This window comes from Vreelandella lionensis (genome assembly GCF_044543515.1).
In the GTDB taxonomy this organism is placed as follows: domain Bacteria; phylum Pseudomonadota; class Gammaproteobacteria; order Pseudomonadales; family Halomonadaceae; genus Vreelandella; species Vreelandella lionensis.
On sequence record NZ_JBITWC010000021.1, the window covers coordinates 1 to 56,531 of the forward strand.

The 56,531-nt window shown below is 57.2% G+C and carries 51 protein-coding genes and 1 pseudogene (1 of these 52 running past the window's edge); 29 read left to right on the forward strand and 23 right to left on the reverse strand.

All coding sequences use genetic code 11. From position 1 onward, the window contains the following. Positions 1 to 215: 215 nt before the first annotated feature. Entirely contained in the window at positions 216 to 596 is a 381-nt protein-coding gene (locus tag ACIGG6_RS13260) for a hypothetical protein (RefSeq protein ID WP_399845004.1), read from the forward strand. Between the two features lie 96 nt (positions 597 to 692). Here the strand turns inward: ACIGG6_RS13260 and ACIGG6_RS13265 are convergent, their stop codons facing one another. Beyond that, positions 693 to 1,871 carry an alpha-hydroxy acid oxidase gene (locus ACIGG6_RS13265; protein ID WP_399845006.1) on the reverse strand — a complete coding sequence of 393 codons (1,179 nt, stop codon included), beginning with the start codon at positions 1,869 to 1,871 and terminating at the stop codon, positions 693 to 695. A gap of 145 nt (positions 1,872 to 2,016) precedes the next feature. On the opposite strand from ACIGG6_RS13265, the gene ACIGG6_RS13270 reads away from it, so the two are divergent. The 8 genes from ACIGG6_RS13270 (at position 2,017) to uxuA (ending at position 10,641) form a co-directional block, all read left to right on the forward strand. Then, entirely contained in the window at positions 2,017 to 2,751 is a 735-nt protein-coding gene (locus ACIGG6_RS13270; RefSeq protein WP_399845009.1) for a GntR family transcriptional regulator, read from the forward strand. After that, positions 2,748 to 3,959 (forward strand): D-mannonate dehydratase ManD, encoded by a 1,212-nt coding sequence (manD, locus tag ACIGG6_RS13275; protein WP_399845012.1) that lies wholly within the window; start codon positions 2,748 to 2,750, stop codon positions 3,957 to 3,959. Before ACIGG6_RS13270 ends, manD begins: the two co-directional genes overlap by 4 nt. A gap of 14 nt (positions 3,960 to 3,973) precedes the next feature. Further along, positions 3,974 to 4,996, forward strand: a complete 1,023-nt coding sequence (locus ACIGG6_RS13280) for a Zn-dependent oxidoreductase (RefSeq protein WP_399845014.1) — start codon at positions 3,974 to 3,976, stop codon at positions 4,994 to 4,996. A gap of 63 nt (positions 4,997 to 5,059) precedes the next feature. Beyond that, the gene (locus ACIGG6_RS13285) at positions 5,060 to 6,028 is read left to right on the forward strand and encodes a TRAP transporter substrate-binding protein (protein WP_399845017.1); all 969 of its coding nucleotides are present in this window, start codon (positions 5,060 to 5,062) and stop codon (positions 6,026 to 6,028) included. Positions 6,029 to 6,110: 82 nt separating this feature from the next. Continuing rightward, on the forward strand, positions 6,111 to 6,689 hold the full coding sequence (locus tag ACIGG6_RS13290; protein ID WP_399845020.1) for a TRAP transporter small permease: 579 nt from the start codon (positions 6,111 to 6,113) through the stop codon (positions 6,687 to 6,689). Positions 6,690 to 6,691: 2 nt separating this feature from the next. After that, positions 6,692 to 7,972 carry a TRAP transporter large permease gene (locus ACIGG6_RS13295; protein WP_399845022.1) on the forward strand — a complete coding sequence of 427 codons (1,281 nt, stop codon included), beginning with the start codon at positions 6,692 to 6,694 and terminating at the stop codon, positions 7,970 to 7,972. Between the two features lie 6 nt (positions 7,973 to 7,978). Then, the gene (locus ACIGG6_RS13300) at positions 7,979 to 9,448 is read left to right on the forward strand and encodes a mannitol dehydrogenase family protein (RefSeq protein WP_399845024.1); all 1,470 of its coding nucleotides are present in this window, start codon (positions 7,979 to 7,981) and stop codon (positions 9,446 to 9,448) included. Between the two features lie 14 nt (positions 9,449 to 9,462). Then, on the forward strand, positions 9,463 to 10,641 hold the full coding sequence (gene uxuA / locus ACIGG6_RS13305; RefSeq protein WP_399845027.1) for a mannonate dehydratase: 1,179 nt from the start codon (positions 9,463 to 9,465) through the stop codon (positions 10,639 to 10,641). Here the strand turns inward: uxuA and ACIGG6_RS13310 are convergent. From ACIGG6_RS13310 to ACIGG6_RS13325, 4 genes are read right to left on the reverse strand one after another with little or no spacing between them, the layout of a single operon-like run. After that, complete coding sequence (locus tag ACIGG6_RS13310; RefSeq protein ID WP_399845029.1) at positions 10,630 to 11,316, reverse strand: HAD family hydrolase; 687 nt, start codon at positions 11,314 to 11,316, stop codon at positions 10,630 to 10,632. The two genes, uxuA and ACIGG6_RS13310, sit on opposite strands and share 12 nt — an antisense overlap. Then, on the reverse strand, positions 11,313 to 12,287 hold the full coding sequence (locus ACIGG6_RS13315; RefSeq protein WP_399845032.1) for a 2-hydroxyacid dehydrogenase: 975 nt from the start codon (positions 12,285 to 12,287) through the stop codon (positions 11,313 to 11,315). Before ACIGG6_RS13315 ends, ACIGG6_RS13310 begins: the two co-directional genes overlap by 4 nt. Positions 12,288 to 12,320: 33 nt before the next feature. Continuing rightward, complete coding sequence (locus ACIGG6_RS13320; protein ID WP_399845034.1) at positions 12,321 to 13,298, reverse strand: sugar kinase; 978 nt, start codon at positions 13,296 to 13,298, stop codon at positions 12,321 to 12,323. A 40-nt stretch (positions 13,299 to 13,338) separates the two neighbouring features. Continuing rightward, positions 13,339 to 14,373 (reverse strand): LacI family DNA-binding transcriptional regulator, encoded by a 1,035-nt coding sequence (locus ACIGG6_RS13325; RefSeq protein WP_399845036.1) that lies wholly within the window; start codon positions 14,371 to 14,373, stop codon positions 13,339 to 13,341. Positions 14,374 to 14,580: 207 nt separating this feature from the next. Between ACIGG6_RS13325 and ACIGG6_RS13330 the strand changes: the two genes are divergently transcribed. The 3 genes from ACIGG6_RS13330 (at position 14,581) to ACIGG6_RS13340 (ending at position 17,177) form a co-directional block, all read left to right on the forward strand. Then, on the forward strand, positions 14,581 to 15,399 hold the full coding sequence (locus tag ACIGG6_RS13330) for a methyltransferase domain-containing protein (RefSeq protein ID WP_399845037.1): 819 nt from the start codon (positions 14,581 to 14,583) through the stop codon (positions 15,397 to 15,399). Next, positions 15,396 to 16,385, forward strand: a complete 990-nt coding sequence (locus tag ACIGG6_RS13335; protein ID WP_399845040.1) for a methyltransferase — start codon at positions 15,396 to 15,398, stop codon at positions 16,383 to 16,385. Before ACIGG6_RS13330 ends, ACIGG6_RS13335 begins: the two co-directional genes overlap by 4 nt. Positions 16,386 to 16,448: 63 nt before the next feature. Further along, complete coding sequence (locus ACIGG6_RS13340; RefSeq protein WP_399845041.1) at positions 16,449 to 17,177, forward strand: SIMPL domain-containing protein; 729 nt, start codon at positions 16,449 to 16,451, stop codon at positions 17,175 to 17,177. Positions 17,178 to 17,212: 35 nt separating this feature from the next. Here the strand turns inward: ACIGG6_RS13340 and greB are convergent, their stop codons facing one another. After that, on the reverse strand, positions 17,213 to 17,761 hold the full coding sequence (gene greB / locus ACIGG6_RS13345) for a transcription elongation factor GreB (RefSeq protein WP_399845043.1): 549 nt from the start codon (positions 17,759 to 17,761) through the stop codon (positions 17,213 to 17,215). Between the two features lie 185 nt (positions 17,762 to 17,946). Here greB and ACIGG6_RS13350 point away from each other — a divergent pair, with 185 nt between their 5' ends. The 6 genes from ACIGG6_RS13350 to cysN all read left to right on the forward strand — a co-directional run bounded on the left by ACIGG6_RS13350 (position 17,947) and on the right by cysN (position 23,090). Then, positions 17,947 to 18,591 (forward strand): hypothetical protein, encoded by a 645-nt coding sequence (locus tag ACIGG6_RS13350; protein ID WP_399845045.1) that lies wholly within the window; start codon positions 17,947 to 17,949, stop codon positions 18,589 to 18,591. 110 nt (positions 18,592 to 18,701) lie between these two features. Further along, positions 18,702 to 19,352, forward strand: a complete 651-nt coding sequence (locus ACIGG6_RS13355; protein ID WP_399845047.1) for an NUDIX domain-containing protein — start codon at positions 18,702 to 18,704, stop codon at positions 19,350 to 19,352. A 9-nt stretch (positions 19,353 to 19,361) separates the two neighbouring features. After that, entirely contained in the window at positions 19,362 to 19,808 is a 447-nt protein-coding gene (locus ACIGG6_RS13360) for a DUF1249 domain-containing protein (protein ID WP_062361248.1), read from the forward strand. A 27-nt stretch (positions 19,809 to 19,835) separates the two neighbouring features. Further along, positions 19,836 to 20,570 (forward strand): phosphodiesterase, encoded by a 735-nt coding sequence (locus ACIGG6_RS13365; RefSeq protein WP_399845048.1) that lies wholly within the window; start codon positions 19,836 to 19,838, stop codon positions 20,568 to 20,570. 115 nt (positions 20,571 to 20,685) lie between these two features. Further along, the gene (gene cysD / locus ACIGG6_RS13370) at positions 20,686 to 21,645 is read left to right on the forward strand and encodes a sulfate adenylyltransferase subunit CysD (protein ID WP_062372523.1); all 960 of its coding nucleotides are present in this window, start codon (positions 20,686 to 20,688) and stop codon (positions 21,643 to 21,645) included. Beyond that, the gene (gene cysN / locus ACIGG6_RS13375) at positions 21,645 to 23,090 is read left to right on the forward strand and encodes a sulfate adenylyltransferase subunit CysN (protein ID WP_399845050.1); all 1,446 of its coding nucleotides are present in this window, start codon (positions 21,645 to 21,647) and stop codon (positions 23,088 to 23,090) included. The genes cysD and cysN overlap by 1 nt, the downstream gene beginning before the upstream one ends. Positions 23,091 to 23,231: 141 nt before the next feature. On the opposite strand, the gene ACIGG6_RS13380 is transcribed toward cysN, so the two are convergent. Genes ACIGG6_RS13380 through ACIGG6_RS13390 form a run of 3 tightly spaced genes read right to left on the reverse strand, consistent with a single transcriptional unit; the run spans position 23,232 to position 25,525 of the window. Then, a complete protein-coding gene (locus tag ACIGG6_RS13380) occupies positions 23,232 to 24,047 on the reverse strand; it encodes a substrate-binding domain-containing protein (RefSeq protein ID WP_058576393.1) in 816 nt (271 codons plus the stop codon). A gap of 39 nt (positions 24,048 to 24,086) precedes the next feature. Next, positions 24,087 to 24,824, reverse strand: coding sequence for an ATP-binding cassette domain-containing protein (locus ACIGG6_RS13385; RefSeq protein WP_399845053.1), 738 nt, complete (start codon positions 24,822 to 24,824; stop codon positions 24,087 to 24,089). After that, a complete protein-coding gene (locus ACIGG6_RS13390) occupies positions 24,821 to 25,525 on the reverse strand; it encodes an ABC transporter permease (protein WP_399845055.1) in 705 nt (234 codons plus the stop codon). Before ACIGG6_RS13390 ends, ACIGG6_RS13385 begins: the two co-directional genes overlap by 4 nt. Positions 25,526 to 25,693: 168 nt before the next feature. Here ACIGG6_RS13390 and ACIGG6_RS13395 point away from each other — a divergent pair, with 168 nt between their 5' ends. The 4 genes and pseudogenes from ACIGG6_RS13395 to ACIGG6_RS13410 all read left to right on the forward strand — a co-directional run bounded on the left by ACIGG6_RS13395 (position 25,694) and on the right by ACIGG6_RS13410 (position 29,085). Continuing rightward, complete coding sequence (locus ACIGG6_RS13395; RefSeq protein WP_399845057.1) at positions 25,694 to 26,575, forward strand: substrate-binding domain-containing protein; 882 nt, start codon at positions 25,694 to 25,696, stop codon at positions 26,573 to 26,575. Between the two features lie 121 nt (positions 26,576 to 26,696). Beyond that, positions 26,697 to 27,260: a type 1 glutamine amidotransferase domain-containing protein gene (locus tag ACIGG6_RS13400; RefSeq protein WP_399845060.1), complete on the forward strand. Its 564-nt coding sequence runs from the start codon at positions 26,697 to 26,699 to the stop codon at positions 27,258 to 27,260. Beyond that, complete coding sequence (locus tag ACIGG6_RS13405; protein ID WP_399845061.1) at positions 27,260 to 28,378, forward strand: App1 family protein; 1,119 nt, start codon at positions 27,260 to 27,262, stop codon at positions 28,376 to 28,378. The genes ACIGG6_RS13400 and ACIGG6_RS13405 overlap by 1 nt, the downstream gene beginning before the upstream one ends. 73 nt (positions 28,379 to 28,451) lie before the next feature. Continuing rightward, positions 28,452 to 29,085, forward strand: a pseudogene (locus tag ACIGG6_RS13410) (zinc metallopeptidase). A 56-nt stretch (positions 29,086 to 29,141) separates the two neighbouring features. Here ACIGG6_RS13410 and cmoB read toward each other — a convergent pair. Both cmoB and cmoA read right to left on the reverse strand, forming a co-directional pair. Beyond that, complete coding sequence (gene cmoB, locus ACIGG6_RS13415; protein WP_399845064.1) at positions 29,142 to 30,152, reverse strand: tRNA 5-methoxyuridine(34)/uridine 5-oxyacetic acid(34) synthase CmoB; 1,011 nt, start codon at positions 30,150 to 30,152, stop codon at positions 29,142 to 29,144. Between the two features lies 1 nt (position 30,153). After that, positions 30,154 to 30,897: a carboxy-S-adenosyl-L-methionine synthase CmoA gene (gene cmoA / locus ACIGG6_RS13420; RefSeq protein ID WP_399845066.1), complete on the reverse strand. Its 744-nt coding sequence runs from the start codon at positions 30,895 to 30,897 to the stop codon at positions 30,154 to 30,156. Positions 30,898 to 31,011: 114 nt separating this feature from the next. On the opposite strand from cmoA, the gene pgi reads away from it, so the two are divergent. From pgi to serB, 4 genes are all read left to right on the forward strand, one after another. Further along, positions 31,012 to 32,715 (forward strand): glucose-6-phosphate isomerase, encoded by a 1,704-nt coding sequence (gene pgi / locus ACIGG6_RS13425; protein ID WP_399845067.1) that lies wholly within the window; start codon positions 31,012 to 31,014, stop codon positions 32,713 to 32,715. A 169-nt stretch (positions 32,716 to 32,884) separates the two neighbouring features. After that, a complete protein-coding gene (parE, locus tag ACIGG6_RS13430; RefSeq protein WP_399845069.1) occupies positions 32,885 to 34,780 on the forward strand; it encodes a DNA topoisomerase IV subunit B in 1,896 nt (631 codons plus the stop codon). A 5-nt stretch (positions 34,781 to 34,785) separates the two neighbouring features. Continuing rightward, on the forward strand, positions 34,786 to 37,038 hold the full coding sequence (gene parC, locus ACIGG6_RS13435) for a DNA topoisomerase IV subunit A (RefSeq protein WP_399845071.1): 2,253 nt from the start codon (positions 34,786 to 34,788) through the stop codon (positions 37,036 to 37,038). Positions 37,039 to 37,041: 3 nt separating this feature from the next. Next, a complete protein-coding gene (gene serB / locus ACIGG6_RS13440; RefSeq protein WP_399845073.1) occupies positions 37,042 to 37,962 on the forward strand; it encodes a phosphoserine phosphatase SerB in 921 nt (306 codons plus the stop codon). A gap of 43 nt (positions 37,963 to 38,005) precedes the next feature. On the opposite strand, the gene ACIGG6_RS13445 is transcribed toward serB, so the two are convergent. From ACIGG6_RS13445 to ACIGG6_RS13475, 7 genes are all read right to left on the reverse strand, one after another. Next, positions 38,006 to 38,842 (reverse strand): DUF6694 family lipoprotein, encoded by an 837-nt coding sequence (locus ACIGG6_RS13445; protein ID WP_399845074.1) that lies wholly within the window; start codon positions 38,840 to 38,842, stop codon positions 38,006 to 38,008. A 187-nt stretch (positions 38,843 to 39,029) separates the two neighbouring features. After that, the gene (locus ACIGG6_RS13450; RefSeq protein ID WP_253503918.1) at positions 39,030 to 39,416 is read right to left on the reverse strand and encodes a Na+/H+ antiporter subunit G; all 387 of its coding nucleotides are present in this window, start codon (positions 39,414 to 39,416) and stop codon (positions 39,030 to 39,032) included. Positions 39,417 to 39,438: 22 nt separating this feature from the next. Beyond that, on the reverse strand, positions 39,439 to 39,708 hold the full coding sequence (locus ACIGG6_RS13455; protein WP_044629074.1) for a K+/H+ antiporter subunit F: 270 nt from the start codon (positions 39,706 to 39,708) through the stop codon (positions 39,439 to 39,441). Next, positions 39,702 to 40,199, reverse strand: a complete 498-nt coding sequence (locus tag ACIGG6_RS13460) for a Na+/H+ antiporter subunit E (protein WP_159342614.1) — start codon at positions 40,197 to 40,199, stop codon at positions 39,702 to 39,704. Before ACIGG6_RS13460 ends, ACIGG6_RS13455 begins: the two co-directional genes overlap by 7 nt. Continuing rightward, positions 40,196 to 41,707 carry a monovalent cation/H+ antiporter subunit D gene (locus ACIGG6_RS13465; protein ID WP_399845075.1) on the reverse strand — a complete coding sequence of 504 codons (1,512 nt, stop codon included), beginning with the start codon at positions 41,705 to 41,707 and terminating at the stop codon, positions 40,196 to 40,198. The genes ACIGG6_RS13460 and ACIGG6_RS13465 overlap by 4 nt, the downstream gene beginning before the upstream one ends. Next, entirely contained in the window at positions 41,704 to 42,036 is a 333-nt protein-coding gene (locus ACIGG6_RS13470) for a Na+/H+ antiporter subunit C (RefSeq protein ID WP_044629077.1), read from the reverse strand. Before ACIGG6_RS13470 ends, ACIGG6_RS13465 begins: the two co-directional genes overlap by 4 nt. Next, entirely contained in the window at positions 42,036 to 44,867 is a 2,832-nt protein-coding gene (locus ACIGG6_RS13475; protein ID WP_399845076.1) for a monovalent cation/H+ antiporter subunit A, read from the reverse strand. Before ACIGG6_RS13475 ends, ACIGG6_RS13470 begins: the two co-directional genes overlap by 1 nt. 160 nt (positions 44,868 to 45,027) lie before the next feature. Between ACIGG6_RS13475 and ACIGG6_RS13480 the strand changes: the two genes are divergently transcribed. From ACIGG6_RS13480 to ACIGG6_RS13490, 3 genes are read left to right on the forward strand one after another with little or no spacing between them, the layout of a single operon-like run. Continuing rightward, positions 45,028 to 45,900: an ion transporter gene (locus ACIGG6_RS13480; protein WP_399845078.1), complete on the forward strand. Its 873-nt coding sequence runs from the start codon at positions 45,028 to 45,030 to the stop codon at positions 45,898 to 45,900. 16 nt (positions 45,901 to 45,916) lie between these two features. Beyond that, positions 45,917 to 47,623 carry a 2-isopropylmalate synthase gene (gene leuA / locus ACIGG6_RS13485; protein WP_399845080.1) on the forward strand — a complete coding sequence of 569 codons (1,707 nt, stop codon included), beginning with the start codon at positions 45,917 to 45,919 and terminating at the stop codon, positions 47,621 to 47,623. Further along, entirely contained in the window at positions 47,624 to 48,781 is a 1,158-nt protein-coding gene (locus ACIGG6_RS13490) for a hypothetical protein (RefSeq protein WP_399845081.1), read from the forward strand. A gap of 50 nt (positions 48,782 to 48,831) precedes the next feature. On the opposite strand, the gene atzF is transcribed toward ACIGG6_RS13490, so the two are convergent. The 5 genes from atzF to ACIGG6_RS13515 form a co-directional block, all read right to left on the reverse strand. Continuing rightward, on the reverse strand, positions 48,832 to 50,652 hold the full coding sequence (gene atzF, locus ACIGG6_RS13495; RefSeq protein ID WP_399845083.1) for an allophanate hydrolase: 1,821 nt from the start codon (positions 50,650 to 50,652) through the stop codon (positions 48,832 to 48,834). Positions 50,653 to 50,666: 14 nt separating this feature from the next. Continuing rightward, positions 50,667 to 51,383 (reverse strand): hypothetical protein, encoded by a 717-nt coding sequence (locus ACIGG6_RS13500; protein ID WP_399845085.1) that lies wholly within the window; start codon positions 51,381 to 51,383, stop codon positions 50,667 to 50,669. After that, positions 51,380 to 52,444 (reverse strand): isopenicillin N synthase family dioxygenase, encoded by a 1,065-nt coding sequence (locus ACIGG6_RS13505; protein ID WP_399845086.1) that lies wholly within the window; start codon positions 52,442 to 52,444, stop codon positions 51,380 to 51,382. Before ACIGG6_RS13505 ends, ACIGG6_RS13500 begins: the two co-directional genes overlap by 4 nt. Next, positions 52,441 to 56,067: an urea carboxylase gene (gene uca / locus ACIGG6_RS13510; RefSeq protein ID WP_399845088.1), complete on the reverse strand. Its 3,627-nt coding sequence runs from the start codon at positions 56,065 to 56,067 to the stop codon at positions 52,441 to 52,443. The genes ACIGG6_RS13505 and uca overlap by 4 nt, the downstream gene beginning before the upstream one ends. A 75-nt stretch (positions 56,068 to 56,142) precedes the next feature. Further along, positions 56,143 to 56,531 carry the 3' portion of an urea amidolyase associated protein UAAP2 gene (locus tag ACIGG6_RS13515; RefSeq protein WP_336272969.1) on the reverse strand. It continues 250 nt past the right edge of the window, so the window shows 389 of its 639 coding nt (coding positions 251-639); its start codon lies beyond the right edge, outside the window; it ends in the stop codon at positions 56,143 to 56,145.

Sequence of the window (56,531 nt, forward strand, 5' to 3'; positions counted from 1 at the left end):
GCTACTCGCCGGTGCCGAGAGTTGCAGCAAATACCGAGGGGCCCTCGGGAATTGACGCCTGTTGAGTTTGTGTAAGACCGGCAATGCCAAGGCATGGAAGGCAACGGACAGCGAAGCAGGAACCTGGAAGGCGACAACCAGGGAATGCCCTTCCTTATCCGCCGCGGGCGGCAGCTTCTTAAGAAGCTGAGGGAGGGGAGGAGGTCAAAACCAGCGTGGCCCATACCCGGGAAACCCAGGCGGCCACCCAGCGTATCCGCAATGCCAGCCAGCGCGTGAACGACTTAATGGAAGAGATTAGCCGAGCGGCTAGAGAACAGAGCGACGGTGTTGCGCAAATTGGCCTAGCCATTGCTGAGATTGACAGCACGACTCAGGCTAGCGCATCGGATATGGAGAGTTACCGCCGCGTGGCAGATACGTTAAGTGGCGAAGCTGCCGCACTAACCAACAGCGTGAATGCCTTTAGAACATCCCGGAGCGGGGAGCTGCCGCCAGTGGCGTTGGGTCACCCCCCAGAGCAGCGGGATGAAAGGCCAACGGTGAAAGCGCTGCCCCGGAATAAAGCGGCGACTGAAGAGTGGGAGCAATTCTAAGCCCGCCCTGACCGCCACCCACGGCGGTGTAAGCGCTGCTGTGGGTGTTGGTGTTAGTGCTTATTGTGCCAATGGTTCAAGCCAGTAAGCGGGCGTTTAACGCTCTTTCTTTACTAGGCACGTTTCTGTTAACTGATCGAGCCGGTCGTAACCCAAGAGTCCAACCGCCCGATCAATTTCGGCGTTCAGAATGTCCAGTGCATGTTCGGCGCCTGCTTGTCCTCCGGCTGCTAGCCCGTAGAGAGTGGCGCGGCCTAGCCATACAGCGTCGGCGCCAAGCGCCAATGCTTTTACAATATCGGTGCCCCGCCTAAAACCACTATCAACAAACAGTTGGCAGCGTTCCCCGACGGCAGCTTTGACAGCTGGCAGAATATCCATCGGAGAGATGGCATGGTTTAGCTGCCTACCACCGTGGTTAGATAGCACAATCGCATCGGCACCCAGTTGAGCGGCTTTGCCAGCCTCTTCGGGATCCAAAATACCTTTGATAATCAGCTTTCCAGGCCATAAGTCGCGGAGCCATACGATATCTTCCCAGTTAAGGGAGGGGTCGAGCTGCTGACCAATGATGACGGAGGCTCCCTGGGCGCTGCGTTGGTTGGGCGGCAGGAGCGCATCCAGGTTTTTGAAAGTTGGAGGGCCGTCTGGATAGAGCACATCCAGCATCCACTTCGGCTTGGATAGCATATGCAGCAAATTGGTTAAATTAGGCTGCATCGGGCGTCTAAAATTGCGTACATCCCACTCCCGGTTTCCATATATGGCACTGTCTGTCGTGATCACGATGGCTTCAACATCCGCCTGTCGGCAACGCTCAACGAGAGAGCGCACAAAAGCCCGGTCACGATAGAAGTAGATCTGCATCCACGCAGATAACCCTTCCAGTGCTGTGATGTCCTCCAGGGCGGTTGTCGATACATTGCTTAGCACAAAAGGGATATCTCGGCTGCGGGCAGCGCTCGCCAGCTTGATATCACCATGTTTCGTCAGCATGCCATTGAACCCGGTGGGGCCAATCACCATAGGCAGGCTATACCGCTTTCCCAGCAGTGACGTGGCCAAGTCCCGAGGGCCGATTTTGGTCAGGCTCTTGGGTTTAAAGAGGTATTGGTCGAAGACTTCCCTGTTATGGCGCAGTGTGTGCTCGTCGTCACTGCCGCCATGCAGGTACTCGAACACAAAATTGGGAAGGCGCTTTTTGGCGATAAGCTCTAAGTCTGAAATGTTGAGAGCTTTTTTATGGTTATAGCCTGAGTAGCGCTGACGCTTCATGGTCGCTCCTGAAGGGGTATCACTATTGATCCGCAACTAAAGTATAGGCTCGGAAGGCTTTCGCTTCTTTTGCCATACTACCATACTAGTCATATCAGTCGTGGTAGCAATTCGTCACAGACTCTCATTTACGGATTTAGGTGTTATGCACGCGACCCTACAAACGCTATGGCAGGAAACCCGCGACAGTGACCCGGTACGCCAGCGCTTATACCAAGTTTTAAGGCAGTCAATTATTCAGATGGTGCTGGCACCTGGTCGGGCGCTATCCGAAAAAGAGATTGCCGATACCTTTTCGGTTAGCCGCCAGCCTGTACGGGAGGCATTTATCCGGCTTTCGGAGGCGGGGTTGGTGGAGGTAAAACCTCAGCGTGGCACCTACGTTGTCAAGATTTCCCAGCAGGCGGTACTTGAGGCCCGTTTCGTCCGTGAAGCGATTGAAGTTGCAGTGGTGAAGTTGGCAGCCAAGAAAGGCATTGAGCCTAGCGTGCTCAAAGAGCTGCATGACTTACTTGAGCGCCAGCGCCGCTGTCTTGAGCCCCACGATTACGACCGCTTCTATCATCTTGACGAAGCCTTTCATCGCACGCTGTCACTCGGTGTAAGGCAGCAGGCTGCCTGGAAAGTCATTGAAGAGGTAAGAGCTCAATTGGATCGTGTGCGCTATCTCAGCGTCCCACATAGCACTCCTCTGGAGCGGCTTGTCGATCAGCACAACCATATTATTGCGGCCATTGAAGCACGTGACGTTAAGCGTGCTGAAGAAGCAATGATGCTTCATTTGCGAGAAATTCTCGTCTCCATGCCTGACTTGATCCGCCGTTTCCCAGATATGTTCGATGTACAAGACAACCCAGTAATGCAGGAGGCGATCCAATGAAGATTGAGCGTGCCTATACCATTGTTACGTCACCGGGACGTAATTTCGTCACGTTGAAAATTGTTACTGACCAAGGTGTCTATGGAATTGGCGATGCAACACTAAATGGCCGTGAGATGGCCGTTGTGGCGTATTTGGAAGAGCATGTCATTCCAATGTTAATTGGTCGGGACCCCCATCGTATCGAGGATATCTGGCACTATCTGTACCGCGGCGCGTACTGGCGGCGTGGGCCTGTCACCATGAGCGCTATTGCTGCCGTTGACATAGCACTTTGGGATATCAAAGCCAAGCTTGCGGGGATGCCGCTGTACCAGCTTCTGGGTGGGAAAAGCCGAGAGCGCGTTATGGTGTATGGCCATGCAACAGGGCGTGATATTGAAGCGTGCCTGGATGAGGTTGCCCGCCATGTAGATGAGGGCTACAAGGCCGTACGCGTTCAAGCGGGTGTCCCGGGGATTGCCAGCATCTACGGTGTTGCCAAAAAAGAGGGGGAGCGCTACGAGCCAGCGGATTCCGACTTGCCTGCAGAGCATGTGTGGAGTACCAGCAAATATTTAAACCATGTACCGAAACTGTTTGCTGCGGTAAGAGAGCGTTTCGGTGACGACTTGCACGTCCTCCACGATGTTCACCACCGTCTTACTCCCATTGAAGCTGCCCGTTTAGGCAAGGAAGTAGAACCCTATAACCTGTTCTGGCTGGAGGATTGTGTGCCTGCCGAGAACCAGGAAGCCTTTGGCCTCATTCGCCAGCACACCACCACGCCGCTGGCGGTAGGCGAAGTGTTTAACAGCCTCTTTGATGCCAAAACGCTGATTGAAAACCAGTGGATCGACTATATCCGCGCCACGTTGACCCATGCTGGCGGTATTACCCATGTGCGCCGTATTGCCGACCTGGCCGGTCTTTATCATGTGCGTACTGGTTTCCACGGGCCGACGGATCTTTCACCGGTTTGTCTGGGGGCCGCTATCCACTTCGACACCTGGGTACCCAACTTTGGTATTCAGGAGTATATGCCCCATACCAGCGCCACGGATGACGTATTCCCCCATGATTACCATTTTGAAGATGGGCATTTCATTGTGGGTGAAAACCCCGGGCATGGCGTTGATATCGACGAGGATTTAACCAAGCAGTACCCCTATAAGCGTGCCAGCCTGCCGGTCAACCGGTTGGAAGACGGCACCCTCTGGCACTGGTAAGGAGTTTTGCATCCATGAAAGCATTTCAGGTCAACGCACCCCATGACTACCGGGTTGCCGAAGTTGAAGAACCTACTGCCGGGGCGGGTGAAGTGCTGGTGCGCGTGGCATTTGCCGGTATCTGTGGCTCCGACATGCATATCATCCACGGTGACAATGCCTTTGTGCGTTTCCCGCGCATCACCGGCCATGAATTTGCTGGTGTTATCGATGCGGTGGGCGAGAGCGTTACCGATGTGGCGGTAGGTGATCGCGTCTGTGTCGACCCGGTGATTAGCTGCGGTACCTGCTACCCCTGCCGGATGAATCGCCCCAACGTGTGCAGCGCCCTGGAGGTGATCGGTGTGCACCGCAATGGTGGCTTTGAGGAGTTTGTTTCCGTGCCAGTGGCGAACGTGCACAAGCTGCCTGAGCATATTGGCCTGGACGCAGCCGCGCTGGTCGAGCCTTACACCATTGCTGCTAACGTGCTGGACCGCATGCAGCCGCACCCTGGCGACCGGCTCTTGATTCTGGGCGCGGGCGTGATCGGCATGACCATCCTGCAAATGGCCCGGGCTCTAGGCATTGAAGAGATCATCGTTACCGACGTGATCAATGAGCGCTTGACCGCCGCCAAGGAGCTAGGGGCTACGCACGTTCTCAATAGCCGCGAGCAGGAAGTGGAAAAAGAGGTGCTGGCGCTGACCCAAGGCGAAGGCGTACCGCTAATTGCCGATGCGGCCTGCGTGCCTGCACTGCTCCCGCAAATGCTGCGTTTGGCTTCTCCGGCTGGGCGTATTGGCTTATTAGGGTTTAGTGTTCAGCCCAGCGAGCTGGTACAGCTGGAAGTCATCAAGAAAGAGCTAACCCTTGTCGGCTCACGGCTCAATAATCGCAAGTTTCCGGAGGTGCTCAGGTTAATGGAGAACGGCAGACTGGATCCGCTGGCGCTTGTCAGTCACCGGCTTCCGCTAAGCGATATGCCTAACGCCATTGATATGCTTGACCACCGTCCTGAAGAGGCCCGAAAAGTACTGATTAGCATCGGTGCTTAAGGGTATTCACGCCAACCCACGCATCATCAATAAACTACAAAACGAGTGTGCAGGAGAGAAAAAATGATCAAGAAATTACTGTCCAGTGCTGTCCTTGGAGCTGCCATCCTCGGCAGTCATTCGCTCATGGCGGCGGATTTTACCTTGCGCTTTGGTCACTTGGCTAATGAGCAGAACATTTGGCACCAGGCCGCCGAGAAGTTTAAAGAGGAAGTTGAAGCTAACTCTGACGGGCGTATTGAAGTACGCCTGTACCCTAGCGAGCAGCTAGGCAACGAAATGGACGTGATTAATAGTATCCAGCTAGGCACGGCGGATATGACCATCACGGGCGAAAGCTTACAAAACTGGGCACCTAAAGCGGCCATGATGGCTGTGCCTTATGCCTTCCGGGATTCCGAGCATTTACATGCTGCGGTGAACGGTGATATTGGCGCTGAGATTGAAGCTCAAATCACTGAGCGCACTAACTTGGTTCCTCTCGCCTGGTTTGAACGCGGCCCACGGGAGTTGACCTCCAACCGGCCTATCCGCCATCCGGATGACCTGGACGGATTACGCCTTCGTGTGCCGAACGTGCCGCTCTTCGTGGATACCTGGCAAGCCTTAGGGGCGCGTCCTACGCCGATGGCATTTAGCGAAGTATTTACAGCACTGCAGCAAAACACCATAGAAGGCCAAGAGAACCCGCTTAGCCTGATCGAAAGTGCCAGCTTTAATGAAGTGCAGGATTACGTCAACATGACTGGTCATGTGCGTAGCTGGATTTATGTAGTGATTGGGCGTAATCAGCTTGAAAATATGCCGGAAGAGCTGCAGCAAGTTGTCCGTGACGCTGCCCAGACGATGCAGGAGTATCAAGCCGATCTTTTTGTTGAAGATCAGAAACGCCTTGAGCAAGCACTCCAAGAGCGTGGCATGGAGTTCGTAGACGTCGACGTTGCTGCGTTTGCCGAGAAGGCCCGTCCGGCTGTCCTAGAGGCTCTGACAGACGAGCAGCGTGAGCTTTTCGACGCTATTCAAGACTTATAAAGCGGCTGGTAATTAAAGATGGGCTGGCGATGAGTTAGCCCATCTTTTCACGACAAAAAAGCTTGCCCATGAGGATACGGTGATGAACTCGGATCAAGAAGCGCTCGAGCAATCAGCGTTGGAGCGTCTGGACTCAATGTCGACGGTGCCAAAGTTGCAGGGGCCGATTGGACGTGTAATTGGCTGGGTTGATACTTGCTTTCTGGCACTCGCCGTGACGGCCCTTGTCGCCATTGCCGCGACGGTGTTACTACAAATTAGTTCGCGGCTTTTTTTGCCCTTCTCGATTTCCTGGACCGAAGAGCTCTCGCGCTATCTATTTATTTATATGGTGGCGTTATCGGTCGGAGTCGTTTTACGCCAAAACCGTAATATTAGTGTTGAGCTTTTCCATCACTTGTTGGGGCCACGTATGAAGGCGGCTTTCCAAGTACTGATCTGTTTGCTAACAGGGGTATTTGCTTTCCTTGTTCTACCTTACGCATGGAAGTATGCACAGAACGGCGCCTGGCAAACCTCCCCCACGCTTGGTATTCCCATGCTCTATATCTTTTTCTCAACGGTAGTCACCTTTGCACTACTCCTGGTTTATAGCTTACTAGGGTGTCTTGAGGGAATTATCGCAATGTGTCGCTCCTCTGCCTCCCTACAGGAGTCGTAAGCATGGAAGTTATTATACTTTTTAGTGTTTTTCTAATCCTGCTAGCAGTGGGTATGCCCATTGCGTTTGCGTTAGGAATGGCGTCCCTGTCCTACCTTCTGCTGGAAGGTATTTCCCTGACGATTGTTCCACAGCGTATGTTTGCCGGTATCGATACTTTCGTACTGCTCTGTATTCCAGGCTTTGTACTCGCCGGTAACCTAATGAACGTGGGCAATATTACGGAACATATTGTGCGCTTCTCCAACGCTTTGCTAGGCCATATCCGGGGCGGACTAGGCTTGGCTAACGTGGCGGGTTCGATGATTTTCGGCGGTATCTCCGGCACAGCGGTTGCCGACTCAGCCAGTATCGGTTCAGTGATGATTCCCGGTATGGCGCGTTCGGGCTATGACAAACCATTCGCGGCCGCCGTGACGGCAGCCTCGTCTACCGTAGGTCCGATTATTCCTCCCAGCGTACCGATGATTATTGCGGGTTCGCTGAGCGGTATTTCCGTAGGGCGCATGTTTTTGGCGGGGGCTATCCCCGGCTTGCTGATGGGCGTCGCTATGATGGTGACGGTCTATATTTTGGCCGTTCGCCGTGGGTATCCAAAAGAGCAGCGAGTGCCGTTCATGCAACTGCTACGTGAAGCGAAAACGGCATTTTGGGCGCTGTTAATGACCGTGATTATTCTTTACGGCATTATCGGTGGCTTCTTTACCCCTACCGAGGCATCCATTGTTGCCTGCCTGTATGCGCTAGTGGTTGGTATGTATGTCTACAAGGGGCTGTCTTGGAAAAAGCTGCCAGCGATTTTGTCCGATACGGTGCTGACCTCCTCGGCGCTACTACTGATGGTAGGTTTAGCGAATTTGTTTGGCTGGATTCTGACGAGCGAACAAATCCCTCAGATGATTGCCACGCTAATTCTCTCTATCAGCGATAATCCGCTGATTGTCCTGTTGATACTGAATCTTATCCTGCTGTTTGTTGGCGCGTTTATGGAAACCATTGCTGCGCTGATCATTCTTTTCCCTGCCTTGGTGGGAGTGGCCACCGGTGTCGGTGTTGATCCCGTCCATTTTGCGGTGATTGCGGTATTGAACTTGATGATCGGCCTTACCACGCCGCCGGTAGGCGTGTGCCTATTTGTAGTAGCAGGCATTGGTAAAATACCCATGTTGACTGTCGCCAGGGCGATCGTGCCGTTCTTGCTCTGCAACCTGGCAGTCCTATTGCTGGTCACTTATGTACCCGCCATTTCACTTTGGTTGCCCAACCTGTTGATGGGGGAGTAATCGTTGATGACATCACAGTGTATCGAAGCTAAGCCAGGGAGTGGTCGGATCGGAATTGTTCATCTGGGGTTAGGCGCGTTTCATCGCGCTCATCAGGCGGTGTATTTGGAGCGTTACCGCCAGCGTAGTGGCGATGTCGATTGGGGCGTATGTAGTGCCAACCTGCGTTCCAGCATTGGGTTGGTCGATGACCTGGTCGCGGCAGGGTACCGTTATCATGTCGCGGAGTACGCCGATAGCCAACACTTTGCGCTACGTGAGATAGGAGTCATCGAAGAGGCACTTTTTACCGGCCGTGATAGCGCAGGCAACTGGGGGCGTGACAGGGAGGCGCTCCTGGCGCGAATGGCCTCCGCCGATACGCGTATCGTCACTTTGACCGTCACGGAAAAGGGGTACTTTCTAAACCCTGCTAGCGGTGACTTAAGAAGTGACGACCCTATGATCGCTGGCGACATTGCCTCGCCCCGGCAGCCGCGCACAGCGCCAGGACTGCTGGTGGAAGCGTTAGCCCGACGGCATGAGGCAGGCATTGCCCCTTTTACGGTGCTCTCTTGCGATAACATGCCCGACAACGGTAAGCGCACCCGCCAAGCGGTGGTGCAACTGGCCGAGCATCGCGACCCCGCGCTGGCCCGCTGGATTGCCAATGACGTTGCTTTTCCCTGCAGCATGGTAGATCGCATCGTTCCCGCTATGACAGACGCTGATTTTGAACGCTTGGCTGCGCTGGGTGTGAACGACGCAAATGCCGTGGTGTGCGAGGCGTTCTCCCAATGGGTGGTGGAAGACTGCTTTCCTATGGGAAGACCGAGCTGGGAAGCAGAGGGAGTCGAAATGGTCGCCGATGTGGCGCCTTTTGAAACCATGAAGCTGCGTATGCTCAATGGTAGCCATTCACTGCTTGCCTATCTTGGTGCGTTGGCAGGCATTGAAACGGTTTTTGACGGAGTTAACCAGTTTGACCTACGCGCTTTATTACGCCGCTATATGCTTGAAGAGGCGGCGCCGACACTCGACATGCCCGATGGGGTTGATTTAACCGGCTACGCCGACTCGTTACTCGAACGCTTTGGGAATGACAGCTTGCGGCACCGCTTGCAGCAAATTGCTATGGATGGCAGCCAGAAGCTGCCTCAGCGGTGGTTAACCGGTACGCTGGCGCGGGCCAATGCCGGCCAAGCATCACCCTGTGTAGCGCTGGGCATGGCGGCTTGGATTCGTTATACCGTTGGAGAGGATTTGCTGGGGAATGGCTACACCCTCGATGACCCAATGGCTAAGCGCTTTGCTGAGCTGCACTGCAAGCATGGTTTAGATGCCGCTGCCCTGGTAACGGCGTTTTTAGCTATGGATGATATCGTACCCAGTGGTCTGGCCGCTGATAGCGCCTTTACCAAGGCTGTTCATACATTTTACCAAACACTGATACAAGATGGGCTTGCTGGGGCGCTGGCAGTGCTTGAGCGTAGCTGATAAAGGAGTTCGTTATGGAGCATACGTGGCGCTGGTTCGGCCCAAAGGATGCCATACGCCTAGCGGAAATTCGTCAGGCAGGCGCAACGGGAATCGTCACGGCTTTGCACGATGTGCCCAATGACCAAGTATGGCCGGTAGCCGCCATCCGTGAGCGTAAAGAGCTGATTGAAGCTGCCGGATTGAGCTGGTCGGTGGTTGAAAGTGTGCCGGTGCATGAAGCCATTAAAAAGGGGTTGCCTGAACGCGATGCCCTGATCGACACATACTGTCAAACCCTTCGTAACCTAGCGGCTTGCGGTATCGATACGGTCTGTTACAACTTCATGCCGGTACTCGACTGGACGCGCACCGACCTGACCTATGCATTGCCCGATGGTGCTTTGGCGCTGCGTTTTGATCAGGTCGCTTTTGCCGCGTTTGACCTATACCTGCTTCAACGGCCTAGTGCTGAAGAGGCGTATAGTGACGAGGAGAGAGAGCAGGCTGCCCGTTACTTGGAAGGGCTGGATGAGGCCGGACGGAATAAACTGATTAATACGCTGATTGCCGGGCTTCCAGGGGCTGAAGAGCACTACACGCTGGAGCAGTTCCGTACCGTATTAGAAGCGTATACGGATATTGATGCTACGAAGCTTCGGGAGAACCTGGGGTATTTTTTAAAGGCCGTGATTCCGGTAGCGGAAGAGGTGGGCATCCGTATGGCCATCCATCCCGATGACCCGCCCCGCCCGTTGCTAGGTCTGCCGAGAGTTGTGTCCTGTGCCGATGACGTGGAGTGGATTCTGCAGTCGGTGCCAAGCGCGGCGAATGGCATTACCTTCTGCACTGGCTCCTATGGGGTTCGCAAAGAGAACGACCTGGTGGCGATGGCGCGACGTTTCGCTAAGCATATCCATTTTGTCCATTTACGCGCTACGCAGCGGGAAGCTACGGACGAGCGTTCGTTTCATGAGGCGCCGCACCTGGCAGGCGATGTGGATATGGTGGCGGTCATTCACGCTTTGGTTGATGAAGAGCGTCGGCGCCAAAGGGAAGGTGGGGCGCGCTTACCGCTGCGCCCGGATCATGGGCACCACATCCTCGATGATCAGCAGCGCAATACGGCACCGGGCTACCCACTTTACGGGCGTATGCGCGGCTTGGCTGAACTGCGTGGCGTAGAGCTGGCGGTGCGACAGTTAACGGCTTGATTCCATTAGCCCCACAATGACCGCTGGCAGCTCGTGGGCGTGGTGGATACCCACCGCGCCCTCAGGTGTGCTCTCTTCATTGGGAAAGTGGTTGAGGTGGATAACCTGCATACCCGCTGCCAAGCCTGCTTCTACACCCACCGCCGCATCATCAATGACAATACAGTGCTGTGGGGCAAAGCCCATGGCAGCCGCTGCTTTACGGTACAACTCTGGGTCTGGCTTCCAGACATTGAGGGTGTAAGCGCTGAATAACTGGCCTTGAAAGTGGTCTTCCAGCTGTGTGCTTTCTAGCGCGCAGCGGATTTTGCGCTCAGGGCCGTTGGACACCACCGCTTTGGGGTAGCTCTTTAACTGCGTGAGCGCATCCGGTATGCCTGGGATGGCCACCAGCTCGGCGCGCATGCGTGCTTCCATACGAGTCCGCATTCCTGCCTCAAGCTGGGTAAGCGCTTCCTCTGTTAACTTGTGGAAACGATGCTCCAACGTGTGAACGATGGTATGGAAGCGCACGCCACGAAACTCCTCCATATAATGCTGTGCCGAGAAGGGCAGGCCAAACTCGGGGAAGATCTCACCCATTACGTCAGCAAGAAGTATTTCGCTATCCACTAGGGTGCCGTCGCAGTCGAATAGAAGGCAGAAGTGCGAGAGTGTGCTGTGGCCTGAACTCATTGATTCACCTCTTCGTTCACAAGGCTGATCGGCGGCTCACCCTGTAGTGCCAAGCGTATGTTATCGACCGCACGCTGGGCCATGGCCTCGCGGGTTTCATGGGTGGCAGAGCCGATGTGAGGGAGGGCGACCACATTAGGCATGTGAGGCAGTGGCGATGAAGCGGAGAGCGGCTCCTGCTCAAAGACATCCAGGCCCGCGGCTTTGATCACCCCGTTTTCTAGGGCATTGATCAAGGCGCTTTCATCAACCACCTTGCCACGGGCAATATTGATAAAGATAGCGGTGCGCTTCATCAGCGCGAACTGTTGGGCACCGATCAGTCGTTCAGTCTCGGCGGTCAGCGGGACGGTAACGCAGACAAAATCAGACTCGGCCAGTAATTCATCCAGTTCACGGCGCGTAGCTCCGAGTTGTTGTTCTATTGCAGGCTTGGGTGAAGCGTTGGAGTAGAGTACCTTCATGCCAAAACCCAGAGCGCCGCGCCTGGCAACGGCCTGCCCTATGCGGCCAAAACCCACCATGCCCAGCGTTTTGCCATGCACATCGCTGCCGTATAGCGCAGGGCCAACACTGGCCTGCCACTGATCGGCCTTGATCCACTCTGCTAACTCAACGACCCGCCTTGCGGTGGCCATGATCAGTGTAAAGCCAGTATCAGCGGTGGTTTCGGTGAGTACATCGGGTGTGTTGCACAGCATGATGCCGCGACGGGTCAGTTCATCGACAGGGATGTTGTCGTAGCCCACCGAGATGGTCGAGATGGCTTCAAGCTTGGGCGCTGCATCCAGTAATTCGGGGGTAATCGCGAGGCCAGAACCGATAATGCCATGGGCTTCTGCTAGGTAATGGCGATTGTCGGGAGCGTCCAGCGACATCGCTTTAGATAGCTGGGTGATTTCGAATAGATGCTCAAGGGTGGCTAACTGAGCATCACTGAGTTGGCCTTGCACGATTAGGCGTTTTTTCATTGTTATCTCCTTGGGTGATGTAAGCCGCTGGTATTAAAAGGTCTGTTCTGCCTCTAGGGCTTGAAGTTGCGGGCGGTGGGGGAGGCCTTCCATATCGCCAATCACTTGAATGGCTTGCGCTCCAATCAGATTGCCCCGTTGGGCGGCTTGGCGGGCCGAGCAGCCGTCGAGCAGCGCGCTAATAACACCCACCGCGAAGCCATCGCCTGCGCCTACGGTATCCACCACTTCCGCTACATGGCAGCCCTCAACGGTAAAGCTTTCCTCGTGGTCGGCTAGGGTGCCGCGGTAGTAGCTGCCTTCCGGCCCCAGCTTGATGATGACCGCTGAAGCGCCTTGATCCAGATAGTAGCCTGCTATGTCGTAGGGCGTTTTCCGGCCAGTGAGTAGCTGGCCTTCCGATAACCCGGGAAGTACCCAGTCCGCTAATGAGGCAAGTTCATTAAGCGTGTCGCGCATCTTCGTTTCACTGGGCCATAGGGAAGGGCGAAGATTCGGATCAAAGGAGATCGTGGCTCCCCGAAGGCGCGCCTGCTCCATGATATGACGGGTTAGCTGGCAGGCGCTGTCTGAAAGGGCGGGTGTGATGCCGGTGGCATGGACATGCCGGAGTGCATCGAAATCTACGCCGTCGGCATCGTTAGGAGAAAGATGGCTGGCGGCGCTGCCTCGCCTGAAATAGGTGACTTTTGGGTCGGCTCCTCCGCTGGCGCGCTCTTTGAATAGCAGGCCGGTAGGGTGCTGGGAGTCGGTATGGATATGTCGGCCATCGATACCCTCGGCTTCCAGTGCTTGGCGAATAAACTGACCAAAACCGTCGTTGCCTACCCGGCTTAACCAACTGACATGGAAACCCAGCCGAGCAAGGCCAATCGCGACGTTATTATCCGCACCCGCCAAACGGCGCTGAAAATGCTCAATATCCGCCAGGGTGCCTGTGGTGTTTGCCACAAACATTGCCATGGCTTCGCCAAAAGTAAGTACGCTGGGTGAAGAAACAGAGTGTGTCATTAGTAGCCTCAAAACTTATTTGATAGTGGCGGTATCGTTATTAGGGTGACAAGTGAGCAGAGGGGTCTATCAACTGAGTGCTGCCCCGTGGAATAAGTACTGGCGGGTGATGGTGTTGCACTTCCTTCGCGGCCTTGGAAGGGAGGGTTTGATGGAGTAGGTATGTGACTGCCGCGCTGCCGATGGCATCGGTTGGCTGGGCGAGAGTAGTGATGCCTGGGGGTACCAGTTCGCACCAGTCGAGCTCATCTATGCCTATCAAACCTACCTCTCCCATGGCGACCTCTAAATGTTGAAAGCAGCGCGTCATGGCAAGTGTGGCATTGCCATTGGCACACAGCACGGCACAGGGGGCCCCCCGGTTTTTTTGGATAAAGTCGCGGAGTGCCGGGATCGCCTCTTGCTCGTCAAGGCTGGTTAATATGGTGCTATCCAGCCCTAACGAGGCGCTTTGCTGCTGGTAGCGTTGCAGGCGTTCTTGACGGGCGCTGGCTTGCTCTGGGGCCTCACTAACGTAAAGCACGCAGCGATAGCCCTGATGGGATAGGTGGTTGAGTGCCGTATCAATGGCAAGCGCATTATCAAGGCCAATCACCGGGGCGCTGATTTCGCCTACTTCACGGTCGATCAATACCAGCGGTAAACCACTGTGCATAATGGTTTGCAGTAGTTGTTGAGGTTGTCCCGCTGCGTTTACAACCAGCCCCTCTACCTGGTAGGCCGCTAGAGAAGCCAAATGGCGTTGCTCTAGGTCGGGGTCGTTATCCGTATTGCAGACAATCAGTGCATAGCCGTGTTTACGTGCCGCCACCTCGACACCGTGGACGATGGCCACGGAAAACGGGTTGCGTATATCGGCTACTAGCATACCCAAAAGACGGGACCCTCCACCTTTAAGGCCGCGTGCCATTAAATTGGGCTGATAGTGAAGAGCATCAGCGGCCTGCTTGATGCGTGCTTGAAGGGCAGGCGAAAGCTTGTGGCGTTCCGGCCCAAAGTAGCGGGAAACGCTCGTTTTTGAGGTATTCGCTACATTGGCGACTTCGATTAGCGTAGCGCGAGTAGTAGGCGGCATAGATGATTTGATGGCTCTTTTTACAATGGTAACGTTCCCATTTTGATTTTTACACTAATCACTCCTGGCAAGAAAGGCAATAGACCGAGTGAAGGATCCGCCACCTCGCTGCCTGATGGGTATGGCTTGGCAAGCGTTAACGATACAAGCAAGGTAAACTACGCGGCTTTAATATTGTGTTAGCTGTCACCCTTTAGGCCTACATGCATGCACCCAACCTACGAATTAACCGACGCTGGCGACCGCTACTTTGATGGCTTGGCTGATAAGTTCTCTCGCTCGCTCTACCAAGCACCCCGGGGCGAGCTGCGCCTCGCGATGCTGGATTATCTTCTGCCGCAAATGCTGCACTTAAAGGCCCAGCCCGTGCTGGATGTCGGCGGTGGGTTGGGGCAGCTCTCCGGTTGGTTCGCGGCACGCGGTCACACTGTCAGCATGGCAGAGCCTTCCCACGATATGCTGGCCCACGCTAAGGCGTGGCACGCTGAGCAGGAAGCCGCTGCGGTATGGCTACCGGGGCAGCTTCGCTATGTAAAAGCTCCTCTACAGGCACTGCCGAGCCAAGCGCCCGGCCCCTGGCCGCTGATCACCTGCCACGCGGTATTAGAGTGGGTGGGTAATCCCGAGCAAGCGCTGCAAACCCTGGCAACGCTGCTGGCGCCTGGTGGTCAACTCAGCCTGATGGTGTTTAACCGCGACGCGCTGCGCTTTTCTAACGTGGTGAAGGGCAACTATCAAAAAGCCTTGAGTGACCAGTTAGAAGGCAAGGGCAAGCGCCAGCGCTTAACGCCGATCTCCCCAGTTACCCATGATGAGATTTGCCAGTGGGTGGGCCAGAACGGCTTACATATCGAGAGCGTTGCGGGCATCCGTATTTTTCAGGATTACGTGCGCCAGGCCCCAGAGAAGGCAAGCGATCAAGCAACACTGCTGGCGCTTGAAAAGCAGTACTGCCAGCAAGACCCTCATTGGCGCTTAGGCCGCTATTTACTTTATACCGTTACCAAACCTGAGGCTGATGTATGAGTGCACAACTGCCCGCCTGCCAACTGCTTGAACGTTACTATGGGCAGGCCGCCCGGTTATGGCCTGTCGCGCCCCCGGAAGAGACATGGCTACTGACCCACTCCACCGCGATGGTGAGCGACAACGTCGCCCTGCGGCAGCAGTGGCAGGCCAGTGAGCGCCTAGCCGTTAGCCCTTTCGAGCCCTTCGACTACTTACCCGAGGGGCAGGTGGTGCTGTTCTGGCCCAAAGCCCACCAGCTAGGCAAGTGGTGGCTTGAGTGGCTTTGCCACGTGCTGCCTGACAATACGCCGCTCGATATCGTCGGTGAGCACCAAGGGGGCATCAAACGTGTTCCCAAGATGCTAGACGAGCTGGGCATGAGCTGCGACAAGCTCGATAACGCCCGCCGCTGCTCGCTGTTTGCCACCCGCACGGTGAAAAGGGAAGCGCCCGATAGTGCCTGGCAAACCTTTGATGCCCTGGATATGCGCTTAGTGAGCCATCCTGGCGTGTTTGGCCATGGCAAAGTCGACGAAGGAACGCAGTTACTGCTGCAAGCCCTAGAAGAAGCACTACCGAAAAAAACGCTGAAAGTGCTGGATATGGGCTGCGGCGACGGCATTATCAGCGCCTGGCTGGCTAAACGTGGCCATGTGGTCACGGCTGTCGATGTCAGCGCCTTCGCCGCCGAAGCCTGCCGCCGCACCCTTCATGAAAATGAGCTGAAAGGCACGGTGCTGGAGAGCAACGTTTACTCCGCGCTGGAGGGTGAGCGGTTTGATGTGATTATTAGCAACCCGCCGTTTCATCAGGAGCGTGATATCAGCTATGGGCCTAGCACGCGTTTGATCGACGAAGCGGCTGAGCACCTTTGTGCAAAAGGGCAGCTCATTTTGGTAGCCAATGCGTTCCTGCCTTACCCCGAGCGGTTGCAGCACGCCTTGGGTGAGTTTGAGACGCTGTCTGATAACCGCCGTTTTCGAGTTTACCGCGCCTTCAAATAGCCTCATGCAGTAATTTTGCAACTATGCTGCGAAGAGAGAGCTTTAGATGGCGAGGGAAAGACGATGACAAGCAGTGGTCGTAACGTGGCGGTGTTAGGCAGCGCTTTATTACTGGGTGGGCTATTAGCGCTCGGCTTGGTGTGGAGTGGTAGCTATCTAAAGAGTGCTGCGGAAGTGTGGCAGCAGTCCTCAAGAAGCGTCACCGTTCGTGGATTGGCGGAGCGGCAGGTTGAAGCGGATATGGTGCTGTGGCCGCTGAACTACACGGTCAATGCTAATTCGCTTTCAGATCTTGAGGGGCAGCTATCCCAACACGAGCAGCTCATTCGCGAATTTTTAGAAGCGCGTGGTTTTGAAGCTGAACAGGTTAGCGTTACGCCGCCCCGTATTACCGACCAGTTCAGCCAAACCTATGGAGGCGAGCGCCCCGATGAGCGCTACCGGGCGGAAGCCACGCTGCTACTGCGCACCGATAGCGTGAGTGGGGTGATCGCTGCCGTACCTGAAACCACCGCACTGGTGCGCCAAGGTGTGCTGCTCTCGCCCAGCTATGAGTATCGCACTGAGTTCCTGTTTACCGGCCTGGATGCCATCAAGCCGGAAATGATCGCCGAAGCCACCGCCGATGCTCGTAATGCCGCCCAGCAGTTTGCGGAAGATTCTGGCAGCGGCGTCGGTGGTATTCGTCAAGCAACCCAGGGCTACTTCTCCATCGATGATTTGGATAGCTATACGCCCCATATTAAGCGCATCCGCGTTGTGACTACGATCGATTACGCACTAGAAGAGTAGCTCTATCGCTCAGCATCACGGCCCTTTGCGGCTGATCACGTTGACTGGGCGGCAGGTTTGCCATAGTGAATGGCTGTCACGGTGTAAAACGTTTCGCCATTGGGGGTGAGCACCGTAACGTCGTCGTCGACCTCTTTGCCCAGCAGTGCCTTCGCCATGGGAGCATCGATGCTAATCCAGCGCTTTTGGGTATCGAGCTCATCATGGCCCACGATCCGAAGCTGCAGGGCTTCTCCCTCCTCATCCTCCAAGCTTACGTACGCGCCAAAAAAGATTTTATCGGTGTTAGCGGGCAGACGATCCACCACCTGCAGTTCATCAAGCCGTTTGGTTAAATAGCGGATGCGGGCAATGACCCGGTTTAGCTCCTTTTTGTTATAGGTGTAATCCGCGTTTTCACTGCGGTCTCCAAGCGCGGCGGCTTCGCCCACTTTCGCTGATAGCTCAGGGCGTTTTACCCGCGAAAGGTGATCCAAAATGCCGCGCAGACGGGCGGCACCTTCTGCAGTAATCAAATTGCTTTTAGGCTCTTGGCGAGGATCTTTGGCCGGATCCCGCCAGCGGGTCATGTTGCGACCTTTCATGGGTGAATGCTCTCCTAAAGGGCTCTCCCGGAAGGTATCAAGCTTACGCTATGGGAACGTTTTATAACAAAGACGCGATTCTCTGGCGAATCATTCAAACGTTCGTTACATTGACTAGGTAAGCCGATGCTTGGCTTGAAGAGGCTTATAAATACAGCCGTTACAACAACAAATCTGGAGTGACTATGCGCGCTATTACATTTTCCCGCCTATTAATCGCCGCAGCCTTTGGCAGTACGCTGGCTCTGGCACCCCTCAACGCCTCAGCATTTGAAGGGGAAGTCTTCTCGCTGAAAAACCGCTGGGAGCACACGGTAACGGAGATGCCTGCCAACCAACGGGAAGAGACGCTAAAAGCGCTCGCCAGCGAAGCCGAACAGCTGGCAAGCCAGCATCCCAATGAAGCCGAGGTGCTGATTTGGCAGGGCATTGTGCTGGCCTCTTATGCCCGCGAGCGCGGCGGTTTGGGGGCTTTGGGTACGGCCGGTGACGCCCGCGATGTGCTGGAGCGTGCCATTGAGATTGACCCCACTGGTGGCAACGGCTCGGCCTATGTCACGTTGGGCGCATTATATGACCGTGCCCCAGGCCGCCCGCTGGGATTTGGTAACAGCGATACTGCCGAGCGCATGTTCCAGCGCGCGCTTGAGCTTCGCCCCGACGGCATCGACGTGAACTACTACTACGCGGCGTTTTTAAAAGAAGAGGGCAATACTCAGGCGGCACGGGAGCATGCCCAGCGCGCGGTGAACGGCACGGCCCGAGAGAATCGCCAAGTGTCAGATGAAGCGCTACGCCGAGATGCGGAAACGCTAATGAACCAGCTTTAAAGCAGCCGTGAGTTAAAACTCCCCAGTTGAAGTACGCGGTTAATCACCGCATTGGCATTCCCGGTGAACAGCATTGATAATAGTTCGATTGTTATCATCGGGAGTGCCGTATGGGCCCTACGCTTGGTCGTGATGATGTCGAACTCATCCAACGCGATACCCTTTATCAAGGTTTTTTTCGCCTAGAAGCCCTGGAGTTGCGCCACCGGCTGTTTGAAGGCGGCTGGAGCGCTACTATGCGCCGAGAAGTGCATAACCGTTTCGATGCAGTGGGTGTGCTACTGTACGACCCGCCCCGTGATGCCCTGGTACTCATCGAACAGTTTCGCGCTGGGGCAATTGACGACCCGACCTCCCCCTGGAAATTAGAACTCGTGGCAGGCTTGGCAGATAAGGATGAATCCCTGGAAGACGTAGCCCGTCGAGAAGCCATGGAAGAAGCGGGTTGCCAAGTGGGGCAATTAACCAAGCTGCATACCTACTACCCAAGCCCGGGTGCCTGCAACGAACGTGTGACGCTCTTTTGCGGGTTGGTGAATACTCACGGCTTAGGCGGTGTGTATGGGGTAGAAGATGAGCACGAAGATATTCGCGTGCATATTGTAACGTTTACCAACGCTTGGGAACTCCTAGAGCAGGGAAGACTCGACAACGCCATGTGTTTGATTGGGCTGCACTGGTTGGCAGGGCAGCGGGCATCATTGCGTGCTGCCTCTCAACGAGCAGCGCTTTTCAACAAGGATACCAAGCGAACCCAGTAAGGAGTCATCATGGCAAGAGCCGCCTATGTCACCGATTTAAAAACTCTGCAGGGCGAATGCAGCGCTAACTATCTGCGCCTGCTGCGCCTTGTAGGGGATATGGAGAGCGGTCAGCGCCGTGATATCGCACTACGCAGCGACCATCAGCATTTTGGTGACCTGCATTTAGCGATACTGCAGGAAGCGCCCTATACCACCCTGGTAGAAGTGACCCAGAGCGGGCCGCTGGACGCAGTGATCGAAGGCCCGCGCATGCGTGTACATCTCTACCATGATGTGCGTATGGCGGAAGTGATCGACTTTCAGCGAGAGCGCCATTTTAGCGGCCGCTATCGCTACCCCAATGCCCGCATGCACCAGCCGGATGAAAAGCTGCAGCTCAACTGCTTCCTGGGTGAGTGGTTGGCCCACGGGCTGGCCCACGGCCATGCCGTGGACATGCCCGAATTGCGTTGATGGAATGTTGTTAATGGAGCTACTGTCATGAGGCTGATTCAAATCACTGATTCCCATCTTTATGCCGATAAGCAGGCACGCTCCCGGGCGGGAATTCCCTGGCAGCAGTTTCAGCGTGTGCTGGAGGCTGTGATTACTGAACGACCCGATATCGTCGTGTTCACGGGTGATATCAGTCAGGATGAAACCGCCGCTTCCTACGCCCTTGCTTGCGAGGCGCTTTCGGCGCTGCCATGCCCGTGGTTCTGGATTGCTGGCAACCATGACCAGCCAGAGCTGATGGCCGCCGAACATCCGCTGCTAGAGGAAGTGGACTTGGAGCAATGGCGCTTACTGCTGCTCAACACCCAGGTAGTGGGCAAACCCCACGGCGAGCTGGGGAGTGAGGCCTTGAGCGCTTTGGCAGAACGGCTCGAGCAAGACGACCGGCCAACTCTTATTGCCATGCACCACCCGCCTGTGGACGTAGGTGCTGCCTGGATGGATGCCATTGGCTTGCAAGACCGCGACGCTTTTTGGCAGTTACTCAGTGCTTATCCGCAGGTGAAAATGATCCTGTTTGGCCATGCTCACCAAGCCTACGCCCAGCATCATCAAGCAGCTGGCACCGATATTGGTGTCTACGGTTGCCCCGCCATGGCCGATCAGTTTTTGCCGGGAGCGGAGCAGTTTGCCATCGATGAAGCCTCACGCCCTGGCTATCGCGTGGTCGACTTCAACGCTCACGAGTGGCAGACCTGGATTGAGCGTGTGGTTGTCTAAAGAGCCTGTTAGGCGTTATAGGTATAAAAAGATAGTTATTAATTCTTTTGGGTTATTATTGGCATAGCGTTACCCTACCCATAAAAGCAAGCACCGTTTTGTGAGGGAGTAGGTAATGAACCAGTTTTCTGCGCCGTCGGCGGCGACGCAAGAGGTGCCCATCGCACCGGATGCCGCCCGACTGACCCACCTGAAGCAGCTCGAAGCTGAATCGATCCATATTATCCGGGAAGTAGCGGCAGAGTTTCGCAACCCGGTGATGATGTACTCCATCGGTAAAGACTCCTCGGTGATGCTGCACCTAGCGCGTAAAGCCTTTTACCCTGGCACGCCGCCGTTCCCGTTGATGCACGTGGACACCACCTGGAAATTTCGCGAAATGATCGCTTTCCGCAATCGTATGGCGGAAGAGGCGGGCATGGAGCTGATTGTGCACACCAACGAAGAGGGGCGGGCAGCTAACATCAACCCCTTTGATCACGGTAGCGCGAAGTACACTGACATTATGAAAACCCAGGCGCTCAAGCAGGCGCTGGATAAGTATGGGTTTGATGCTGCCTTCGGCGGTGCGCGTCGTGACGAAGAAGCCTCCCGTGCCAAAGAGCGCGTCTACTCCTTCCGCGACAAGTACCACCGTTGGGATCCCAAAAATCAGCGCCCTGAGCTTTGGAACGTGTATAACGCCAAGGTCAATAAAGGCGAATCGATTCGCGTCTTCCCGCTTTCCAACTGGACCGAGCTGGATATTTGGCAGTACATCTACCTTGAGTCGATTCCGATTGTGCCGCTGTACTACTCCGCCAAACGTCCGGTGGTTGAGCGCGACGGTATGCAGATCATGGTAGACGATGACCGCCTTCCATTGGCCCCAGGCGAGGTGCCGGAGGAGAAGTGGGTGCGTTTTAGAACCCTGGGCTGCTACCCGCTCACCGGCGCGGTGGAATCCACAGCAGCAACGCTGCCGGAAATTATCCAAGAGATGCTGTTGACCAAAACCAGTGAGCGCAGCGGCCGTGCCATCGACCACGATCAGGCCGGCTCCATGGAGAAGAAAAAGCGTGAGGGGTACTTCTAATGGCGCACCAGTCAACGTTAATTGCCGATAACATCGAGCAATACCTGCACGAGCACGAAAACAAAGACCTGCTGCGCTTTATTACCTGCGGCAGCGTCGACGATGGTAAATCCACCCTGATCGGGCGGCTGCTTCACGACTCCAAAATGATCTTTGAAGATCAGTTGGCAGCGATTACCAAGGCATCTAAAACCAGCGGCACCACTGGGGATGCGGTGGATCTTGCTTTGCTAGTGGACGGCCTACAGTCCGAGCGGGAGCAGGGCATTACCATTGATGTGGCTTACCGCTTCTTTTCCACAGAAAAGCGCAAGTTCATTATTGCCGATACCCCTGGGCATGAGCAGTACACCCGTAACATGGCGACCGGTGCCTCCACCGCAAGCTTGGCGATTATTCTGATCGACGCGCGCTACGGCGTGCAGACCCAGACACGCCGCCACAGTTTCATTGCCGACCTACTGGGCATTCAGCACTTGGTCATTGCGGTCAATAAGATGGATTTAGTGGGCTTCTCAGAAGCGCGCTTTAACGAGATCGTCGAAGAGTATCGCGCGTTCGCTACCAACCTGCAGGCCCCGGATATCCGTTTCGTGCCGATGTCGGCGCTCAACGGCGACAACGTGGTCAACCGCAGCGAGCAAACGCCCTGGTACTTCGAGGACGGCCAGCGCTACGAGGGCAAAACGCTGATCGAACTGCTGGAGAGCGTCGAAATCAGCCGCGATCAAAACCTCACCGATCTGCGTTTGCCGGTGCAGTACGTCAACCGCCCCAACCTGGACTTCCGCGGCTACTGCGGCACGCTCTCAGCCGGTGTGTTGCGCCCAGGCCAAGCGATCAAAGCGCTGCCTTCCGGTAAAACGTCTCGCGTGGCTCGCGTGGTGACCTTCGATGGCGATTTAGACGCTGCCTACCCCGGCCAAGCGATTACCGTCACTCTGGAGGATGAAATTGATATCTCCCGCGGCGACTGGATCGTGAGCGCCGATGCTGAAATTCCGCTCTCTAACGTGTTCAACGCTGATATCGTGTGGATGCATGAAGACGCTCTCACGCCCGGCAAACTGTACGACATCAAGCTAGCCACCCGCGACTTAGCGGGGCAGGTGAGTGCCATTGAGTACCAGATCGATGTCAATACGCTGGAAAAACACGCTACCGATTCGCTGGGCCTGAACGCCATCGCTCGCTGCGAGGTGGAGTTAACGGCGTCCATTCCGGTAGACGACTACCGTACTAGCCCGGGTACCGGCAGTTTTATCGTGATTGACCGTTTGACCAACGTGACGGTAGGTGCCGGTATGATTCGCGGCGTGGCTAACGCCCGTGAACAGGCCGCTACCACCGATTGGGCTGCCTTTGAGCGCGACCTGAACGCGCTGGTACGCAAGCACTTCCCCCATTGGGAAGCAAAGGATGTTCGCGAATTGCTGAGCCGCTGAGCTGACGTCGCGTTATCTAAATCATAGTCCTAAAACCATAGTCATAAAACAAAGGCCTGCTGCACTTGGTGCAGCAGGCCTTGTTGCGTTTGCCTCAGTGGCGGTGTATTCCAACACCGCCAAAGGCTCTTCTGCAAAGGACTACTTGGCGTTAGGGAAAAACAGCTGTTGGCCACCTACCTCGAAGTCAGCAATCGCCTGCTGACCCTCTTCAGAAACGAGCCACTGGTGCCACTGGGCGGCTAAATCGTGCTTCAAGTGCGGATGACGCTCTTCCGAGAGCAGCAGGCTGCCGTACTGGTTAAACAGCGCTTCGTCACCTTCGAACAGCAGCGTGAGGTTTTGCGGATTATCGAATGCTACCCAGGTGGCGCGGTCGGTAAAGGTGTAGGCGTCCATACCCGCAGCGGTGTTTAGGGTCGGGCCCATGCCACTACCCAGCTCGCGGTACCATTCGCCTTGGGGTGTTACACCTGCATCTTCCCACAAACGCAGTTCGGCGCGGTTCGTGCCGCTGTCATCGCCTCGTGAGGCAAATGGTGACCCGCTCTCGGCGATACGCGCAAAGGCGTCTGCCACGCTCTCGCTGTCGCTAATGCCTGCCGGGTCGTCGCTGGGGCCTACGATCACGAAGTCGTTATACATGACGTCTAAACGCTCCGTGGCGTAACCGTCCGCCACGAACTGCTCCTCGCCTGCCGTATCGTGTACCAGCAGGCTGTCAGCATCACCACGGCGGCCGATCTCAAATGCTTGCCCGGTGCCGACGGCTACCACGCGCACGTCGATGCCGGTGGCCTCGGTGAACGTGGGGATAATGGCATCGAACAGCCCTGAGTTCTCGGTGGACGTCGTGGAGGCGAGTGTAATGAAGTCGTCATCCGCGAGTAGCGAAGCACTCCAGGCCAAGGCGGTCGTGCATACGCTGGCGGTGATAAGCGTGGTCGTTGTCTTCACGGTCTGCTCCTTTGGGTCTTGTTCAACGCTGAGTGGGGGTCACCAAACCAGTTCGCCCCGGATAAACGCCCTGGCCTGCGAGGAGGACGGGGTGTCGAAAAATCGCTCGGCACTGGTGTGCTCCAGCACCTGACCGCTGTACATAAACAGCACATCGTCGGCGAGCCGCTTCGCCTGATGCAGGTCGTGGGTCGTCATGACGATGCGCGTGCCGCTTTGGTGAAACTCGTTCACTGCATCTTCCACCGCCTTAATGGCGGCGGGATCAAGGGCGGAGGTGGGTTCATCCAAAAACAGCACGGAAGGGGTTAACAGCCAAGCGCGGGCCAGGGTGAGCCGCTGCTGCTCGCCGCCAGACAGCACCCGCGCGGGGCGCTTGGCCAGAGCTGCTAAGCCGAACTTCTCCAGCGCCTGCCAGGCGAGCGCTTTGCGCTCTCGGCGAGGTACGCGTTTGACGGCCAGGGCGTAGATCAGATTATCGATGACCGAGCGACGCAGCAGCACCGGCCGCTGAAACACCATGGCCTGAACAGGAGGTGCGCCTTCCCAGCTAACGTGGCCGCTGCTAGGGCGGAGTAGACCGTGAGCCAAACGCATGAACAGACTTTTACCCGCCCCGTTAGGCCCCATGATCAACGTGCGCTGACAGCCAGACAGCGTGAGGGTGGTGGGCACCAACAAGGCGTGTCCACGATGGGTAAAGCTCGCCTGCTGAAAGTGCAGGGCTGGCACATCGGCCAGTGGGGTGAAAGAGGGGGTAGTGAGCGGTGCATTCATCCTAACCGCCTCTTGGCCGCTTCACTGACCGCATGGGCCAGCGCATTGATGAGGGTGACCAGCGTCAGCAGTACGATGCCCAACCCGAGCGCCAGGGGAAGGTCCCCCTTGCTGGTCTCCAGCACGATGCTGGTGGTCATCACCCGAGTCACGCCGTCGATATTGCCGCCGACGATCATCACCGCGCCCACTTCGGCGCTGGCCCGGCCAAAGCCCGCTAGAATCACCGTCAGCAGGCCAAAGCGCGCATCCCACAGTAGGGTGGGCATCATGCGTAGCTGGGTCAGCCCCAACGAACGTAGCTGCTCGGCGTACTCATGGTGCAGGGCTTCCACCTGCTGGCGCGTCAGCGCAGCGATAATCGGAAACACCAGGATGACTTGAGCAATCACCATGGCGCTGGGCGTGAACAGCAGCCCAAACGAGCCTAATGGCCCTGCCCGGGAGAGCAGCAAATAGACACATAGCCCCGCCACGACCGGCGGTAGCCCCATTAATGCATTGAGTACGACGATCAGTCCGTTACGTCCAGGAAAACGCCATAGGGCGAGCGCCGCTCCCACTGGCAGCGCCAAGGCGCTGGCGATTAGCACGGCGACCAGCGACACCTGTAAAGAGAGCACCACGATGTCGATCAAATCTGAGTCCATGCCCAGAATCAGCGCGAGCGCCATATAAAAAGGGTTATCACTTGCTGACATAAGTACCTGATGTAGAAGCGTCGGGCCGCGCACACGCCAGTGCGGTGGCCACGGGAGAATCGCGAGAGCTCAGCGTTTTCGTTAGGCTGCATAGTGTACGTTTACTTGATGTTATGCATTGGCTACTGAAATATATGCAGCCATACGCAGTTAAATGCAGGGTGAGCGATGCCAAACGACTATTTGACCACCGCTGAGGTGGCGGACTATCTGCGTTTGAAAGAGCGCAAGGTGTACGACCTGGTGCGTCAGGGCCATATCCCCTGCAGCCGTGCGACGGGAAAGCTGCTGTTTCCTCGACAGCATATTGATATGTGGGTGCTTAGCCACTTGGAAGGCGACCAGGCGCAGCGGCAGCCGCCTCCGCCGGTATTGGCGGGCAGCCAAGACCCGCTGCTGGAGTGGGCAGTACGAGAGAGCGGGAGTGACTTGGCCTCGTTGTGTCAGGGCAGTGGCGACGGCGTGCGCCGCTTGCTGGAGGGCAGGGCGATGCTAGCGGGGATCCATCTGCTCGACGCGGCTTCCGGGCGCTATAACGAACCTGCTGCGTTGGGCCTGGGCGGAGTGCGCGATCTGATCGTGCTGCACTGGGCCACGCGCCGCCAGGGGCTGCTCTTGGCGCCGGGGAATCCATTGGACATTCGGACGGTGGGCGACATTGCCAAGCGCAAAGCCATGCTTGCCCACCGCCAGCCGGGCGCAGGGGCCGCGCAGCTCATGAACTGCTTGCTGCAGCAGGCGGGCGTTGCGCCCGAAGCGCTGAGATGGTCGGCCCATCCCGCGCTCAGCGAAGACGATTTAGCGCTGACCATTGCCCAAGGTGAAGCCGATGTTGGGCTAGGGATGGAGTCTGCCGCGCAACGCCAGCAGCTGGACTTTATCCCGCTGGTGGAGGAGTCGTTTGATCTGGTGATGCATCGTCGCAGCTACTTTGAGCCTGCCGTTCAAGCCTTGTTTGAATTTGCCAGAGAGCCCCGGTTTGCCCAGCGTGCGAGTACGCTAAGGGGGTATGATGTGAGCCAGCTAGGCCGCGTGTTGTACAACGCTTAAGCGCGTAGCGACTGGTCTGATTCGGTCTCTACGCTTGACGATTGTATAAGATGCGCCACACTGGAGAGGCGTTGTAGACGTAACCTCATCACGAAAAGATCATCACGAAAAGGAGAGCACGATGAATCAAGCACTGAATGGTAAACGTGTTGCTATTTTAGCCACCGACGGTTTTGAAGAGTCCGAGCTGAGCGTACCTCGCGCGGCGCTCCAAAAAGAGGGAGTCGAAGTGCATATTGTCTCGCCGGAAGGCAAGGGCATTCGCGCTTGGGCAGAAACCGACTGGGGCGATACCTACGAGGCCGACAAGGCACTGGCAGACGTTAGCGAGTCCGACTACCACGCCCTGGTACTCCCCGGCGGCCTGTTCAACCCTGACGAGCTGCGCCTGAACGAAGACGCCTTGAGCTTCGTCAAAGCGTTCTTCCAAGCGGGCAAGCCGGTTGCCGCCATTTGCCATGCCCCCTGGATTTTGATCAACGCAGGCGTGGTCGATGGGCGCAAAATGACCTCCGTGCCAAGCGTTGCCCAAGACCTGCGTAATGCCGGTGTAAATTGGGTGGATGAGCCAGTGGTGGTCGATAGCGGCCTCGTGACCAGCCGAACTCCTAAAGACCTGGATGCTTTCAACGCCAAGCTGCTGGAAGAGCTGCAGGAAGGGCGTCACTCAGGCCAGCACGCTTAATGGCGTGGTACCACCAGTGGGCAAGCTTTGCCAAAAGGCTTGCCCGCGTTGTTGCAAAACCGATGAAGCGGGCCAGTGGCCGCAGCGGGATGATGGTGCATCCCTACCGCGGTTACGGTTCCCAGCGGGAAATATTTGTGATGGGCCGAGTGTTCCGCCAAGCTGCACTCGGCCGCGCCATCCCCAGGCGGGGCATGTTGCGTGATACAGCCGATGTTGCCCGGCGTATTTTCCGTCGTGGGCTGGCTGACGCCAAAGTGGAAATCCGCGTGGGGGATAACGAGCTGTGCATGGCCACCGACCGTGATGGCTACTTCGATGCTCATATCCCCATCTCTGCTTCTTTACCGGTCGATGTTTCCTGGCATCGCGCTGATATTTTGGTACATGCTGAGGGGCACCCTCCGATTCGTACCAGCGTAGAAGTGTATGTACCGCCCCCGGAAGCGGACCTACTGGTCATCAGCGATATCGACGATACGGTGATGTTCACCGGCGTGGCGGAAAAGCTCAAAATGCTTTACCGACTGTTTGTGCGCAAGCCTCACCGACGGACGGCGTTTCCCGGTGTAGCATCGCTCTATCAGGCGCTTTACCGTGGGCAGACCGAAAAGGCCGAGCGGCCGATTCTTTATGTCTCCCGTGGCCCGTGGGCGATTTATGAAATGTTGGAAGCTTTCTTCCAAATCAACCGAATTCCAGCGGGCCCTATTCTGTTTTTACGGGAGTGGGGGATCTCATGGCGTAAGCCGTGGCCCCGTCGAGCGGAGGATCATAAGCGTGACCTGATCGACCGCATGCTGGCGCTGTATGACGACATGCCGTGTATTTTGATTGGCGATAGCGGCCAGCATGATCCAGAAGTCTACACGGAGGTCGTTAAAGCTTATCCGGATCGGATCAAAGCGATTTATATTCGCCGCGTCGACAGCGACCCCCAGCGGGAAGCCGCCATTCAGCGTCTGCGCGATGAGTTAGCCCATACCGATTGTGAGCTGGTCTTGGCCGTAGATAGCATTTTGATGGCAGAGCATGCCCACGCTAAAGGCGATATCTCCGCACGCGGGCTGCAAGCGGTTCAGCGCGACGTCGAAGCCCATCGTAACGAGCCTGCCTAAGCTGTGTTCCCCCGCCTTTCGTGGTAAAAATGAGCGTTGATGTCTCTCTTACTTGGCGGGTTCCGGTGTTGTGATGCTCATCCTCTTAATTGTGCTGGCGTTGGCTATTTTTGTGCTGCCCAACCTATGGGCAAAATGGGTATTAAAGCGCCATACCCGAGGGCGTGATGATTACCCAGGTACCGGTGCGTAATTGGCCGAACATCTGCTGCGCCGTATGGGTGTGGAGGGAGTGCGAGTAGAACGCACCGAGCAGGGCGACCACTACGACCCCGAAGCCCGTTGCGTGCGCTTAACGCCCGATTACTACGATGGCCGTTTGCTCACGGCAGTCACCGTTGCTGCCCATGAGGTGGGCCATGCCATTCAGCACCATGAGGGTTATGCGCCGCTGCTGGCCCGCAGCCGTTTTGATGATGGCTGCGCCGTTTCTGTTCCTGCTGACGCGGCTACCCGGTGGGCTTGCGATGATAGTCGTCATGGCGGTGATTAGCTTCGGCACCGCCGCGCTGGTACATCTCGTCACGCTGCCGGTGGAGTTCGATGCCAGCTTCAATCGTGCGTTGCCGTTGTTGAAAGAGTACGTGCCGCCTGCCGATATGGCCGGTGCCCGCCACGTACTCACCGCCTGCGCCTTTACCTATGTGGCGGCGTCACTGGCCAGCGTGATGAACCTGGGTCGCTGGCTAGTGATTTTAAGGCGCTGATTTAAAAGTGCTGATTTAAAAGTACTGGTTTAAAAATGCTGGGCGGCCATTACTCACTATTCCGGCTTATTTGCCAGAATCACCGCACGGCGTGGGGCGGGGTAGCCTTCTATGGTGCGGCTGCGGTCATCCGGATCGAGGAAGTCCGCCAGCGACTGGTAGGTCATCCACTCGGTGGAGCGCTGCTCATCGAGTGTCGTCACCGCTTCATCCACCACTCGCACGTTGGTAAAGCCGCAGCGCTCTAGCCAGTGGCACAGCGCTTTGGAGGAGGGCAAAAAGTAGACGTTGGGCATGGCGGCGTAGCGCTCGCCGGGTACGAATACGGTCTGCTCGTCGCCTTCCACTACCAGCGTCTCCAGCACTAGCTCACCGCCAGGGGCCAGTGCACCTTTTAGCTGTTGCAGGTGCTCAAGGGGCGAGGGGCGGTGGTACAGCACGCCCATGGAGAACACCGTGTCGAAGAAGCCTAGGTTCTCGGGCACATCTTCGATACCCACCGGCAGAAACTGTGTACGGCCGTCATCGGCGTTGCCGACGAAGTGGCGCACCGCTTGGAACTGCCAATAAAAGCGCGGGGAAGGGTCAATCACCAACACGAAAGCCGCGCCTGCACCTGCCATCCGCCAGGCGTGATAGCCGCTGCCGCCGCCCACGTCCAGCACTTTGCGGTACTTCAACGGCGCGAGATGCGGCGCGACGCGTTGCCATTTCCAGTCAGAGCGCCACTCGGTGTCGATTTCGATACCACCCAGGTTGAATGGCCCTTTACGCCACGGGGCCAGCTTGCGCAGCAGGTTGAAGCACTGGCGCTGCTGGCTGTCGGTGAGATCGATGTCTACCGTTAGCGTGTCGCTGTTTAGATCCACACGGCGCTCTTTTGGCAGCGGCGGCAGTTTGGTCACGGCTTTTTCCCAGGCAGATAGATCGCCGTGGCGCTGGCGGTCCAGCCCGCTGGCGAGCTGCTCGGGGAGCTTGGCAAGCCAGGGCGTGAGCGAGGCATCTTGAGTGGCCTGATCTAAAAACGCTTGATACAGCACGCGATGATCGTCGGGGAGTAGCGCCACTTTAACTCTCCTTAAAGGCGATCAGCGAGGTGAAGTTCAGGTACTGGAACCAGGTCATGGAGCGGGGGAAGCCCGCCAGCGACAATCGCTCGTGCAGGGCATCCAGCGTATCGGGAATCAGTACGTTCTCAAGCGCGGTGCGCTTTTGGCTGATCTCCATGTCGCTGTAGCCATTGGCGCGCTTAAAATCGTGGTAGCGCTCAACCCGCCAAGCGTTGTCGCGCTCGTCGGCATCGACGGTTTTTTCCGAAAGAATCAGCACGCCGCCGGGCTCAAGCGTGTTGTAAAGCCGCTTGAGCAGCGCATCACGATCTGCCGGGGGCAAAAACTGCAGCGTAAAGTTGAGAATGATCATCCCCGAAGGCGCATACTCGTAGGTACGAATATCGGCTTCTTCCACTTGCATGGCGTGGTCGGGGCACTCATCAAGAAAGGTCTGCTTCGCTCGGGCCGCCATGGCCGGTGAAAGGTCGATACCGGTATAGCGGAACGCATCGGCGGGCAACGCTCCTGCCAGGGCGAGGCCGGATGCGCCCAGCGAGCAGCCCAGATCGTATACGTGGGCGCCGTGGCGCAGATGGCGTTTGGCAATCAGGCTCAGCATACCCAGAATTTGGCCGTAGCCGGGCACCGAGCGGCGGATCATATCGGGGAAGCACGCGACGACCTGCTCGTCAAAGGAGAACCTAGCCACCTTGTCTAGGGGTGTTGAAAAGATAGCGTCGCGGTAAGATGCATCACTCATGGGCAAGCCAGGATGGTTAATGAGGCTGCGTAGTTTACGCGCCCTTGTTAACGCAGAACAGGCCTGATCAACACAGATTCCTGCCTCACGGAACGACGCCACAGGAGAAGGCACATGGCTTCAGCAACAGCAACTCCCGATACGCTACCCGCTTGGCAAACGTTACAGCAGCACGCTCAAGTACTTAAACACGTCCACTTGAAAAACCTGTTTGGGGACGACCCTGGCCGTTGGAAGCATTTTACTCGTCAGGTGGCGGGGCTCACCCTTGACCTTTCCAAGCAGCGTTGGGACGACGATACGCTGGAGCACCTGCTAGCGCTGGCCCAAGAGGCGGGAGTTCCAGGGGCCATCGAGGCGCTGCTGAGCGGTAAACGGGTGAACGTCAGTGAGAACCGCCCAGCGTTGCATACTGCCTTGCGCCTACCTGCGGATGCGAGCCTGGAAGTGGAAGGCGAAGATATCGTCGGGGCCGTGCATGACAGCTTGGCGCAAATGGAGCGCCTAGTTCAGCGGCTACATGCGGGCCAGTGGCGCGGGGCCACCGGCAAGCCTATTCGTCACGTGGTGAATTTAGGCGTGGGCGGGTCGGATTTAGGGCCGCTGATGGTGACCCATGCCCTCGCGGACTATCGCCCCAGCGATATTCACCCGGTGGAGGTGCATTTTGCCTCCACCATGGATGGCTCCCAATTGGCGGACTACCTCAGCCGGTTCAACCCTGAAACCACGCTGTTTGTGCTGTCGTCCAAGTCGTTCACCACCATTGATACGCTCTCCAACGCCAACACGGCCCGCGACTGGCTAATCGGACGGCTTACACAGCACGCCGACCTGCCAGAAGTCAGCCCCCATGCCAAACCGATCAGCGCAGAGCTGATTGTGCGCCAGCACTTTATTGGTGTATCCGCCAGCCCTGGCAAGATGAGCGAGTGGGGGATTACCCCGGACCACCAACTGATGTTTTGGGAGTGGGTCGGCGGGCGCTACTCGCTGTGGGGCACCATTGGGCTGCCGATTGCGCTGGTCATTGGCATGGAGAACTTCCGCGAACTGTTGGCGGGCGCCCATGCCATGGATAGCCACTTCCGCGATGCACCGCTGGAGGACAATCTGCCGGTGTTACTGGGCTTGGCAGGTATCTGGAACGTTAACTTTTTGGATATTCGCGCCCACTCGATTCTGCCCTACGACGGGCGGCTTGAGTACTTTGCCGCCTATCTTGAGCAGTTGGAGATGGAGTCCAATGGCAAATCGGTGACGCGCCAGGGCCAAGCGGTGAACTACTCCACCTGCCCGGTGCTGTGGGGCCAGCTGGGCCCTAATGCCCAGCATGCGTTTTATCAGCTGCTTCATCAGGGCACTCAGCCCGTGGTGTGCGATTTTATCGCGCCGCTTAAGCGTTACGATGAGGTCGAAAATCTGGATACCCGCCGCCATTTGAAGTCTCAGCATCGCTTGGCGCTGGCCAACTGTTTTGCCCAGTCCCGTGTGCTGATGTTGGGCGACGATGCGCTGGAAGAGGATGGCCCTCGCCCCGAACACAAGCGCTACCGGGGTAATCAGCCCTCTTCAACGGTGCTGCTGGATAAGCTCACGCCCGCCACGCTAGGGTCGTTGATAGCGCTTTATGAACACAAAGTGTTCGTGCAAGCAGTGATTTGGGATATCAATCCCTTCGACCAGTGGGGGGTTGAACTTGGCAAGCAAATTGCCACTGACACCCAGGCCATTATCGACGGTGAAAAGAGTATCAGCCGTATGGATGCTTCCAGCCGTGGATTGATTGAAGCGTTTTGGGCCGCAGAGCAGGAGTAGAGTGCTCAATTCATATGGCTGGATATACAGCTTTTTGCTTTTCCGCTATCCTGTGTGCTTTTCTTCGCGGCCTCACTTGGTGAGAGTCCTGGGCGCTGCTTTTTCACGGCACCCGTTGAGGCTGCCAGTACGCTTTTGTTCAGTACGTTTTTTCAGGAACCGACGTTACATGACCCAGTTTGATGCCTCCCAGTACGGCGCGAGCTCTATCGAGGTCCTATCAGGGCTCGATCCGGTACGTAAGCGTCCCGGTATGTATACCGATACCTCGCGGCCTAACCACCTCGCCCAAGAGGTCATCGACAATAGTGTCGATGAGGCGCTCGCCGGGCACGCTTCAAACATCAGCGTGGTACTTCATAGTGACGGTGCCATTGAAGTGCAAGACAACGGCCGGGGCATGCCCATCGACCTGCATCCGGAGCACGGTGTTTCAGGGGTCGAGCTCATTCTTACCAAGCTCCATGCGGGTGGTAAGTTCTCCTCTTCGAGCTATCGGTTTTCTGGCGGCCTTCACGGCGTGGGCGTGTCGGTGGTCAATGCGCTGTCACGGCGTTTAGAAGTCGAAGTGACTCGCGACGGTGCTCGCCATGCCATTGCCTTCGAGCACGGCGAAAAGGTCGAAGAGCTGCATGAAATCGGCAAAGCCCCCAAGCGCGCTACTGGCACTCTGGTACGCTTCTGGCCAGATGAGAGTTATTTTGACAGCCCGAAGCTGGCACTTTCCAAACTGAAACACCTGCTGCGCGCCAAAGCGGTGCTTTGTCCCGGTTTGGCGGTCACGCTGGTAGAGCCGGATGGCACCAAAACCGAGTGGGCCTACGCTGATGGCCTGCGCGACTACTTGGCCGAAGCCACCGATGGCTACGAAGTACTGCCCAAAGAGCCGTTCGTTGGCCACTTCAGCGACGATGAGCACGGCGTGGACTGGGCCATTCAGTGGTTGCCTGAAGGCGGTGAGGCGCTGCTGGAGAGCTACGTCAACCTGATCCCTACGCCCCAGGGCGGCACCCACGTTAACGGCTTTCGTTCTGGGCTGTTAGACGCCCTGCGAGAATTCTGTGAATACCGCAGCCTGCTGCCCCGCGGCATCAAGCTGACCGCCGACGACCTGTGGGAGCGGGCTTCCTTCGTGCTCTCGGTGAAAATGCTCGACCCTCAGTTTGCCGGTCAAACGAAAGAGCGGCTTTCCTCACGCACCATTGCTGGATTTGTCTCAGGCGTGGTCAAAGACGCCTTCTCACTGTGGCTGAACCATCATGTCGAGCAGGCCGAACAGCTTGCCGAACTGGTGATCAGCGCAGCCCAGCAGCGCCAGAAGAAGTCGAAGAAAGTCGCGCGTAAGAAAGTGACCTCCGGTCCGGCGCTGCCGGGCAAGCTGGCGGACTGCTCTGGCCAAGACCCGGCGCTGAGCGAGCTGTTCCTGGTGGAGGGCGACTCCGCAGGCGGCAGCGCCAAGCAGGCGCGTAACCGCGACACCCAGGCCATCCTGCCGCTGCGCGGTAAGATCCTCAATACCTGGGAAGTGGACTCCCACGATATCTACGGCTCCCAGGAAGTCCACGATATTGCCGTGGCGATTGGTGCCGACCCCGGCAGCGCCAACCTTGAGAAGCTGCGTTATCACAAAATCTGCATTCTGGCGGATGCCGACTCCGATGGTCTGCACATCGCTACGCTGCTGTGCGCGCTGTTTGTAAAACACTTCCCCGCCCTGGTTGATGCAGGGCATGTGTTTGTCGCTATGCCGCCGCTCTACCGGATCGATCTTGGCAAAGAGGTGCATTACGCCCTGGATGAGAGCGAGAAAGCCGCGATTTTGAAACAGCTGGCGAAAAAGCGGGGTACTCCCAACGTCCAGCGCTTTAAAGGCCTGGGGGAGATGAGCCCGCTGCAGCTACGCGAAACCACCATGGCCGTGGAAACCCGCCGCCTGGTGCAGCTCACCCTGGAAGAGGGAGATGGCACCCTGGAAATGATGGATATGCTGCTGGCTAAAAAGCGTGCCAGCGACCGCAAAAAGTGGCTGGAAGATTACGGCAACCTCGCAGACATTGAGGTATAACCCCGATGACCATGGATATTCAGGTAGCGGAGGGCGACGTCGAGCGTCTGTCCCTGCGCGACTACACCGAAAAAGCGTATCTCGACTACTCAATGTACGTCATTTTAGACCGCGCCTTACCCAACATTGGCGATGGCATGAAACCCGTGCAGCGGCGCATCATTTACGCCATGCGCGAGCTGGCGCTGCACGCCAATGCCAAGTACAAAAAGTCGGCGCGTACCGTCGGTGATGTGCTGGGTAAGTTCCACCCCCACGGGGATAGCGCCTGTTACGAAGCCATGGTGCTGATGGCGCAGTCGTTCAGCTACCGCTACCCGCTAGTGGATGGCCAGGGTAACTGGGGTAGCCCCGACGACCCGAAATCCTTCGCGGCGATGCGCTACACCGAGGCCAAGCTCTCCAAATTTGCCGAGGTGCTGCTCAGTGAGCTGGGCCAGGGCACCGTGGAGTGGGCGCCCAACTTCGATGGCACCATGCAGGAGCCGGTGGTGCTGCCCGCGCGGTTGCCCCACGTGCTGCTTAATGGCGGCACCGGTATTGCCGTGGGCATGGCCACCGATATTCCGCCCCATAACGTTTCGGAAGTGGTGGAAGCCACTTGTCACCTGCTGCGTCACCCTGGGGCCACCACGGCTGATTTAATGGCGTTCGTGCCCGCCCCGGATTTTCCGACGGATGCAGAAATCATCACGCCAAAAGAGGACCTGCGTAAGCTCTACGAGACCGGCCGTGGCTCGGTCAAGTTGCGCGCCCGCTATGTACGTGAAGACGCCAATATTGTCATTACCGCCGTGCCCTATCAGGTCAGCGGTGCCAAGGTGTTGGAGCAGATCGCCGCGCAAATGCAGGCGAAAAAGTTGCCTATGGTGGCCGACCTGCGCGATGAGTCGACCCATGAAGAGCCGACCCGCTTGGTAATTGAGCCACGTTCGAGCCGTGTGGATGTCGAAGCGCTGATGGCGCACCTGTTCGCCACCACGGATCTGGAAAAGAACGTGCGGGTGAACATGAACGTGATCGGCCTGGATGGCCGCCCACGGGTGATGCCGCTGACCGATATGCTGGGTGAGTGGCTGCGTTTTCGCCGTGCCACCGTGCGCCGCCGCCTTGAGCACCGTTTGGGCAAGGTGGAGGACCGCCTGCATATTCTGGAAGGCCTGTTAACGGTCTACCTGAATATCGATGAAGTGATTCGTATCATCCGTGAGGAGGATGAGCCCAAGCCTGCCCTGATGAGCGCTTTTGGCCTGACCGAGCGCCAGGCCGAAGCGATCCTTGAACTGCGTCTGCGCCATCTTGCCAAGCTGGAAGAGATGAAGATTCGCGGCGAGCAGGATGAGCTGGAGAAAGAGCGTAAAACCCTGCAAGGCCTGCTAAGTAGCGAAGCCAAGCTCACCACGCTGATCGAAAAAGAGATCCGCGCGGCCGGTAAAGAGCACGGCGACGACCGCCGCTCGCCGCTGGTGGAGCGCAGCGAGGCTAAAGCGCTCTCCGAGGTGGAGTTGCTAGGTGCCGACCCGATTACCGTAGTGCTGTCGGATAAAGGCTGGATTCGTGCTGCCAAAGGCCACGATATCGACCCCGAAGGGCTCTCCTACAAAGCGGGGGATAGCTTCCGCCTTGCGGCCCGGGGGAAAACTAACCAGCCGCTGGTGCTGCTGGATGATACTGGCCGCGCCTATACCCTGGCGGCACACAATTTACCCAGCGCCCGTGGCCAGGGCGAGCCGGTGACCGGTCGGGTGAACGTGGCAGCGGGGGCGCAGATGGCGGGTCTGATGCTCGCGCCGCCCACCAAGCGCTATCTGCTGGCCAGCGACGGCGGCTATGGGTTTGTGGCCCAGCTCGAAGCGCTCACCGGCAAAAACAAAGCGGGTAAAACCGTGCTCAGCGTGCCGAAAGGCTGCAGCGTCATGCCGCCCATTGAGGTGCCGGAGGGCGAAGGGCTGTGGGTGGCTTCGGTGTCTAATGAAGGTCGCTTACTGCTATTTCCTCTTGATCAACTGCCTGAAATGGCCAAAGGCAAGGGCAATAAAATGCTCGATATTCCCGGCCCGCGGGCCGCACGAAGGGAGGAGTTTGTGCGAGATATTGCCGTGGTGGCCGAAGGCAGCGAGCTGATCATTCATGCAGGCAAGCGCAAACTAACCCTCAAGGCCGATGATCTCGCGTATTATCGCGGGGAGCGTGGCAGAAGGGGCAGCAAGCTGCCGCGTGGTTTCCAAAAAGTTGATCGATTAGAAGCAGGGGAGTAACGGATGGCACGCGGGGATGTTCTGTTAACCGTATTGGCACCGCGCTTAACGGCGGATATTGAGTCGCACATGGCCGGGCTGATGGCGCAGTTTGGCCTGCAGGAAGAGCACCGTCAGCGGCTTGCCGATACGGAAAAAGGCGAGCCTATCGACTGTGTGGAGCTGCACTTGAGCGGCGCATCCAGTGAATTAACCTCCCTTCGCCATGCGGCGCTGGAGCTGAGTGAAACCCTCGGTGTGGATATGGTGGTCCAACGGAACCAGCGGGGCGGTGCCGCACCCCGTTTGGTCTGTTTTGATATGGACTCCACGTTGATTAAAGCGGAAGTGATTGATGAGCTGGCGCGCCGTCACGGGGTAGGCGACGAGGTGGCGGAAGTCACCGAGCGCGCCATGCGCGGCGAGCTGGATTTTAAGGCCAGCTTCCGCGAGCGCATGAGCAAGCTGGAAGGCCTGGATGAGTCGGTATTGGCGAATATTGCTACTGAACTGCCGCTGATGGATGGCGTTGAGCGTCTGATGGCGAACCTGAAACGCTTGGGGTTCCGTACGGTTATTTTATCCGGCGGTTTTACCTACTTTGCCCGTTACCTGCAGGAGCGGCTTGGGTTTGATGAAATCCACGCCAACGAGCTGGTGATTGAGAATGGCAAAGTCACCGGTGCGGTCCATGAACCGATTGTCGATGCCGAGCGTAAAGCCGCGCTACTGCAGCAAATTGCCGAGCGGGAAGGGGTGGCCTTAGCGCAAACCGTCGCCGTAGGTGATGGGGCGAACGACCTGAAGATGTTGGCGAAAGCTGGCCTAGGCGTGGCGTTCCGCGCTAAACCCCTAGTGCGTGCCGAAGCGCGTCAGGCGATCTCCGTGGCAGGGCTGGATGGTGTGCTGTATCTGCTGGGCTACGGTGAAGCCGACTTGATTTAACTCACCTAGTACGCAAACGGCGGTGCTAAGCACCGCCGTTTGCTTAATTCGCCGCTGTTTGCGGGTTTACTCCGCCATATTCAGCGCGCAGTTCCTCAAGCCGCTCTGCCTCGTTATCGGTTAACGCGGGGGCATCCCATAGCGGTTCACCTTCGCTATTGTTAACCCCGAGCAGTGTTAGGGTCAGTGCGGCATTACGCGGTATTTGATCGTTGCCCCAGGGGCCAAAACGGTTAGGGGCGAGGCTCCAGGTGGCGCTTTCCCCTGGCGCTAGGCCGCCGGAAATAACGTAGTAGAACGTTTCATCCACCCAGGCCACCTCGCGGTTAGGGCTTTTCAGTACGCCGTGCAGCATGAGCTCTGCAACCGCGTGGTCAGAGCCGTTCGTCACCGTTAGCTCAATCACCGGTTCCAGTGCGCCGTAGGGGCTGGTGCTGATGTAGTAACGCGCATTATCAATGCTGATTTGCGCTAAATGCTCTTGGGCGCGCTGGGCGCTGTCCTGTTTGGCTTCTAGCCGGTTAAGCGTGCGCAGTGCTTGCTCCCGCTCTCGTGCACGCCGCTGGCGCAGCATCTTGTCAGCGCGCTCAATAATTTCGTCGCCTGTTAGCCCGTGCATATAGGCATTAGCCGATTCAGCAATTTCAGCAGCGTTCATGCGTTGGGGGTTAAAGAGATCGATACCGTTAAACGATGACATGGCTATGATCTTCAGCGCGGTATCAAACTCGTCGCGCTTATAGGTGGGCAGCGACTCACGCACTTTCTCGATTGAGACCACCGCTGCAGGCATGGAGCTCGTATCGACTTTCGGGTCGGAGCAGCCTACGAGTACCAAGGCAGATAATGAAAGTGCAGATAGCCTGAGTAGGCTCCACATAGATGTACCTCACCACAAAAAATCAATCGGCAAGAGCTTACCGGAAAGTGGCATCCGCCACTACTTTCTCTTGAGAGTGACTCGTGCGTGAGGCTGACTCTTTTAGTGTTGACTCAGCGGTTTAGCCTAGCGGCCAATAAAAAAGCGCTGGCGATTGCCAGCGCTTGAGTCAATAGAGCAGCGAAGCTTAGCCGTGCCCTTTGTCCGGGTGAGGTACCGGCTTTTCGCCGACCTCTTCAGAGCGCAACTCGACCGGTTTGCCCTGGGTTTTTTGGGTGTGCTTTAACTGCATATGCAAGCCGGTTTTGGCCAGCAGGTGAGCGCTTACTGGGGCGGTAATAAACAGGAACAGCGTAATCAGCAGCTCTTGGATATCCGGCTTACCATCGACGCTCCAAAAATACCCCATGGAGGCAATCAGCATGCAGCCGATGCCCAACGTAGTAGCTTTAGTAGGGCCGTGTAGGCGCATATAGAAATCGCGCAGGTGGGCCATGCCTAGCGAGCCGATAAACACAAACACGCCTCCCGCTATTAACAGTAGGGAAATCAGCGCTTCAACTAAGAATGGCATAAACGCACCTCATTAATCGGGCTCATTCAATAATATCCCCGCGTAGAATGTACTTGCACACGGCTACCGTACTGATAAAGCCAAGCATGGCGATCAACAGTGCAGACTCAAAGTAAGTCTTGCTGTTGAGCCATAAGCCGAGCAACACAATCAGCGCGATGGAATTCACGTACATGGTGTCCAGCGCCAGCACTCGGTCAGGGAGATCGGGGCCAACCGTTAGGCGATAGAGGTTCATTAGCAGGGCCATCACCACCAGCGCTAAGGTGATGTAGAGCGCAATACTCAGCATTCGTAAATCTCCTTGAGCGGCCGTTCGTAGCGTTCGCGTATTTGCTCAATGAGCGCTTCTTCATCATCCACGTTCAACGCATGGATTAGCAGGGATTTGCCATCCATTCGCAGGTTGGCCGAAACGGTGCCTGGGGTCAGGCTGATCGTGCTGGCCAGCAGCGTGATGGTAAAACGCTCCTCCAACATTAGCGGATACTCGATGAAGTGAGGCTTTAGCTTGCGCCATGGGTTAGCGATCAGGTACGCGACCTCAAAGTTGGCGGTGACGATATCGCCCAATACCCGCAGGCCAAAACGCAACAGCATCATAGGCTTGCTGATCCGTGGCCGAGCATCCCAAAAGCGGTGGGTTAACAAAGGGATCAGAATAGCCAGCGCACCCCCCAGAACGAACTGGCCAAAGGCGTAGCTGCGCACCAGCAGCAGCCACACCAACAGCAGCAGTATCGAAAGAACTGGGGTGGGCAGCCATTTGCGGGGGGTAATCATGGCGTCTCTCCTGCATCGGGCAGCAGCGTTTCGATCAGTTGTTGCGGGTTAGCGAGTTGCTCGCCGGTGGCTTGGGTATAGCTGCTCACCGGCCCGGCGAACGCCACCAGTAAAGGCGCAGCGCTGAGTAGCCAGAGCATGCCGAACCATTGGTAACGGGATAGCGGGCTACCGCTTGGGCTACCCCGGTGGCTGCGCCAAAACAGCGTAGAGCCCGCACGGGAGAGCGCGATGAGTGATGCTAGGCTGGCGAGCAGCAGCAGTGGCCATAGCCACACGCGCTGAGTGCCTTCTGCGGCTACTAGCACCATCGCTTTACCCAGCGCCCCTGACAGTGGCGGCATTCCCACCACAGCAATCGCACCAATGAAAAAGGTGATCGCCAGGGCGTTACCCTGTACCAGCGGACGCCCTTTGACGATGCGCGTACCCGGCTTGCCTCGCTGCAGGCCAATCATCTCAGCCAGCAAGAACAGGCCACCGGTGACCAGCGTGGTATGAATTAGGTAGTAGAGCAGGGCAGAGGTGGCCTCTGCTGAGCGCATGCCGACGCCCGCCAGCAGCGTGCCGACCGAAATCAGCACCAAGTAGGCTACCAGCAGGCGCAAATCGCGAGCGGCCATCACGCCAACGCCAGCGGCCGCGAGGGTGGCCAGCGCTAACCACCACACCCAAGGCTGCTCTAGCGCCACAAGTCCGCCAGCCTGTTCGCCAAAAATCAGCGAATAGACCCGCAGAATGGCGTAGATGCCCACCTTGGTCATGATCGCAAACAACGCCGCCACCGGGGCGGGAGCCGCTGCATAGGCGCGGGGGAGCCAGAAATAGAGCGGCAAAATGGCAGCTTTAAGGCCAAACACTACCAATAGCATCAACGCGCCTGCGGTCACTAAGCCCTCACGCTCGGCGGGCAGGCTAGCAAGTTTATAGCCCATATCCGCCATATTGAGCGTGCCGGTGGCCCCATACAGAATGCCTACGGCAATCAAGAAGAGCGACGAACCTGCCAGGTTAAGCACCACATAGTGAACGCTTGACTGAATGCGCGCTTTGCCGCCGCCGTGCAGCAGCAGCGCGTAGGAAGCCAGCAGCAGCACTTCGAAGAAGACGAATAGGTTGAACAAATCACCGGTCAAAAACGCGCCGTTGATACCGAGCAATTGCCACTGGAAAAGGCCGTGGAAGTTGCTGCCTTTCTCGTCGTCGCCGCCGCAGGCAAACACCACGGCTCCCACGGCAAGAAGGGACGTGAGCAGCACCATCAGCGCGGAGAGGCGGTCGAGCACCAGCACGACGCCAAACGGTGGCTGCCAGTCGCCTAGGGCGTAAAAGGTGATCTCACCGCTGGCGGCTTGGCGCACCAGGGCAATCGACACCACCAGTAGTAGAAGGGTGGCAATAACGCTCACAGCGCGCTTGTAGTGCACCAGCCCCTGGCGTTGGTAAAGCAATAAAATACCCGCGACCAGGGGTAGTACCACGGGCAACACAATTAGATGCTGAATCATTCGCGGTCTTCCTTTTTACCATCCACGTGGTCGTTACCCACTTCGCTGCGCGCCCGCATGGCAAGAATGACCACGAACGCCGTCATGGCAAAGCCGATAACGATGGCGGTGAGGACCAGCGCCTGGGGCAGCGGGTCGGCAAACTGAGAGCCTTCGTTCACCAGCGCAGCACCATCCGTCGTCAGCCCGCCCATGGAGAACAGGAACAGGTTGACCGCGTAGGAGAGCAGCGTCAGGCCCACAACGACTGGGAACGTTCTTCCACGCAGCGTCAGGTAGAGCCCGCAGGAGGTTAAGATGCCCGTGGTAATGGCGTAGAGCATTTCCATTAGTGGGATTCCTTTTCATTCGGCGTATCGTGGGTGTCTGACGTTTTCGGGTCGGTCACCGGGCGGTGTGGTGTCGTCACCTTACCCAGGTTGGCCAGAATCATCAGCGTGGCACCTACTACGGCAAGGTACACACCCAGGTCAAACAGCAGGGCCGTGGCAAGCTCGAACGTGCCAATCAGCGGCAGGCTGAAATACCCAAACGATGAGGTCAGGAAGGGATAGCCCAATAGCCAGCTGCCTAGGCCGGTGAGCGTGGCAATGGCTACACCCACCACGGCGACCGGCTGGAAGGGGAAATTCAGGCGCTCTTGCGCCCACTCAACGCCCCGCGCCATATACAGCAGAATCAAAGCAACAGCGGTAATCAAACCGGCAATGAAGCCACCGCCGGGCTGGTTATGGCCGCGCAGGAAGATGAAGGCCGAGACCAGCAGCGCCAGTGGTAGTAGCGTCATTGAGATAGACGTCAGAATGGCCGGGTAGCGATCCGGCGACCAGACACGGCCTTCGCCGTCGCTGTGGGGCATGAACAGACGCAAGCGGTTGAGCAGCTTGAAGATAGCCAGGCCTGCAATGGCCAGCACGGTAATTTCACCCAGGGTATCGAAGCCACGGAAGTCGACCAGAATCACGTTGACCACGTTATAGCCGCCACCACCGGGTTTGCTGTTCTCCACGAAGAAGTTGGAGATCGATAGCGTTTCGCGGGTCATCACCGCGTAGTTCAAGCTGGCGACCACCAGCCCCAGCGCACCGGCTAGCAGAATATCGCGCACGTTGCGCAACGGGCTCGATTCGGTGGGGGTTTTTTGTGGCAAGAAGAATAGCGCCAGCATCAGCAGAATCATCGTGACGACTTCTACCGATAGCTGGGTCAAAGCGAGATCAGGGGCCGAGAAGCGTGCGAAGGTGAGGGCCACAAACAGACCTACTACCGACAGCATCAGCAGCGAAATTAAGCGGTAGCGATGAGTCGCTGCGGTAGCAATACCACCAAAAATTAGCATGCCCGCGCCTAGCAGCACCACGCCATCTATCGACTGGTTGCCTTTGGTGCCGGTCAATTCTTGCACGCTGGCAAGGCCGATCAGCCCCATCAGCAGGGCAGCACCCAGCAACCATCCCATATAGCGCTGTAGCGAGTTGCCTTCCAGCTTGGTGATGACCTGCTCGGCCCGGTAGCCCACGGTAATGATAAACCGCTCGAATACGCGGCGCGCATCCACACTGGCGAAGGGCTGCACAAAGCGGCGCAGATCAGCATGACGCCAGTACATGGCAATGCCCGCTGCAAAGGCTAGCAAGCTCATCATTAGCGGCAAATTCACGCCGTGCCAGATGGCGAGATGGAACGACAAGGGTTCGCCCAGAACGGCCTGGGTGGCTAACTCTAGAATGCCCGTCGCGAAAAAGGCAGGGAATAAACCCACCAGTACACATAGCGCTACCAGCAGCTCCACGGGCAAGCGCATCAGGTGGGGCGGCTCGTGGGGAGCTTTCGGCGTTTGCTCGCGAGCGGGCTTGTAGAACACCGCATGAACCAGCCGCAGTGAGTATGCCACTGAGAGAATGCCGCCCAGCGTCGCCAGGGCGGGCAGCACCCAGCTCAAACCGCCGAGTACCGGGGTGGCGAGCGTTTCGGTAAAGAACATCTCTTTCGAGAGGAAACCGTTAAACAGCGGCACCCCCGCCATAGCGGCAGCGGCCAAGGTGGTCAGCAGTGCGGTGACGGGCATCGCCTTTCTGAGTCCGCCAAGCTGCTTCAGCTCCCGGGTGCCGGTTTCGTGGTCGATGATGCCCGCGCTCATGAACAGCGCCGCTTTAAAGGTAGCGTGGTTCAGAATATGAAACAGCGCAGCTAACACAGCCATGGGGCTGCCAATCCCTAGCAGAACGGTGATTAAGCCCAGGTGGCTGACGGTCGAAAACGCCAGAATGCCTTTCAAGTCGGTTTTGAACAGCGCAAACCACGCGCCGTAAAGCAGCGTGATGGTACCTACCAGCGGCACGACCACGCTCCACAATGCGCTATCCGCAATGGCGGGGTGCAACCGCGCCATTAAGAAAATACCCGCTTTCACCATGGTGGCCGAGTGCAGGTAGGCAGAAACGGGCGTGGGAGCCGCCATGGCATGGGGAAGCCAGAACTGGAACGGAAACTGAGCAGATTTGGTGAACGCACCCAGTAGCACAAGCCCGAGCATGAGCGGATAAAGCGGATCAGCCACGATGGTGGCGCCGCTGGCCAGCACGTCATCCATCCGATAGCTACCGGCCATATCGCCCAGCAGCAGTAAGCCTGCTAGCAGTGCTAGGCCGCCTGCACCTGTTACCGTAAGCGCCATGCGTGCGCCTTTACGGGCATCGCTGCGATAGGACCAAAAGCCAATCAGCAGGAAGGAGGAGAGACTGGTCAACTCCCAAAATAGCCAGAGCAGGATAAGGTTATCGGACATCGAGATGCCGACCATCGAGGCCATAAACAGCATCAAGAAGGCGTAAAAGCGTCCAAAAGGCTCATCGCTTGCCAAGTAAAAATGGGCATACAATAGAATCAATAGCCCAATGCCCAAAATGAGTAGGTTGAAGAGCAGCGACAGGCCATCGAGACGAAACGCAAGCTCCAGGCCGAGTGCGGGCATCCAGGTGGCAGCAAAACGCAGCGCTTCACCCTCCATCAGGGCAGGTATTTGCAGCAGTGTAAGTAGCAGTGCTGTTGCTGGCAGTATGCCCGTTGCGAGCGAGCACCAAGTGCGGCCGCGTTGGGCAGTCAGTGCCGGCACCAGTACGCCCAGTAACGGCAGTAAGGCGATCCACAGCAGTGTCATGAGGTCATCCAGCGCAAAAAATCAAAAAAATCGCCAGAGCAACGAGGGTTGCCCTGGAGGCGAAGATACATCAAGTGAAACAACAGGATATCACTTGTATGGAAGGTGTGTGATTTTAGTATAAAGTGTTGACGTTAACCGTTTAGAGACTCCTTGTTCCATGAGTGAACCTTTCAATACCTGGCAAGCCCGCTTTGAAAAGCTGCGTAGCAACAAGCTTTTTGAAGGACTGGTGATTTCCATTATCGTCATTTCTGCGTTGGTCATTGGCGCGAAAACCTACGAAGAAACCTCCCGAATTGAGCAGTGGTTGCTCTACCTGGATGTCGCAGTCACAGTATTTTTCCTGGTCGAGATTTTGATCAGAATGGCAGCCGAGCGCAACTTAGTCAGCTTTTTTAAGAAGGGCTGGAACGTTTTTGACTTCTTAATTGTGACTGCCAGCCTGATTCCTATGGATGATTCAGAGATGGTGCTGCTGGCGCGGCTGCTACGCATTTTCCGCGTGCTGCGCCTGGTGTCGATGATTCCAGAGCTGCAGATGTTGCTGGGCGCGCTAGTGAAATCGGTTCCCCGCATGGGCTACGTGGTGCTGCTCATGTTTATTATTTTCTATATCTATGCGGCGCTGGGTAGTTTCCTCTTCAACAACATTGATGAGTTTTTGTGGGGCAACATTTCCGTTGCCATGTTAACGCTGTTTCGTATCGCCACATTTGAAGACTGGACGGACGTGATGTACGCCACCCAGGAGGTATATGCCTGGAGCTGGATTTACTACTTGACGTTCATTTTCCTTACGGCATTTATTTTTCTTAATATGATGATTGGTATCGTGCTGGACGTGATGCAGAAAGAGAGTGCCCAGCTCGATTTTGACAGTGGCGAAGGGGAGCCTGCCCAGCTGCAGGCACTGCGTAGCGACGTTCACTCACTCAAAGCGCAGCTTGATCGTATGGAGGCCGCGTTGGCAGAGCGAAATACAGCTTCGCCTCCCCCCAATAGTCCTACTGATTCCCCTAAAACAGATTAACGACAGGAGCGCCGCTATGATGCTATCCGACCCTTCTAAAAAGTATCGTCCTTTTGTGGCCGTGGACCTGCCTGACCGCCAGTGGCCAAGCCAACGTATCGAAACGCCGCCGATCTGGTGCAGCGTTGACCTGCGGGACGGCAACCAGTCGCTGATTGACCCGATGGATCAAGAGCGCAAGCAGCGCCTGTTCGACATGCTGTTGAAGATTGGTTTTAAAGAGATTGAGGTGGGTTTCCCCTCCGCATCGCAAACCGACTTCGATTTTGTTCGCTCGCTGATCGAGCAGGATAAGATTCCCGAGGACGTGACCATTCAAGTGCTGACCCAAGCGCGTCCGCACCTGATTGAGCGCACCTTTGAAGCATTGAAGGGCGTCAAAAACGCCATCGTGCATGTTTATAACGCCACCGACCCGATGTTTCGTCGGGTGGTGTTTAACGTCGACAAAACCGAGTGTATTCAAATTGCCGTTGATGCCACCGCGCAGATTCGCGATTTGATGGCGGCCAACCCGGAAACGAACTGGACCTTCCAGTACTCACCCGAGCTATTTACCACCACCGAGATGGATTTCGCGGTGGAGATCGTCGAAGCGGTGATGGACACCTTTGGCCCCAGCGTCGACAACAAAATGATCGTCAACCTTCCAGCCACGGTCGAAGTCGCTACGCCCAACAACTACGCTGATCAGATTGAGTGGTTCTGTCGCCATGTCAAAAAGCGCGATACCTTGATCGTCAGCGTTCATCCGCACAACGACCGCGGCACTGGCGTCGCGGCGGCCGAACTCACGTTGATGGCGGGGGCAGATCGAGTCGAGGGCACGCTATTTGGCAACGGCGAGCGTACTGGCAACGTAGATATCGTCACGCTGGCGATGAACATGTATACCCAAGGGGTGAACCCCCAGCTCGATTTTTCCAATATCACTCCGATCATGCGCGAAGCCGAGTACTGCAATCAGCTGCCCGTCCACCCGCGCCACCCGTATGTGGGCGATTTGGTCTTTACCGCGTTCTCAGGCTCGCATCAGGATGCCATCAAAAAAGGCATGGCAGACCGTCGCGCCCATCCAGAAGCGCCGTGGGACGTTCCCTACTTACCCATCGACCCTCTGGACGTAGGCCGCAGCTACGAAGCAGTTATCCGCGTGAACAGCCAGTCAGGCAAAGGCGGCATCTCTTACCTGTTAGAACAGGAGCACGGTATCGAGCTGCCCCGCAGGCTTTCCATCGAGTTCAGCCAAGTGGTGCAGGAAGTGGCGGACCGCACCGGTAAAGAGATCACCTCACAAATGATCTACCAAGCCTTTGCCGATGAGTATTTAGAGCAGCGGTCATCGCTGGCACTGGTGAATCACCGTCTTTCCTCCGAGCCAGATAGCCCCAAAGTCGCGCTAGAGGCCATTGTCGAAAACGGCGGCCAACGCCAGACCCTGACCGGTGAAGGCAACGGCCCGCTGGCCGCGTTCATCAAGGCGCTGGTGGCGAGCGGCCAAGAGGTCGAAATCATTGACTATCATGAACACTCCCGCGGCCAAGGGGCGGATGCCGAAGCGATCGCGTACGTGGAAGTACGCATTGATGGCAAATCCGTATTTGGCGTAGGTACCGATGAAAGCATCACTAGCGCATCCATGAAAGGCGTGCTGAGTGCGATCAACCGCCACTACTCGACGCAGCCTGCGGCGGCCAATGTGACGGCGGAGTCCTTAGGGTAAATGCTCAAACGGCCTTGGCTGTTCATCGTATTAGTCGCCATGATACTGGCTGGGCTGCTTTCGCAGACGGCCTCCCATGAGCCGTTTGAAGAGACGTTGGTACGCTTGGAAGTAGAGCGGGCACTGCCCGCTCTTGAGCCCACGCTTCAAGAAGAGTCTGCTGAGATCAACGCACTGTTTCTGCACTATGCGTCTGATCAAGCGCTATGGATGAGCGCCGCGTTGGCGATAATGCGTCACGGTGATATCGCTCGAAGCACGCTTCTCGACTATGGGTTATCGCCCCAATTCCAACAGGTGCTGGTGCGCTTCGGAGCGGATGCCGTGCTGCCTATCAGCTACTTCCGCGATCACGACGTGACGACGCTGCGCGCTCAGCACTGGATAGGGGAGCGTTATCAGCAAGTCAGCCGCTGGTGGGGCGATGAGCCATCGGATTCCGATGAGCTGGGTGACGCAGACGTAGAGGTGGCCATGGCCGAGCTAACCCCTTTGCGGCGTGGCCAGATGGGTATCGCGTTACTCGACAGCAACGGCCATGGGCTGCTCAACCAGTTTGTCGTGGATGACGAAGGCAACGTAGCGTGGCTGCAGGGCGAACGCTTAGTTTCCGGCGTAGGCGACTTTTTTACTAGCGGCCTACGTGATCTGGAAAGCCAGTGGCGGCGTGGCGAGGCAATAGGCGCAAGCGATCTGGGCTGGGCGGGTGTTGATCTGCTGGTAATGGCCAGTGCCGTGAAAGTGCTACGCACTGGAAGAGCCGCTCGTGCTGCTCGTGTGGGTGGCGTCGAGGCGCAGGCCGCTCGCATGGGTGTGCGTCAAGGGATCGTTGCCACAAGCGGGCGCTTCGCAACGCTGCCGCGCATGGCCAAAGTTGCTGCGGTCGCCGCCACGGCTTATGTGGTCATTCGCCACCCCAGCCTAGTCAGTGCACTGGGTGCCAATCTATCTCAGTGGTTAGGCTGGCCAACGTGGCTCGGGCAGTTTCTTGTCTGGTTAATTGTGCTATTACCGGTAATGTTCATTGCGCGCTTTATTTATCGCTGGCTACTTACACCACTTTTGTGGCTGTTGATGCCACTGATGCGGGTATGTTTTAAAGCCGCTAATCGTTCGCTTGGCAAGCGAACTCAAGAGCAAGCGAAGGAGCTTGTGTAAAGAAGCCCATACACAATGTTTTACATGTGCATGGGCCTTGTATATCAGCGTTAAGATTGACTTGCCAACCACCCCCGCCAGCCGCCAAATTCGGTGATGTCTTCAGCTTCACCGCCTTCATTTAGCGCCCCCGCGGTGCAGGTAAAGCCACACTTCCAACTGCCGTCGGCAAGCTCCACCTGGCCTAAGCCGAGCGGGGCAGGAATGCCCGCTAAAAAGCTGCCCAGGGTTTCGATAGGCAAACGCCAAACTTCTACTTCAATGGCTTGGCCGGTGTCGTCGCGAAGCATCGCCGGGCGCTTTGGAGGCCCACCTGCCAGAGCAAAGAGCTTATAGCGCGGGGCGCTGTGGGTGGTGCTCACCAATACGCCACCCCGCTGTGTGAGCTGATGGTTAAGCGGCAGGCCTTTTAAGTGCGCACCGCACACCACCAGCTCCATGCTGCCATCCTGGGCAGGAGCGGGTAGTTCCTCTAAAGGCGGGTGTGGAATGCTGGTTGCGCCTAACGGTAGCATTAGGCGCGCTTCAAGGGCGCGGGCGAGGGAGAGTAGCGTTAAGTCTGCAAATACTGTCCCAAACAGCGTGACGCCCACCGGTAGGTCGCGCTCGCTAAATCCCACTGGCACCGCCAGGGCGCTATAGTCTAGCAGGTTCATAAAGTTGGTCCAGGTACCCAGGCGGGAGTTAACACCGATAGGGTCCGCTGCCACCTCGGCCTTGCTTGGGTGAGTCACCGTTGTAGGCGTGAGCATCACATCCACCTGACTAATGAGTGCGTCGGCCTGGCGCTTATACTCAGCGAGTTTATAGCGCGCATCAAAGGCGTCTACTGCCAGCGGCGTTGCCCCACCCTGGGTGATTTGGAAAGTCACCGGGTGTACCGCATCCGGGTTGCTCTTCATTAGCTCACGAATAACATGGTAGCGTTCGGCCACCCAGGGGCCTTCATAAAGTAAGCGCGCAGCAGCCAGTAACGGCGAACAGTCCAGCTCGACCTTTTCACCGCCCAATGCTTCAAGCTCAGCAATTGCATGGTGCATGCCTTGGGTATAGGCCGCATCGGTTTGCCACTGGGGTTCCAGTGGCACCCCAAAGCGAAACGTAGCGGGCGCTTTTCCATAGCGTTTGCCGTGTACGGCAAAGTCATGCTGGCGCGACCAAGCGCACTCGGCATCATAGGCTGCGGTAATATCCAGCACCTTTGCGGCATCGTCAGCGGTCAGCGCAAACAGGCTAATGGTATCCAGTGTGGCGCAAGCGGGTACCACGCCCCGGGTGCTAAGCAGCCCCAAGCTCGGTTTAACTCCGTATAAGTTATGAAAGCATGCAGGCACGCGGCCAGAGCCTGCCGTATCGGTGCCCAGTGCAAAGCTGACCATGCCGGCGGCTGTCACCACTGCGGAGCCGCTGCTGGAGCCGCCGGGCACCAGCGTTGGGTCGAAGACATTGGCGGGGGTGCCATAAACTTCCAGCGCCCGCTCGCCTACCAGCCCGGTGGCGAACTGATCCAGATTGGTTTTACCCATGGGAATCGCGCCCGCATCGATCAACTGCTGCACCACAAAGGCGTTTTCCGAGGGCGTGTAAGCATAGGCCGGGCTGCCTGCAGTGGTGGGTATCCCTGCGAGGTCGATGTTGTCTTTCAGCGCAAAGGGAATGCCGTAAAGCGGCAACGTTTCCGGTGACTCACCTTCTAGGCGCTGTAAATAGGGCGCCAACTGCTCGCGATTTAAGCGGGTAATCCAGGCGGGCTCTTTACCGTGGTTTTCGGCCGCTGTCAATAGCTGACTGATAAGATCAGAAGGGGTGAGTTTGCCGCTACGGTAGGCTGCATGCAGGCTGGCAATATCGAGTGCAATAGGAAGCGTCATAATAAATTCCTTAATTAAATCGGTGTCACTAAAGAAGAATGAAGTCGGTTTGCTGCACTGTCATAAATCACTCCCTTCCGCCACGGCTGGGTAGATAGCACTACCCGCCAACCGTCTTGGCTACGCTCTAAGTAGTCAAAGCATAGGCTGGCGCGCCAGAGAAGAGCGCTGTCAGTTAAGCTATTGATTGGGGCGAATAGTGCGTCTGCATTATCTGCCCAAGGGCGAGGTGTGATTGCCATAGCGTGGTCGCCGATTTGCAGCCAGCGCAGTTGGCCCTGAGCGTCTTGAATTACGTCTTCAACGGCATCGTTGGAAAGCTGTTGCCAGTGCTCAACGTACTGATCGTGCGGATGTCGCTCTTCTAAAATGGTGCCGTCAATCCAGCGCAGTAGCCCTACATCCTTTTCCAGGCTAGGGCATAGATCCTGATAGCGGTGCCAGGTGCATACCCCTAGCTCACTATCGATTTGGGTAATACCTGCAAAAGCAGTGAGCCTCGCCAGCCATTCAAGCTGGCGGCGGTTGCAGTCGTCTAAACCGGTGATGCCTGAAAAGTCAGGCGAGTCTGCAGGCAGGCGCAGGTCGGCATGCCAGTGTTTGCCCTGAATCCAATAAACCTGAGTAGTGGTGTCGGCCTGTTGGTAGGGTGCTTTAGCGGGCTCAGCGTAGAGCGTGCGCTGCCACACGCCGCGAAATGCTTGAGGTGTGGCAGGTAAGCCGACGTTCATAAGGGGGCTTCCTTATGTTTGCCATGCTGGCCCAGACTACCGACTGCGCGGGCACCTTCGGGAAGCGTAATGTCGCCCTTTGCTAAACGCTCGCGCAGATAGCGGAAGGTTTGGATAGTTTGGGCATAAAGATGATCGCCTGCTTTGAGCGGTGCGTAATGGGCTTTACCGTGGCGCTCGACTAATTCGGGCAACGGCGCGACGTCGGTATGGTAATCGCAGGCAAAAAACAGCGGGAAAGAGTAGCGCTCCTCTTTTACCTTGCGCACTCGGTGGGAGGTCGCTACAAACTCGCCGTTGCTCCAAATTTCCAGCATATCGCCAATATTGACGACTAACGTATCCTCTTGATACGGCACATCAATCCATTCGCCCGCACCGTTCATTACCTCAAGCCCTGGCGCGGTAGGCAGTAGCAGGGTAAAGCACTCGTAGTCAGTGTGGGCGCCGATGCCTTGGGCATCCTCAGCATTAGGGTTATAAGGGTAATGGATCAGGCGCAGCTGACTGGGCGGCTTATTGACGTGCTGAAGCAGTTGCTGGGGAGCCAGCCCCAGCGCCATAGCAAAGCCGCCCATCAATGCGCGCCCGACGTGGTACGCAGCGTCGTAATAAGCGGCCACTGGCTCCTTGAAACCGTCCAGGTCAGGCCAGGGGTTGGGGCCGAGCAACGGTGTCCCGGCCAGCACCTCCGGGTCATCATCGGGTAGTTCAAAGGCTAGGTCGAAGGCCTCTTTCATATCGGGCTTGGCCGGGTCCGGCGACTCCTCGCCGGGCGGCACATAGCCACGGTGGTGGGTGTAGCGCCCGATGTAGCGCTCCATTTTGGTTGCTTCAGACTGAGCAAAGAAACGCTTGGCCTGATGAATCAGGCCTTCGCGCAGTGCACCATCAATACCATGTCCCATCATCTGGAAGAAACCGACTTCACGGGCGGCGCGACCCAACTCATCGGCGACTTCGCGGCGTGCTTGATCATCCCCGTGCAGCAGGGGATGAATATCGATGACAGGGATCTCTTGAAAGTCTGCCAAGCGTTTGTCTGCGGTAGGTGTGCTCATACGTCAGCCTCCTCCTCATGGGTGAGTACCACCAGAGGTTGGCCGGGGCCAATGGCAGCGCCTTCGGTAAGCGGAAGTCTGGTAACTCGACCGGCGCAGTGGGCCGTGACCTCTACCTCCATTTTCATGGACTCCACCAGCGCTACGGGCTGACCTGCTTCTACCTGCTCGCCTTTCTTGACCAGCAGCTTCCATAGGCTGCCGGTCACCGGGCTTTCGATACCAAGTTCATCCTCTCCCAGCGTTTCGATCTCTGCGCTAGCCGGTGTCTGGTCTTCAAAGGTGAACTGGCCGTTGGCGCGCCAGGCGGCCATTTCAGCCTGGAAGGCTGCTTCTCGCTTGGTGCGAAATGCCTCAATCGCTTCGGCGTTCTTATCGATATCGGCTTGGTAGTCCGCCAGTTTGAAGCGGGCCGTTTCAATGGGCAGCTCGAAGCGCCCGTGGGGAAAGTCACAGCGAATTTGCTGTAGCTCTTCGTGGCTGACTTCATAAAAGCGAAGTTGATCAAAAAAGCGCAGCAGCCAAGGGTTATTGAAGTGTTGGGTGGTGCGGTAACGGTTCCACATCTGCAGCGTGCGACCAACGAACTGGTAGCCGCCGGGGCCTTCCATGCCATAAACACATAAATAGGCGCCGCCAATACCCACCGAGTTTTCCGCTGTCCAGGTACGGGCGGGGTTATATTTGGTGGTGACCAGGCGTTGGCGCGGGTCAAGGGGCGTCGCGACGGGCGCCCCCAGATACACATCTCCTAAGCCCATCACGAGATAACGGGCGTTGAAGACGATATCGCGCACTTGCTGTTCGCTTTCGAGAGCGTTGATGCGGCGAATAAAATCCAGGTTGCTGGGGCACCAGGGAGCGTCGGGGCGCACGCTGCGCTGATACTTGTCGATGGCTTCCTGGCAGGCGGGGTCATCCCATGAGAGCGGTAGATGCACGACACGCGACTCTACTTCCAACGACTCGACATCGACTAGCGCCTGCTCGGCTTTGTGAAGGTGCGAAAGCAACTCATCAAGGCTAAGTTCCAGCGGCTCATAGTGAACCTGCAGCGAGCGAATGCCGGGGGTTAGTTCCCGTAGGCCGGGCAGCGAATGTTCCTGTAACCACAGCATCCAGGCGTGTACGCGAAAGCGTAGCGCGATATTCAGCTCCATCGCACCGAACTCAATGAGCAGGAAATCATCCCCGGCGCGGCGGTATACGATTCGCTCCCCGGCCTGCTCGGCTGGGATGTCGCGCAGGATCGGGGTGTCTCGTTCTGGCTGAATATCTTCAACAGGGTTCGCTGTGAGGGTTTCCAGCTGGGCGAGCTGGCGCTCTTCTAGTGTGCGGGCGGTGGCGAGACTCACCGGGACAAAGCGGACCTTGTCACCAGCGGTGAGTTGTCCCAGCTTCCAGCGTTCAGCGCGCACCACCGTGGCCGGGCAGACAAAGCCACCCAGTGACGGGCCGTCCGGGCCAAGAATGACCGGCATGTCGCCGGTAAAGTCGATAGTGCCAAAGGCGTAGGCGTTATCGTGAATATTGGAAGGGTGGAGTCCTGCTTCACCGCCATCCGCCCGTGCCCACTCTGGGCGTGGGCCAATTAGCCGTACACCGGTGCGGCTGGAGTTGTAGTGCACTTCCCACTCGTGGTCGAAGAAGCGTTCGATATCACTATCAGTGAAAAAGTCTGGCGCGCCGTGAGGGCCATAAAGCACGGCAATTTCTGTCACGCTTTCGGAACCGTTGCCAATGGCGGGGGCTAGCGCGCTATCCAGCGTGCGTGAGGGCGCAGGCATCAGCGTGGGCAGCTCCAGCATATCGCCGCTGCGCAGTGCCCGCCCGCCATGGCCGCCAAACTGGCCTAGCGTGAAGGTGCTGCGAGAGCCCAGATAGCGAGGGCATTGAATGCCGCCGCGCACTAGAAGATAAGCGCGTGCCCCAGCGGTGGCCTTGCCTAACGTAAGAGTGGCACCGGCCGGCACATCAATGACTTCCCAGTGATTAATAGGGTTGCCATCCAGCGAGGCGGGCAACTTGGCGCCTGCTATCACGACCTGTGTGGCCCGGTGAAAGCGCAGCGTGGGGCCCTGGAGGGTAATTTCTAGGCCAGCGGCATCCGTGGGATTGTCGAGTAGGCGATTGCCAAGGCGAAACGACCAGTCGTCAAACGGGCCGGAAGGCGGCACACCCACATCCCAGTGACCCTGGCGACCGGGAAAATCCTGAATTGTGGTGAGCGTGCCAGGGGCGATCACTTCCATGGCGGGAGGTGCCCACGCCAGGGTGGTAAGCCAGTGGGTGTCGATATCCGCCTGCTGAAAGCGTTGGGCACGCAGAACGTGGGCAAGCCAGCTACGGTTGGTGGCAATGCCATAAACGCTGGTGTTGTCCAGCGTATCCGCCAGCTGTGCCGTCGCCTGCTTGCGGCTTTCGGCATGCACCATCACTTTGGCTAGCATGGGGTCAAATAGCGGTGACACTTCCAGGCCTGCCTCAATGGCGTGGTCGATGCGCAGGCCGCTGGCTTCAGGAAAGATGACTTCCGTCAGTAGCCCGGCGCTGGGGCGAAAATCGTGAGCAGGGTCTTCGGCGTACAGACGTGCCTGGACGGCGTGACCAGTGGGAGAGAGCGTCTGGGCAAGTGTTTCCAGGCGAGGGAGTTCTCCGGCGCCGAGCTTTACCATCCATTCGACGATATCGACGCCGTAGACCAGCTCGGTGACGCCGTGCTCCACCTGTAGGCGAGTATTAACCTCCAGAAAATAGAAAGCTTCACGCTCGGCGTCGTAAATGAACTCGACGGTTCCCGCACTGCGGTAGTTGACCGCTTTGCCTAGTTGCACCGCCGTGGCGTGCAGTGATTGGCGCACGGCTTCGGGGAGATTCGGGGCTGGGCACTCTTCCAGTACTTTTTGATGGCGGCGCTGGGTGGAGCAGTCGCGCTCACCGAGGGCGATAACACTGCCCTGGCCATCGCCAAACAGCTGTACTTCCAGATGGCGGGCACGTGCGATATAGGCTTCCAGGAAGACACCGCCATCGCCAAAGTTGCGCTCGCCAAGACCTTTCACTGACTCAAAGGCGCGTGCCAGCTCCGTGTGAGAGTGGCAGACCTGCATGCCGATGCCACCGCCACCCGCAGTGGATTTCAGCATGACCGGGTAGCCGATTCGTTCGGCGGCCTGTTGGGCCTCTTCGAGGGTCTCCAACAACTTTGATCCTGGCACCAGCGGTACGCCTGCTTTTTCGGCGAGTGCGCGGGCTTCGTGCTTGAGGCCAAACTGCTGTATCTGCTCGGCAGTGGGGCCTAGAAAGACGAGCCCGGCGGCATCGCAGGCGGTAATAAAGCGCGTGTTTTCCGAAAGAAAACCGTAGCCGGGATGGATGGCCTGGGCGCCGCTCTGCTGGGCGATAGCGATCAGTTTGTCGATGTTCAAATAGGTATCGCTGGCGGCCCCCTCACCCAGTGAGTAGGCCTCATCAGCTTGGTGCACGTAGGGCGCATCGCGGTCGGCATCGGCGTACACCACCACGCTCCCCACGCCTAAAGCTTTAAGCGTGCGTAGAATACGGGCGGCAATCGCGCCGCGATTGGCAATCAGGACTTTGCTAAACGTTTTATGGATGGACATGGCACTGCCTGCAAACAAAGGCGGGTCGTCCCGCAGGTTGTTTGGCCTTCTAGGGTCGTCCCTAGGGCGAATTACTTAACCCCAAATCAGTAGCTCGATGGGCGTGGGGTTGTAGCCGTTGCAGGGGTTGTTGAGCTGAGGGCAGTTGGAGATCAGCACGATGACATCCATTTCTGCGACCATTTCCACATACTTGCCCGGTGCGGAGATACCGTCTTCAAACGTCAGCCCGCCGTCAGCGGTCACCGGTACGTTCATGAAGAAGTTGATGTTGTGGGTGATGTCCCGTTTGCTCAGGCCATACTCTGGGTGGTTGGCGATGGCCTGCATCCAGTTATCCCGGCAGGAGTGCATGTGTCGCTTTTCCAGGTCGTAGCGCACGGTGTTGCTTTCGCTGGCGCAGGCACCACCTAGGGTGTCGTGGCGGCCGCAGGTGTCGGCGGTGAGGGTAAGCATCGTGCGGC

Coding starts and splice junctions, on each gene's coding strand:
- parC (WP_399845071.1), top strand. CDS start 34,786: ATGACCATGGATATTCAGGTAGCGGAGGGCGACGTCGAGCGTCTGTCC.
- ACIGG6_RS13270 (WP_399845009.1), top strand. CDS start 2,017: ATGCACGCGACCCTACAAACGCTATGGCAGGAAACCCGCGACAGTGAC.
- ACIGG6_RS13335 (WP_399845040.1), top strand. CDS start 15,396: ATGAGTGCACAACTGCCCGCCTGCCAACTGCTTGAACGTTACTATGGG.
- manD (WP_399845012.1), top strand. CDS start 2,748: ATGAAGATTGAGCGTGCCTATACCATTGTTACGTCACCGGGACGTAAT.
- ACIGG6_RS13340 (WP_399845041.1), top strand. CDS start 16,449: ATGACAAGCAGTGGTCGTAACGTGGCGGTGTTAGGCAGCGCTTTATTA.
- pgi (WP_399845067.1), top strand. CDS start 31,012: ATGGCTTCAGCAACAGCAACTCCCGATACGCTACCCGCTTGGCAAACG.
- ACIGG6_RS13400 (WP_399845060.1), top strand. CDS start 26,697: ATGAATCAAGCACTGAATGGTAAACGTGTTGCTATTTTAGCCACCGAC.
- ACIGG6_RS13450 (WP_253503918.1), bottom strand. CDS start 39,416: ATGCCATTCTTAGTTGAAGCGCTGATTTCCCTACTGTTAATAGCGGGA.
- ACIGG6_RS13405 (WP_399845061.1), top strand. CDS start 27,260: ATGGCGTGGTACCACCAGTGGGCAAGCTTTGCCAAAAGGCTTGCCCGC.
- ACIGG6_RS13445 (WP_399845074.1), bottom strand. CDS start 38,842: ATGTGGAGCCTACTCAGGCTATCTGCACTTTCATTATCTGCCTTGGTA.
- ACIGG6_RS13395 (WP_399845057.1), top strand. CDS start 25,694: ATGCCAAACGACTATTTGACCACCGCTGAGGTGGCGGACTATCTGCGT.
- ACIGG6_RS13265 (WP_399845006.1), bottom strand. CDS start 1,871: ATGAAGCGTCAGCGCTACTCAGGCTATAACCATAAAAAAGCTCTCAAC.
- cmoA (WP_399845066.1), bottom strand. CDS start 30,897: ATGAGTGATGCATCTTACCGCGACGCTATCTTTTCAACACCCCTAGAC.
- ACIGG6_RS13365 (WP_399845048.1), top strand. CDS start 19,836: ATGAGGCTGATTCAAATCACTGATTCCCATCTTTATGCCGATAAGCAG.
- ACIGG6_RS13320 (WP_399845034.1), bottom strand. CDS start 13,298: ATGACACACTCTGTTTCTTCACCCAGCGTACTTACTTTTGGCGAAGCC.
- ACIGG6_RS13290 (WP_399845020.1), top strand. CDS start 6,111: ATGAACTCGGATCAAGAAGCGCTCGAGCAATCAGCGTTGGAGCGTCTG.
- atzF (WP_399845083.1), bottom strand. CDS start 50,652: ATGACGCTTCCTATTGCACTCGATATTGCCAGCCTGCATGCAGCCTAC.
- parE (WP_399845069.1), top strand. CDS start 32,885: ATGACCCAGTTTGATGCCTCCCAGTACGGCGCGAGCTCTATCGAGGTC.
- ACIGG6_RS13470 (WP_044629077.1), bottom strand. CDS start 42,036: ATGGAAATGCTCTACGCCATTACCACGGGCATCTTAACCTCCTGCGGG.
- ACIGG6_RS13465 (WP_399845075.1), bottom strand. CDS start 41,707: ATGATTCAGCATCTAATTGTGTTGCCCGTGGTACTACCCCTGGTCGCG.
- ACIGG6_RS13285 (WP_399845017.1), top strand. CDS start 5,060: ATGATCAAGAAATTACTGTCCAGTGCTGTCCTTGGAGCTGCCATCCTC.
- ACIGG6_RS13330 (WP_399845037.1), top strand. CDS start 14,581: ATGCACCCAACCTACGAATTAACCGACGCTGGCGACCGCTACTTTGAT.
- cysN (WP_399845050.1), top strand. CDS start 21,645: ATGGCGCACCAGTCAACGTTAATTGCCGATAACATCGAGCAATACCTG.
- cysD (WP_062372523.1), top strand. CDS start 20,686: ATGAACCAGTTTTCTGCGCCGTCGGCGGCGACGCAAGAGGTGCCCATC.
- serB (WP_399845073.1), top strand. CDS start 37,042: ATGGCACGCGGGGATGTTCTGTTAACCGTATTGGCACCGCGCTTAACG.
- ACIGG6_RS13460 (WP_159342614.1), bottom strand. CDS start 40,199: ATGATTACCCCCCGCAAATGGCTGCCCACCCCAGTTCTTTCGATACTG.
- greB (WP_399845043.1), bottom strand. CDS start 17,761: ATGAAAGGTCGCAACATGACCCGCTGGCGGGATCCGGCCAAAGATCCT.
- ACIGG6_RS13295 (WP_399845022.1), top strand. CDS start 6,692: ATGGAAGTTATTATACTTTTTAGTGTTTTTCTAATCCTGCTAGCAGTG.
- ACIGG6_RS13355 (WP_399845047.1), top strand. CDS start 18,702: ATGGGCCCTACGCTTGGTCGTGATGATGTCGAACTCATCCAACGCGAT.
- ACIGG6_RS13300 (WP_399845024.1), top strand. CDS start 7,979: ATGACATCACAGTGTATCGAAGCTAAGCCAGGGAGTGGTCGGATCGGA.
- ACIGG6_RS13500 (WP_399845085.1), bottom strand. CDS start 51,383: ATGAACGTCGGCTTACCTGCCACACCTCAAGCATTTCGCGGCGTGTGG.
- ACIGG6_RS13360 (WP_062361248.1), top strand. CDS start 19,362: ATGGCAAGAGCCGCCTATGTCACCGATTTAAAAACTCTGCAGGGCGAA.
- ACIGG6_RS13315 (WP_399845032.1), bottom strand. CDS start 12,287: ATGAAAAAACGCCTAATCGTGCAAGGCCAACTCAGTGATGCTCAGTTA.
- ACIGG6_RS13490 (WP_399845081.1), top strand. CDS start 47,624: ATGCTCAAACGGCCTTGGCTGTTCATCGTATTAGTCGCCATGATACTG.
- uca (WP_399845088.1), bottom strand. CDS start 56,067: ATGTCCATCCATAAAACGTTTAGCAAAGTCCTGATTGCCAATCGCGGC.
- ACIGG6_RS13475 (WP_399845076.1), bottom strand. CDS start 44,867: ATGACACTGCTGTGGATCGCCTTACTGCCGTTACTGGGCGTACTGGTG.
- ACIGG6_RS13480 (WP_399845078.1), top strand. CDS start 45,028: ATGAGTGAACCTTTCAATACCTGGCAAGCCCGCTTTGAAAAGCTGCGT.
- ACIGG6_RS13310 (WP_399845029.1), bottom strand. CDS start 11,316: ATGAGTTCAGGCCACAGCACACTCTCGCACTTCTGCCTTCTATTCGAC.
- leuA (WP_399845080.1), top strand. CDS start 45,917: ATGATGCTATCCGACCCTTCTAAAAAGTATCGTCCTTTTGTGGCCGTG.
- ACIGG6_RS13385 (WP_399845053.1), bottom strand. CDS start 24,824: ATGAATGCACCGCTCACTACCCCCTCTTTCACCCCACTGGCCGATGTG.
- ACIGG6_RS13455 (WP_044629074.1), bottom strand. CDS start 39,708: ATGCTGAGTATTGCGCTCTACATCACCTTAGCGCTGGTGGTGATGGCC.
- ACIGG6_RS13280 (WP_399845014.1), top strand. CDS start 3,974: ATGAAAGCATTTCAGGTCAACGCACCCCATGACTACCGGGTTGCCGAA.
- ACIGG6_RS13350 (WP_399845045.1), top strand. CDS start 17,947: ATGCGCGCTATTACATTTTCCCGCCTATTAATCGCCGCAGCCTTTGGC.
- ACIGG6_RS13390 (WP_399845055.1), bottom strand. CDS start 25,525: ATGTCAGCAAGTGATAACCCTTTTTATATGGCGCTCGCGCTGATTCTG.
- ACIGG6_RS13325 (WP_399845036.1), bottom strand. CDS start 14,373: ATGCCGCCTACTACTCGCGCTACGCTAATCGAAGTCGCCAATGTAGCG.
- ACIGG6_RS13505 (WP_399845086.1), bottom strand. CDS start 52,444: ATGAGCACACCTACCGCAGACAAACGCTTGGCAGACTTTCAAGAGATC.
- uxuA (WP_399845027.1), top strand. CDS start 9,463: ATGGAGCATACGTGGCGCTGGTTCGGCCCAAAGGATGCCATACGCCTA.